Below are 56297 nucleotides of genomic sequence, written 5' to 3'. Positions count from 1 at the left end.
TGTGAAGCGCGCCGTTAAGCGATAGCCTTACGAACTAACCCGTCGCCGCCCGTGGGGCGCGATTGCGGGAGTTACGCTGGAAGAACAGCGCCTGGCTCGCCACCGCCGAGACCATCGCGGGCTGGAACGGTTTGGAGATCAGGAACGCCGGCTCCGGACGCTCGCCGGTGAGGAAGCGCTCGGGGTAGGCGGTGATGAACACCACGGGGACCTCGAACACCTTCAACAGCTCGTTGACCGCGTCCAGACCGGACGAGCCGTCGGCGAGCTGGATGTCGGCGAGGATCAGGCCCGGCTTCTTGTTCTTGGCGAGCGCGACCGCATCGGCATGGGTGCGGGCGACGCCAATGACGTTGTGACCGAGGTTCTTCACGAGGCTTTCGAGGTCCATCGCGATGAAGGTCTCGTCCTCGATGATGAGAACGTCGGTGGCGATTTCCGCCGCCATCTCGCGGCCGGCAGCGTCCGCAAGCTTGCGGGTCTCGGCGATGTCGGTGCCGAGGATGAACGAGACTTCTTCTTCGGAAAAACCCTCCAGCGATAGCAGGAGGAAGGCCTGGCGCGGCAACGGCGTGATGTTCGAGAGCCGGCGCTCCGACGGCAGGGCCAGCGTCGCAACATCCGGGTTCTCGTTGACCGAGACTGAATTCCAGATCTGCGTGAACAGCCGGAACAGTCCGGCGCGCGGACCGTGCTTTTCGTCGAGCAGCGAGCCATCCTGCAGCAGGGCCTCCAGCATGGCCCCGACATAAGCGTCACCTGACGACTGGTTTCCGGTCAGCGCGCGGGCGTAGCGCCGCAACAGCGGCAAATGTTCAGCAACGAGCTGTGATCGGGACATCCCCACTCCATCCTTGTCTGAGGCCCGTGCGGGCCACATCTGGGTCGAACCTGAACGCCTGGTCCGGCGTAGCCTATCCTGAAACGGGGCGACCCGGTTCCCCTGTCATCCCCGAATACGCCTGAGCGGCGAAAAAGTTCCTTCAAACAGTTCCCCAATTTCGGAACTTTTCGGGACCCATCGCATTAGGATTTGACCAAGAGCGCGGGCGGCCAAGGCCTAATTTCGAGGAAAAGTCTTGAAATACAAGGTACTTAACACTCGGGGAAGCGTGGATGACATCATGAAAGAAGCAAAGAAGCAGGGCGGTCTCAATGCAGAGATCCAGTCTAGAATCGGCCACCAGCTGCGCGCCATGTATGACGACGTGGTGCGGCAAGGGGTGCCAGACCGCTTTGCGGAGCTGATCCGGAAGCTCGACGGGCCCGAAGCGGCGGTGGCTCAAACGGCCCAACCGGACCAAGCTGCAAAAACTGACGGGAGGGACTAATGCCTCTCACAGATTCACTTCGCGACGACATCCTGGCGTCGGTACCGTCCTTGCGCGCGTTCGCGATCTCGCTCAGCGGCAATGGCGACCGTGCGGACGATCTGGTGCAGGAAACGTTGCTGCGCGCGATCGCCAACATCGACTCGTTCCAGCCCGGTTCGAACCTGCCGGCCTGGCTGTTCACGATCCTGCGCAACCTGTTCCGCTCCGACTATCGCAAGCGGCGGCGCGAGGTCGAGGACGCCGAGGGCAATTACGCCAAGACGCTGAAGACCCAGCCGGCGCAGAACGCGCATCTGGAGTTCGAGGAGTTTCGCGTCGCGCTCGACAAGCTGCCGCAGGACCAGCGCGAAGCCTTGATCCTGGTCGGCGCCTCCGGCTTCTCCTATGAGGACGCTGCCGCCATCTGCGGCTGCGCGGTCGGCACCATCAAGAGCCGCGTCAACCGCGCGCGCTCGAAGCTTTCCGCCCTGCTCTATGTCGACGGCGCCGAGGATTTCGGCCCCGACAACACGGTGCGCGCGGTGATCGGCGGCAACAACTGACATGCACCGGTTCGCATGACGAAAAGGCGGCCCGACCGGGCCGCCTTTTTTGTTGTCGGGAAGTTCTGGGTTTCTAGTTCAGGCCGCCGAAGGCGTAGATCAGCACGAGAATCGGCAGAGGTATGCCGAGCATCCATAACAGCAGATAGCGTCCCATGGTGCGTCTCCGTCCGTCATCTGATTGATACGGATAAAATTCTCGAACGAGTAATTTGGTTCCGGAATCGTAGGGTGGGCAAAGGCGCACTTGCGCCGTGCCCACCATCGATCGAATCATTGTTTGAATGGCGGGCACGCTTGCGCTTTGCCCACCCTACGACGTCGCTACTTCACCGGCCGCACCGGGGCGGAGAGCTGTTCGGTGCGGTCGCGTTCGGTCATGTCGACGACGGTGACCATGGGCGCGGTCAGCTCATAAACGTAGCTGACGTCGGTGAAGAAGCGCTTGGCGGTGCCGCCGAGCGCTTCCGGCGCCACGCGGTCGAGCAGGATCAGCCCAAAATCACTGTCCTCGCGCCGGGTCGCCGCTGACGTGTTGAACTCCTCCCAGCGGAAATGGAAAACCGTATCCGGCTCCTCGCCGGATATTTCCCAGTTCGCGACGATATGCGGATGCTTGCCGACCAGCGACAGGCCCTCGTCGGAATGCGACGCCAGTTCGAAGAACAGCAACGACAGCGATTGCGCGGCGCGCGCGCTCACCGCGATGTCAGGACCGTTGACCGCGATGCGATCGGCATGCGGTATCGCGCGCGCCTCGAACAGCCCCTTCAGCTTGACGCCCTGCCACTGGCTCTCGCTCAGCAGCGTGACCACGTTCGACATCGCGTGAATGCGGCCGATCAAAAGCTCGCGCGAGACGTCGATGTCGGAGCCGTGGCGCAGCGTTCGCGTCACGATCGACTGGATCACCGCGAGGATGTTCTTGACCCGGTGGTTGAGCTCGTCGATCACGGCCGTCAGCCGCCGCTCGAAGCCGATCCGCACCTGGATCTCGCGGCTGAGCCTTAAGTTGTTGTAGGCGACATAGCCGAACAGGCCGCAGACGATGCCGGTCAGCGCCAGCCCGATCGCCGCCACGATCACCGCCGTCTGCTGCGCCCGCACGGCCACGTTGGACTTGGCGTAATAGCCGAGCGACCAGTCGCGGCCGCCGAAGGTCACGGTGCGAACCATCGACGGCGCCGGGCCCTCCGGCTTGACCGGTTGCAAGGTGACGACACCCTGGTCGTTGGCGACGAATTCGTCATTGACGTCAGTCGGGTCCTTCAGCACCACCGCAAACAGCGACTGGTCGTCATTGGTCAGCATCAGCGTCGCCAGTTCGTAGGAAAAGGTGACGAAGCCAGCGGCCTCGCTGGAGCCTTCCTGATAGACCGGCGCGGCGAGCACGATTCCGACCGGACCATCCTTGCGCAACAGCGGGATCGGGTCCGACGCGACAGGCTTGCCGCCCTCCATCACCTGCGTCAGCACCGGCCCGATGATCGAGTGGCGGTCGTAAGCGCGGCCCGGAAAGCTCAGCGTATCCGCGCTGCGCGGCTCGAGGTCCATCAGCACGTTGATCGGCTTGTCGATCGCCTTCATGTCCAGCGGCTGGTCGTCGAAATCGCGAATCGTCGGATCGGTGAATCCCGAGCTCTTCAGCACCGAGCGCGCCGCTTCCAGTTCGTCCGGCTTGAGTCGCGCGATCCAGTTGGCGACCACGAAATCGGTCTTGAAGGCGTAGATCGACGCGCGCAGCGGCTGCAGCATGTTGGCCTTGAGCACTGACGGCGCGCGAAACAGGCCGGAGGCGACGCGCGCCAGCAGCTCGCGCTCGGTCAGCCGGTCCTGCACCAGACTGGCGTGGACGTCGATGGCGCGCGCCAGCGCGATGCCGTCAAGGGTCACTTCCTGTTCATGGACGCGATAGGCCGCAAGACCGGAGAGCAGAACTCCGATCAGCGCGATGAAGCCGATAATGAAACCCAGCCGGACCACTCGCTTACTCGGGAATAAAGTGTTGGCGCAGAGAAGAAAACATTCGAGGTCTGCCGGGACGGCAACAAATGTAAACCGGACGACGGCCGATCGCGGGCGAATATGAATGAGCGATCATCAGCACGCAACTAACGGGTTGGCAGCGGGCAACAAGTGGCCGCCGCTAACGCTGATTTCGCGGGGCCAGAAGATGCTAATGAAGCCGGACCCGTTTGGTTCCAGGCATCCCGGCAATATCTTGCGAAGCGACATCCTGTCAGCCTCGCGCCCCGCGATGCCGGATTTAAGAAGGCGCGCCGGCGCAGGGCGGTGGGCCGCGGCCGTTAACCACATCCGGCGGCGTTAACCCGCCTCTAACCAGCCTCTATCCAGCCTTGCTCTACCCAACCTTGGCCTTCGGCGCCGGGCGCAGGCCGCCCTTGGTCTCGATGAAGCCGATGATGCGCTCGAGCCCCTCGCTCTTCTTCAGATTGGTCATCACGAAGGGGCGCTCGCCCCGCATCCTCCTGGCGTCGGTATCCATCTTTTCCAGGGACGCGCCGACATGCGGCGCGAGGTCGATCTTGTTGATGACCAAAAGGTCCGAGCGGGTGATGCCCGGCCCGCCCTTGGACGGGATCTTGTCGCCGGCGGCGACGTCGATGACGTAGATCGTGAGATCGGCGAGTTCGGGCGAGAAGGTGGCGGCCAGATTGTCGCCGCCCGACTCGATCAGCACCAGATCGAGATTGGGGAATTTGGCGCGCATGTCGGCGACGGCGGCGAGATTCATCGAGGCGTCCTCGCGGATCGCGGTATGCGGGCAGCCGCCGGTCTCGACGCCGGCGATGCGGTCCGCCGTCAGCGAGCCCGAGCGCACCAGGAACTCGGCGTCCCATTTGGTGTAGATGTCGTTGGTGATCGCGGCGATGTCGTAACGCTCGCGCATCGATTTGCAGAGCAGGTCCATCAGCGCGGTCTTGCCGGAGCCGACCGGACCGCCGACGCCGACACGCAGGGGGCCGTGAGATTTGGACATTTAAGAAATTCCCTCGATTGTCGTCCCGGCGTTCGCCGGGACGACGTGTGGAGGGAGAATTGCCCTGCACATCATGACCGGAACAGCCTCGTATACTGCGTCTCATGCCGAAGACTGGCAAGATCGGCGCGAAACGTCGCGCTGCCGAGATCGTCGAGCGAGGCCTGCAGCGCGCGCGACGCGGTCGCGGCCACCATGGGCTCGAGTGCTGCCAGGATGCGCTGGCTGTCGGTCTGCCCCAATGGCACCAGCCGCGCGCCTGCGGAAATCCAGTTCGAGACCACCGCATGCAGGAACGCATGCATCGCCGGCGCCAGCGGAATTTTGTGCGCGGCGCTGACGAGGCCGACCGCGACGGGATAGATGGTGACGCCGCCGCAAGCTGAAACCAGCTCGTCGAGGCCGTCGCAGGTCCAGGCCGCGCGCGCGATGTCGATGAAGGCGCGGCCCTGGGTCGAGGTTTCGAGCTGGCGCTCGCGCGACGGCACGAAGGCCGCGGCAAGCTCCGTGATCTCGCGCAGCACGGCTCTGTCGTTTGCAGTCGCCGCCCGGTGCGCCTGCGCCAGAAACACGCCGTCGCAAAAGCCCGAGCCGTCGGCCAGCATCGCCGTCAACCACGCGCGCAACGAGGCGGCATCGGTGATGTCACCGGCCTCCACCGCCCATTCGATGCCGCTGGAATAGGAGAACGCGCCCACCGGAAAGGCCGGCGACAGCCACGTCATCAGCCGGTACAGCGCCGCTCCCTCGTCTGCCGTCATCCCGTCCTGGACGTCAGCCGGGACGGGCTCACTTGTGGTCATGAGCATGGGAGTGATCGTGGTGGTGATGATCGTGGTCGCAATGCTCGTCATGATGATGGTGGTGGTCGTGATCGTGTGAATGACCGTGCGAGGCATGGTCATGCGAGGAATGGTCGTGGCCGGTATGCCCATGCGCGGCTTCCGGTGCATGGGCGTGGCCGGCATAGGCGCCGCCTTCGGGATCGAACGGCGCCTCGATCTCGATGATGCGCGCGCCGAGACCCTTCACCATCGCCTCGATGACATGATCCCTGCGGATGCGCAGGCCCTTCGGCATGATCTGGGTCGGCAGATGGCGGTTGCCGAGATGCCAGGCGACGCGAACCAGATGCAGCGGATCCGTGCCGCGGATCTCGATCAGCGGCTCGGGGGCAGCGACCACCTCGATCAGGCGGCCGTCTTCCAGCACCAGCGCGTCGCCGCCGCGAAGCGCGATGGCGTTTTCCAGGTCGAGCAGGAATTCGAGCCCGCGAGTGCCCGTCATCGCCATCCGCCGCCGGTGCCGATCGTCGAAATCGAGCACCACGGTATCGGCGGCGGCTTCCGTCCAGCGATGCTGGCCCTGAACGCGAGTTGCGCGGATCATCTGAGTTACAGTTTCTCCACCTTGCCGTCGCTGATGATCTCGATCACGGTCGGTGCCGTCTTCATCTGCGACGAATATTCCCGCCACACCTTCATGTGCGGCGCCTTGCCGTGCGCATTGAGGTCGTCGCGGGTCTCCCAGCGCTCCACCACCACATACAGATTGGGATTGTTGACGCTGACATGGCCTTCATAGGAGAGGCAGCCCTTCTCCTTGAGCGTCTCGGCGGTGCAGGCCTTGTGCCCCTTGATGAAGTCGTCCTTGCTTTCCGGCTTCATCGGCGTGGTGGCAATGACGTAGATCATGGATTTTCTCCCTTTACGTTTCTTGATTAGCGGGTTTCGACTTTTTCGGGGGTGATGTACTCGATCTTCGGCGGCGCGCTCATGCATTTGACCGCGACGCGGCCGAAGGTTTTCATGTGCTCGGCGGTCCGGTGCGGTCCCAGCGCCTCCATGTTCTCCCACTGCTCGACGAACACCATCTTGGAATGGTCGGTGACGCTTTCATGCAGATCATAGGCGATGTTGCCCGGCTCTTTCCGGGTTTCCATGATGCAGGCGGTGGCCGCCGCGATGAAATCGGCGCGCGTTTCAGGCTTGATGGTCAGCGTGGCAACGACGTAAATCACGAAGAATCCTCCCGGATTTTTGTTCTGGCTAAGACTGCCTGGGAGAAACCCTAGTACATGAAATAGCGCTGCGCCATGGGCAGTACCTCGGCCGGCGCGCAGGTCAGAAGCTCGCCGTCTGCGCGTACCTCATAGGTCTCGGCATCGACCTCGATCTTGGGCGTGGCGCCGTTATGGATCATGCTCTTCTTGGAGATGCCGTCCCGGGTATTTTTCACCGGATAGAGCTTTTTGGCGATGCCGAGCTTGCGCGCCAGCCCGCCTGTGATCGCGGCCCTGGAGGTGAACACCACGGATGAAGCGGTCAGCGCCTTGCCGTATGCCGCGAACATCGGCCGGTAATGCACGGGCTGCGGCGTCGGGATCGACGCGTTGGGATCGCCCATCGGAGCTGCCACGATCGAGCCGCCCTTGATGATGCAATCCGGCTTGACGCCAAAGAACGCCGGCGACCACAGCACGAGGTCGGCCATCTTGCCCTTCTCCACCGAGCCGATCAGCTTCGACACGCCATGCGCGATCGCGGGATTGATGGTGTATTTGGCGATGTAGCGCTTGACGCGGAAATTGTCGTTGTTGCCCTTGTCCTCGGGCAGCGAGCCGCGCTGCTTCTTCATCTTGTCCGCAGTCTGCCAGGTGCGGATGATGACCTCGCCGAGCCGGCCCATGGCCTGCGAGTCCGACGACATCATCGAGAGCGCGCCGAGATCGTGCAGAATGTCTTCCGCCGCGATGGTTTCTTTCCGGATGCGGCTTTCGGCGAACGCGAGATCTTCCGCGATCGACGGGTCGAGATGGTGGCACACCATCAGCATGTCGAGATGCTCGTCGATGGTATTGCGCGTGAACGGCCGCGTCGGGTTGGTCGAGGACGGCAGCACGTTCTTCAGGCCGGCAATTTTTATGATATCCGGCGCGTGGCCGCCGCCGGCGCCTTCGGTGTGGAAGGCGTGGATGGTGCGGCCCTTGAAGGCCTTCACTGTGTCTTCGACAAAGCCGGACTCGTTCAGCGTGTCGGAATGCAGCATCACCTGGACGTCGTAATCGTCGGCCACCGACAGGCAGTTGTCGATCGCCGCCGGCGTGGTGCCCCAATCCTCGTGCAGCTTGAGCGCACAGGCGCCGCCCTTGATCATCTCCACCAGCGCCGCCGGGCGCGCCGCGTTGCCCTTGCCGGAAATGCCGAGATTGACCGGAAATGCGTCGAACGACTGGATCATCCGCCCCATGTGCCAGGGGCCGGGCGTACAGGTGGTGGCAAAGGTGCCGTGCGACGGGCCCGTGCCGCCACCCAGCATCGAGGTGACGCCACTCATCAGCGCGTGTTCGATCTGCTGCGGGCAGATGAAATGGATGTGGCTGTCGAAACCGCCGGCGGTGAGAATCTTGCCTTCGCCCGCGATGATGTCGGTACCGGGACCGATCACGATGGTCACGCCGGGCTGGATGTCGGGATTGCCGGCCTTGCCGATCGCGGCGATCATCCCCTCCTTGATCGCGACGTCGGCTTTGACGATGCCCCAGTGATCGACGATCAGCGCGTTGGTGATGACGGTATCCGCCGCGCCCTGCCGGTTGGTGACCTGCGACTGGCCCATGCCGTCGCGGATCACCTTGCCGCCGCCGAATTTCACCTCCTCGCCATAGATCGTAAAATCCTTTTCGACCTCGATGATGAGATCGGTATCGGCCAGCCGCACCCGGTCGCCGGTGGTGGGCCCGAACATGTCGGCATAGACGGAACGTTTGATTTTTACGGACATGTTATTGCTCCACCAAATGCAAATAGTTCAGCGCTAGCTCGCGCACTCTCTTCCGCCTGTGTGTGCGGCTTACCCCTCTCCCCAACCCTCCCCCGCAAGGGGGGAGGGAGCCCGGGCACCGTGCTCACCTCACGTCGCGCAACTCCTGCACGAAGCATCACGGCTCCTCCCGGGGGTCGTTCGCATCTGTCAGGGACGCATTAGCGGAAGGGTTCCCTCCCCCCTTGCGGGGGAGGGTTAGGGAGAGGGGTGACGCTTGCTCCGCTGCTTCCGCGATCGTGAGGACAACACCCTCAAGATTTTTCATGACGTCGTCATTGGTGAACCGCAGCACGCGATAACCGCGCGAAGCAAACCACTCATCCCGCCTGGCGTCGTAACGGATACGTTCTTCGAAATCATGGCTCTCGCCGTCGAGTTCAACGACAAGCTTGCAGGAATGGGCGACGAAGTCCGCGATGTAGTGCCCCATCGGGCTCTGTCGGCGAAATCCGAGTCCGGCGAGTCGATTTGCTTTCAAGTGACGCCATAACAATGTTTCGGCACGTGTCATCTCGCGCCTCAATTGCTTGGCGCGGGTACGCTGAATCTTGCTGACCTCGTCGTGTGGCATCCCCCTCTCCCCGACCCTTCCCCGCAAGGGGGGAGGGAGCGCAGTCAGTGTGCTCACCTCACATTTGATGGCGATACCAGCGATCACAGCTTGCCCTGTACCTCGCCGCGAAAGCCGTAGACGACGCGCTTGCCCGCAAGCGCCACCAGCTGCACGTCGCGGGTTTGGCCGGGCTCGAAACGCACAGCAGTGCCGGCGGCGATGTCGAGACGCATGCCGCGGGCTTTTTTGCGGTCGAACTTCAGCGCCGGATTGGTTTCGAAGAAATGGTAGTGCGAGCCGACCTGGATCGGCCGGTCGCCGGTATTGGCGACCGTCAGCGTCACGGTCTTGCGGCCGGCATTGAGTTCGATCTCGCCGTCCTGGATGAAGCGTTCACCGGGGATCATGATTTGCTACCTCGTAACATTTTGCAGCGTCATGGCCGGGCTTGTCCCGGCCATCCACGTCTTACTTTCTGTTTCAAGAAAGACGTGGATGCCCGGCACAAGGCCGGGCATGACGAAATGAAAGATCTCGCACTACTCACCTTATCGGCTCATGCACGGTGACGAGTTTGGTGCCGTCGGGAAACGTCGCCTCGACCTGGATGTCGTGAATCATCTCGGGAATCCCATCCATGCACTGCGCCCGCGTAATCACCTGCGCGCCGGCCTGCATCAGATCGGCCACCGTGCGGCCGTCACGTGCGCCCTCGACGATGAAATCGGAAATGATCGCGATCGCTTCGGGATGGTTGAGCTTGACGCCGCGCTCCAGCCTGCGGCGCGCCACCATGGCGGCCATTGAGATCAGGAGCTTGTCTTTTTCGCGGGGGGAGAGATTCATGCGGGCACTCGAGTAATTGGATCGATCTTAGTTGAGCCAGAGACGTTAGTTGAGCCAGAGACGTTAATTAAGCCAGAGTCTTGGCAGCGGCACGCCGGAGGCGCGGCCGAGCACGGTCATCATGTCGGCGCGGAGCCGCGCCGCATCTTGGGCACAGAAGCGCGCCATTGCAAATCCATTCCACGCGGAGATTCCGACCTCGCCGCCGAACGTGTCAGCAGCTTCGCGGATCCGCTCCACTACGGCTTCATCGCCGGGCACGATCAGCGCGGTGCCGATTGCAACGCCGCCTTTGGCGATGGCGGGTTGCGCGAGCTTTGCGCCGATATCGCCGGCGAGCCGGATGGTTTCGGCAAACACCAGCCGGCCACCGCGGCGCAGCCGCCAGCGATCGACGAACTCGCCATGCAGCATCCGCTCGCCCATCGCGGCGCGGCCGAACACCACGATTTCGCACAGCAAAAGCGAGGCGTCATCCGCTAGGTCGATATCGATACGCCGCAAGATCCGCGCACGGTCGAACAGGATGGTCTCCTGTGGCAACCAGGAAAGGTGCGCCCCCGCCTCGGCCCTGAGCGCAATGTTGAGCTGGGCCGCAGGTCCCGGCGCGCGATAGACCTTCTCGGCCGCCGCGGTCGTCAGCGTCAGCCGCGCGCCCTCACCGGCCGCAATGTCGATGTCGAAGCGGTCGCCGCCGGCGATGCCGCCCGCCGTGTTGACGAACACGCCGGACAGGCCGTCGTCTTCGGGCGAGGGAAACCGCACGCGCAGCGAGCCGGATTCATGCAAAGTCCCGCGGCGGGTGACACCATCCTGCAGCCGCACGTCGAACTTGACCGCGCCCCGAGCCCGGTTGTCAGCGAAAGTCGATGAAGCTGCGCCCGTCGATTCGGTCCGCATCCGTTCCCCAAAACCGGCCGCCGCGGCTCAATCCGTTTTAAAGTTACAGCGCCATCTGGCGGCTGATCTCGGCGGGATCCATCGCGCTCCGCTCGCACGCATATTTCACCGCGCCCCGGTCCATGACGGCGAAATTGTCGCCGAGCTCGCAGGCAAAGTCGAGATATTGTTCGACCAGCACGATCGCCATGGTGCCGAGGCTGCGCAGATAGGAGATGGCGCGGCCGATATCCTTGATGATCGAGGGCTGGATCCCCTCGGTCGGCTCGTCGAGCAGCAGCAGTTTCGGCCGCATCACCAGCGCCCGGCCAATCGCGAGCTGCTGCTGCTGGCCGCCGGAGAGGTCGCCGCCGCGCCGGCCGAGCATCGAGTTCAGAACCGGAAACAGCGAGAACACGTCGTCGGGAATATTGCGGTCGTCACGCTTCAGCGGGCCAAAGCCGGTCTTGAGATTTTCCTCCACCGTCAGCAGCGGAAAAATCTCGCGGCCCTGCGGCACGAAGCCGATGCCTTTTCGGGCCCGCTCATACGGCTTGAGGCCGGTGATATCGTCGCCGTTGAGCGTGATCGAACCCGAGGCAATCGGATATTGGCCAACCATCGCGCGCAGCAGCGAGGTCTTGCCGACGCCGTTGCGGCCGAGCACGCAGGTCACCTTGCCGGGCTCGGCCTTGATCGAGACGCCGCGCAGCGCCTGCGCCGCGCCGTAATAGAGGCTGATGTTGTCAACGTTTAACATGCGATGCCCTTTTCGGGCGAATGGCGCGTAGCGAATGGCGAATAGTAAAAAGAACCCATTCGCTATTCGCCATTCGCTACTCGCCCTCTACCTTCCCAGATACACTTCGACCACGCGATCATTGCGCGAAACCTGGTCGATGGTTCCCTCCGCCAACACGGTGCCTTCGTGCAGGCAGGTCACCTTGACGCCGAGTTCGCGTACGAAGGTCATGTCGTGCTCGACCACCATGATGGTCTTGTCCTTGTTGATTTCCTTGAGCAGCTCGGCGGTCTGATGGGTCTCGACGTCGGTCATGCCGGCAACGGGCTCGTCGACCAGCAGCAGTTTCGGATCCTGCGCCAGCAGCATGCCGATCTCGAGCCATTGTTTCTGGCCGTGCGACAGGCTCCCGGCGAGCTTGGTCCGCGAATCCTTCAAGCGGATGGTTTCCAGCACGCGCTCGATGCGCTCGGCGTCGGGCTTGCTGCAGCGCCAGAACAGCGTGCCCTTGACGCTGTGATCGACATTGAGCGCCAGCAACAGATTGTCCTCGATGGTCTGGCTCTCGAACACCGTCGGCTTCTGGAATTTGCGGCCGATGCCGAGTTCGGCGATGCGGGTTTCATCGAGGCGCGTCAGGTCGGTGACGCCGTCGAACAGCACCACCCCCTCGTCCGGCTTGGTCTTGCCGGTGATGATGTCCATCATCGTGGTCTTGCCGGCGCCGTTGGGGCCGATGATGGCGCGCATCTCGCCCGGCTCCAGCGTCAGCGACAGATTGTTGATGGCGTGGAAGCCGTCGAACGAGACGTGCACGCCGTCGAGATAGAGCAGCGCGGACGTCGTCCTGGTATTCATCGCGTTCATGCGCTCACTCCGCCGGCTTCGGTGCGCTGATGCCGTCTTCGCGCGCGGCACTTTCGGCGTTGAGGCGCCTTGCGCTCCACGGCTCATACCAGGCATTGAAGGTGCCGATGATGCCCTTCGGCAGCAACAACGTCACCAGGATGAACAGCGCGCCCAGCATGAACAGCCAATACGGCGCCAGCGGACCCGAAGTGAACACGGTTTTCGCGTAATTGACCACGATGGCGCCGAGCGCAGCCCCGATCAGCGTGCCGCGGCCGCCGACCGCCACCCAAATCACCGCCTCGATCGAATTGCCCGGCGCGAATTCGCCGGGGTTGATGATGCCGACCTGCGGCACATAGAGCGCGCCGGCGACGCCGGCCATGCAGGCCGACAGCGTGAACACGAACAGCTTGTAGGATTCGACGCGGTAGCCCAGAAATCGCGTGCGCGACTCGGCGTCGCGGATCGCGATCAGCACCTTGCCGAGTTTCGACGTCACCACCGCGCGGCAGATCAGGAAAGCGATGATGAGCGCCAGGCAGCTCAGGATGAACAAAGCGGCGCGGGTGCCGTCGGCCTGGACGTTGAAGCCCAGAATGTCCTTGAAGTCGGTCAGGCCGTTATTGCCGCCGAAGCCGAAATCGTTGCGGAAGAACGCCAGCAGCAGCGCGTAGGTCATCGCCTGCGTGATGATCGACAGATAGACGCCGGTGACGCGGGAGCGGAACGCCAGCCAGCCGAAGCAGAAGGCGAGCAGGCCCGGCACGACCAAGACCATCAGCGCCGCGAACCAGAACATATCAAAACCGTACCAGTACCAAGGCAGCGACGGATAGTTCAGGAACACCATGAAGTCGGGCAGGACCGGATTGCCGTAGACGCCGCGGCTGCCGATCTGTCGCATCAGGTACATGCCCATCGCGTAACCGCCGAGCGCGAAGAACGCGCCATGGCCGAGCGAGAGAATGCCGCAATAGCCCCAGATCAGATCGATCGAGAGCGCCAGAATGGCGTAGCAGACATACTTGCCGAACAGCGCCACCAGATAGGTCGGCACCTGGAACATCGAACCTGACGGCAGCAACAGGTTCGACAGCGGGATCAGCACGCCGAGACCGGCGACGATCAGCAGGAAGACGGTCGCGCTGCGATCCAGCGAGCGGGTGAGGACATGCGGCGTCATCGGTGGTCACCTCTCCCGCTTGCGGGGGAGCATAGGTCGCCTACGGCGACCGTTCTTAGCCGAGAACGCCGAAGCGAAGCTTCGGCTATGGCGCTCGTCAGAGCGCGGCGGGTGGGGGTGTCTCCACTAGGCGACGGCGCTCGTGGACAGACCCCCACCCCAGCCCTCCCCCGCAAGCGGGAGAGGGAGTCAGAGCGCAGCGCGGTGAAGCATCCCATTGCAATAAGCGGCGTCATGCTTCGATCGCCCGTCCCTTGAGCGCGAACAGGCCGCGCGGCCGCTTCTGGATGAACAGGATGATCAGCACCAGGATCGCGATCTTGCCGAGCACGGCGCCCGCCACCGGCTCCAGGAACTTGTTGGCGATGCCGAGCGTGAAGGCCCCCACCAGCGTGCCCCAGAGATTACCAACGCCGCCGAACACCACCACCATGAAGCTGTCGATGATGTAGCTCTGGCCGAGGTTGGGGCTGACATTGTCGATCTGCGACAGCGCCACGCCGGCGATCCCGGCGATGCCGGAGCCGAGGCCGAAGGTAAGCGCGTCGACGCGCGAGGTGGCGATGCCCATCGACGCCGCCATGCGGCGGTTCTGCGTCACCGCGCGCATCTCGAGCCCGAGCGCCGTGTAGCGCAGCATCGCGAGCAGGATGGCGAACACCGCCAGCGTGAAGCAGAGGATCCAGAGCCGGTTATAGGTGATGGTGATCTGGCCGAGTTCGAACGCGCCGCTCATCCAGGTCGGATTGCCGACTTCGCGGTTGGTGGGGCCGAACGCGGTGCGCACCGCCTGCTGCAGCACCAGCGAGAGGCCCCAGGTCGCGAGCAGGGTTTCCAGCGGGCGGCCGTAGAGGAAGCGGATGATGCTGCGCTCGATCAGGACGCCGATCGCGCCCGCAACAAGGAAGGCCGATGGCACCGCGATCAGCAGCGAATAGTCGAACAGGCCGGGATAGCTGGTGCGGATGACCTCCTGCACCACGAAGGTGGTGTAGGCGCCCAGCATCACCATTTCGCCGTGGGCCATGTTGATGACGCCCATCACGCCGAAGGTGATCGCAAGCCCGATCGCCGCCAGCAGCAGCACCGAGCCGAGCGACAGGCCGTACCAGGCGTTCTGCACCATCGACCACATGGCAAGATTGCTCTGGATCGCGGAGATCGCACCGGCCGCGGCCTGCGCCACCGGCGGCGACGCATCGCTGCCGAGGCCCGTCAACAGCGCGAGCGCTTCCTGATCGCCGCGCGCCTTGATGATGGCGATGGACTCCAGCTTCTCGGCGTCTGACGCATCCGACTTGTAGAGCAGGATGGCGGCGCGGGCCTCGGCAAACGCCGCCTTCACCGCCTTGTTGGTCTCTTTGGCCAGCGCGCCGTCGATGACCGGAAGGGCGGCTTCGTCATGGCTCTTGAAGACCGATTGGGCGGCCGTCAGCCGCTTGGCCGGATCTGGCGACAGCAGCGTCAGACCGCCGAGGGCGGCCTCCACGGTGCGGCGCAGGCGGTTGTTGAGGCGGACGGCAGCGGCACCCGCGGGCAGGCTGGCCACCGCAGCCCCGGTCGCCGCATCGATGATCTTGCCGTCGGCCCCCGTGACGAAAACTTTCTTGGATTCCGGATCGGCCGACAGCCGGCCATCCTGCAGCGCGCTGATGATCGGAAAAGCCAGCGGATTGCCCGAGGTCGCGACCGCGCCGATCGCCTCGTCGGTGTCGGAGAACTCGTCATTGGCGAATTTAGCGACCGCATCCTCGAACGGTCCCGCCAGCGCCGGCACAGCGAACGCTGCGATCAGGAAAAATGACAGAACAAGCGCGCGAAGACGGTCAAGGAAATTGGCAGGCACGTTACGACCCCGGCAGGAGTAAGTGGAAGGCGGCGACATCGCCGCCTTCCGGGTCTTCTTTTTCTCTTGGAAGTTTCTTGTTGCAGTCAGATCATGATCCTTCGGACCAGATCCTTCGGATCAGATCGGGGTCAGGAGCCCTGACCGCCGCACTTGTTGGTCTTGGTGTTGTAGTTGCCGCACTTCTTGCCAACCCAATCGCCGATCAGGTCCTTGGAGCCATCGAGCTCCTTCGACCATGCATCGCCGGCCACCAGGCCCGGGGTCTTCCACACCACGTCGAACTGGCCATTGGCTTTGATTTCGCCAATGAACACCGGCTTGGTGATGTGATGGTTCGGAAGCATCTTCGAGGTGCCGCCGGTCAGGTTCTTGGCTTCGATGCCGGGCAGCGCGTCGATCACCTTGTCCGGATCAGTCGACTTCACCTTTTCGACCGCCTTGACCCACATCTCGAAACCGATGACGTGTGCTTCCATCGGGTCGTTGGTCACGCGCTTCGGGTTCTTGGTGTAGGCCTGCCAGGCCTTGATGAACTTCTCGTTGGCCGGATCCTTGATCGACTGGAAGTAGTTCCAGGCGGCCAGATGGCCGAGCAGCGGCTTGGTGTCGATGCCGGCGAGCTCTTCTTCGCCGACCGAGAACGCGACAACCGGAATGTCGGTCGCCTTGATGCCCTGGTTGCCGAGCTCCTTGTAGAAGGGAACGTTGGCGTCGCCGTTGATGGTGGAAACGACGGCGGTCTTCTTGCCGGCCGAACCGAACTTCTTGATGTCGGCCACGATCGTCTGCCAGTCACTGTGACCGAACGGCGTGTAGTTGATCATGATGTCTTCCTGCTTGACGCCCTTCGACTTCAAGTAGGCTTCGAGGATCTTGTTGGTGGTGCGCGGATAGACGTAGTCGGTGCCGGCCAGCACCCAGCGCTTCACCTTCTCGTCCTTCATCAGATAGTCGACGGCCGGGATCGCCTGCTGGTTCGGCGCCGCCCCGGTGTAGAACACGTTGCGCTCGCTCTCCTCGCCCTCGTACTGCACGGGGTAGAACAGGATCGAGTTCAGCTCCTTGAACACCGGGAGCACGGATTTGCGCGACACCGAGGTCCAGCAGCCGAACACGACAGAGACCTTGTCCTTGGTGATCAGCTCGCGGGCCTTTTCCGCGAACAGCGGCCAGTTCGACGCCGGGTCGACCACGACGGCCTCGAGCTTCTTGCCGAGTATGCCGCCCTTCTTGTTCTGCTCGTCGATCAGGAAGAGGACGGTGTCCTTCAGCGTGGTTTCGCTGATCGCCATGGTGCCGGAAAGCGAATGCAGCACGCCGACCTTGATGGTCTCCTGCGCCTGCGCGCTGCCGAATGCGGCCAGGCCCAAAACCAGGCCCGCGGTCGCCGCCAGCCAGCGGCGGCGGCTCAGCGTCGCTATATCGTGGGTAAGTTGTGTAAGCATGAAATGTCATCTCCCTGACGCAGGCGTGAAACGCTGCGAAACGGCCCCAACGGCCGCCTGCGTTAACGGAATCGCAAGAAGCGTGCCACGGCCTGAGCACAGGGTAAGTCTATAGAATCGCAGTATAATCTTCCGCTTGCGGGAAATCGCCGAGAAGTCCGCCTATTTTTTGGGCCGACAAAATGTATTCTTTTACGGCAAACAGTCTATATTTTAGGCAAAATAGGCCATTTGTCTAATTTTACGGCACGAAAATTTGGCGATGCAGGCCAACGAGAGTGCACCGGGACTTGCGAATTTCCGGCTGTTTCTTAACCGCGCCAGCATATCCGGCGATTTACCTTGAAAGCGCCGCGTTCATGTTCCATATGAGCCCCGTGACCTAGAGAATCATCAGGTCCTTGCGAGCCGCGTGTTCTGATCCCGTTCAACGGTTTCTGGCTTGCCCCTTCAGCCTAGCAAAACCGACGCCCCAAACACGCGGGTGTCTCAGACACCCCTCGCGCGCTCCTGGCTGTATCGGCCGGGCGCCTGCCTTTTTAATGGAAAGAACCCTCTTTTGACCTCCTTTCAGGATTTCGGCCTTGCCGATCCCATTTCGCGTGCCCTCAAGGAAGAAAATTACCTCACCCCGACGCCCATCCAGGCCCAGACCGTCCCCCTCGCAATGACCGGCCGTGACGTCGTCGGCATCGCCCAGACCGGCACCGGCAAGACCGCAGCCTTCGCGCTGCCGATCCTGCACCGCATTCTGGAGAACCGCATCCGGGTGCAGCCCAAGAGCTGCCGCGTGCTGGTGCTCTCGCCGACCCGAGAATTGTCGGGTCAGATCCTCGACAGCTTCAACGCCTATGGCCGCCACATCCGCCTCTCCTCGGCACTCGCGATCGGCGGCGTGCCGATGGGCCGTCAGGTCCGTTCCGTGATGCAGGGCGTCGAAGTCATGGTGGCCACCCCCGGCCGCCTGCTCGATCTGGTGCAGAGCAACGGCCTCAAGCTGGGCCAGGTCGAGTTCCTGGTGCTCGACGAAGCGGACCGCATGCTCGACATGGGCTTCATCAACGACATCCGAAAAATCGTCGGCAAACTGCCGATCAAGCGGCAGACGCTGTTCTTCTCGGCGACCATGCCCAAGGACATCGCCGAGCTCGCCGAAGCGATGCTGCGCGACCCCGCCCGCGTGGCGGTGACGCCGGTGGCCTCCACCGTGGAACGCATCACCCAGCGCATCATCCAGGTCGATTTCGCGGCCAAGCAGGGCATACTGGCCCAACTCCTGAAGCAGGAACCGGTCGACCGCGCGCTGATCTTCACCCGCACCAAGCATGGCGCCGACAAGGTGGTGAAGGCGCTTGCCAAGTCCGGCATCAACGCGAACGCCATCCATGGCAACAAGTCGCAGAACCACCGCGAGCGCGTGCTGGCGGCGTTCCGCACCGGCGAGATCCGCACCCTGGTCGCCACCGACATCGCCGCCCGCGGCATCGACGTCGACGGCATCAGCCATGTGGTGAATTTCGATCTGCCGAACGTGCCGGAAACCTACGTCCACCGGATCGGCCGCACCGCGCGTGCCGGCGCCGAAGGCGTTGCGATCTCGCTGATCGCAGGCGCCGAGGAAATGGGTTATCTGCGCGACATCGAGCGGCTGATCCGCGTGGCGCTGCCCCGCGAAGACCGCCGCACACCGGGCACCCGGGATGCAGCTCCCGCGCCGTCCCAGAACCGGGGCGGCCGGTCCGCACCGCGCGGCCATTCCGCCCACGGCCATGGCCATGGCGGCCGTTCCCATGAGCAATCGCCGGGCTCAAAAGGCCCTCGCCGTCCCCGCCGCGGTGGTGGTAATAATGCCGCGTCGCAGCCGACCCGGCATGAGTCGCCGCGTCCGGCGCAGGGTGGCAACAGCGAAAGCATTCAAGGCGTCGCCTTCTTGCATCGCGAGAGCCGCCCGAATACCCAACCCAACCGTACCCATCGGCCGCAGCGCTAGCCTCGATCGATCTGGAGACAAATATGGCTAAAGAAGAGCTGATCCAGTTCGAAGGACTGGTGACCGAAATCCTCCCCGACGCGCGCTACCGCGTGCAGCTCGACGCAGGACACGAAATTGTTGCCTACACCGCCGGTAAAATGAAGAAGAACCGGATCAAGACGCTGGCAGGCGATCGGGTCACGATCGAAATGTCGCCCTATGATCTGGAGAAGGGCCGGCTGATTTTCCGTCACAAGGATGAGCGCCCCTCGAGCGGTCCCCCGCGTGGTGCACCGCCGCGTGGCGGCCAGTTCCGCCGCCGGTAACGGGCTTCCAGCGACCGATTGCCATCGTGCCCGACAGATGATGTCGGCGCGCGATGGACCGGGCTTGCCCTGTTCAAAAAATCGTGCACGTCAGGATTGTTTTGGACCCCTTGATCGAATAATATTGGGCATCGATTTTCGGCCGGACGACATTAGCTATCCACCGGTACAGCCGGTTTAGACGCTGACGACCCTTCCAAAAATTCGATCTCACCAGCCCATCGAGAGGTGGGCTACGACTAGTATATCTGAGAAGGGACTACCCCCGTGAGCATGGGAACCGTGAAGTGGTTTAACGCAACCAAGGGCTATGGCTTCATCCAGCCGGATGACGGCGGCAATGACGTGTTCGTGCACATCAGCGCTGTCGAACGTGCCGGTCTTGGTACGCTGCGTGAAGGCCAGAAGATCAGCTACGAAATCGTGGCCGATCGTCGCTCTGGCAAATCTTCGGCCGACAATCTGCGCGCCGCTGGATGAGTGATTTTTCAGGACGCCCGGCGCGCCCTTGAAAATTGCTTCGAAATAACGAAAGGCCGCGCCCATGGCGCGGCCTTTTTTCCTACCTCGGATTCATCCCGCGCCATTGATCTGCGCGACGGCGTTACGACTTCGTGCAAACCGTGGTGTTGTACATCACGCACAGCGATTGGCGCGGGCGCGTATAGGTGAAGTCGGTCAAATTGATCCCCGCCTTCGCCATCACATAGCCGATGGCCGGGACGTATTTGTAGCTGACCTCGCTGTAAATCAGATAGGTGTCGCCGACCTGCAGCGCGCTCGGAATCGCCACCGTGCTTCCGGTCCCGCGCGGCACCGCGCCCTTGCTCCACTGCACCCGGGCGATCTTGGTAGTGGGATCGACATACAGTTCCGTGATCGTGGAATTGAGCGGCGCGGCCGAATAGGGCGTCATGATGCCGGTGGAGGCGTTGAAGATGTTGGTCAGCTGGGCGTCGGTGACCGAGACGTTCTGCGACGTCAGATCCGACAGCGTCCGCGCCATCAGCGTCACCTTGCGGTCGACCGCGACGCCGGACGAGAACTCGACCGTGCCGAAAAACAGCACCAGCATCAGAGGTACGACCATGGCGAATTCGACGGCGGCCAGACCCCTGGTATCGCCGGACAGATCGAGCGCCGAGCGCCGCATGCGAAGCCAGATTCCACTCATCAGACTCATCGCCTTGCCTATCTTGTCTTGACGCGTTTTCTCAACGCAAACCGGGTCGCTTGAAAAATGCTTCTAGAAAGGTTCATTCTGGAACGCCGCGGTCGCGCTCAACAGCCGCTTGCTGCCGCTGAGATTCGAGATGTCATAGCCGAACTTGGTGACCAGTATCGGCCATTGATAGAACAGCCGCACCACGACGATGTCGCCGGGGCCGCCGGGGCTGTAATTGTTCGTCGGCACGAAATTCTTGCTGGCGTCGATCGGGTTGCTGACGTTGACGCTGCTGAACTGGGGATAGCTCTGCACGTCGACGGAGATTCCGTTGCAATCGAACAGCGCGGCGACCTTGCTGCAGACATAGGTCTTGAACTGCGCCTGGGTGTAGGCGGCGTTCTGCGCCTGACCGGTCATGATCATGCGCGCCGAATCCTGCGTCACGGTCTCGAGCACCTGGCTGGCAAAGAACATGAACGCCGTCTCGATGATCGCGAACAGCAGCGCAAAGAACATCGGCGCGACCAGCGCAAACTCGACCACGGTGGAGCCACCGCGATTGCGGCAAAAACGGCGCAACAACTGGCTGAAGGAGCGGATATGCGACGGCATCGAAGCGACCTCAGGCGCAAGCGGAACTGCCGTCATGAGTAGCCGAAACAGATTGTCGAAGTGTTTCGCCGGATAGAAGCAGAACGACCCGCGCCGTTAAGCGGACGTTAACCCTCTAGCGCCGGGCACAAAGTGGCGTGCAGCTCAGCACGTCGGCGCTGGTGCTTCCGCGGTAAACCGTGACCAGTTTGCTGTTGCCGGTTGAAGCAACGGCGGTCGTTTTGCTGTCTGCGATGCTGCGCAGCGCCAGTGACAAACTCCCGCTCAGGCGTGCTTTTCCCAGAACCTCGACTTCATCAGGCGTCATTTCCAGCGTCGCCGTTTTTCCCAGCACCGCGTTTTGGCCCTCTTTTTCCTTGGGGGCCTGGTCGATGGCGAGAACGCGGACATTGGTCAGAACGGTCTGGGAGGAGATGATATCGGGCGGCTGCCCCGCGCCATCGATACTCTGCTGCTTCTCGCGCTTCGACAGAATCACGTCGACGCGGTCGTTCGGCAGAATGAAGCCGCCCGCCCCGGTTTCGGCCGAGATTTCAGTCGAGACGGCCCGCATTCCCGTCGGCAGGATCGCCGCCATGAACCCTGACCCGTTCGCCTTGACCAATTTCTGCTCGCGAATCGGTTCTCCCGCGATGAACGGCATGCGGGCGATGGAGCCAACGATTTGGGTGATGGCCTCGGGCCGGTCCTTCTTGCGAATGAAGCTGCCGCTTGAAGACGACTCGGTCCAGGTCTGCCACTGCAGGTTTTCGGCGGCGACAGTCTGGCCAAGGCCGATGTCATCCTTGGCCACGAGCACATCCACCGTCGGCAGTTGCGGTACTGCTGCGACCGGTGCGGGAGCTTCTTTGTCGATACCGCTCGCAAGGTATGCGGCAACACCGCCAGCACTGATTGCGATGGCCAGAACGATAATTCGGGCGGTGTTCATACGCTTTTACTCATACATGACGCAGCGACGCTTCCGGCGCTGAAGCGAGTCTAGCCAGACATAGGTCAAAGCAAGGTTAAGGGAGCGCATCGAAGTCGCGTTAACAAGCCTCGTAGTCGGGAACCGGACTGACGCCCGACGGTTCGCGTTCCGAGCCTATTTCCGGAATGGATAGGCCAGTTGCCCGGCGATCTCGCGCGGGAAGGTCGACTGATCGTCGACACCGTAATTGTCCGGCAAACGGTCTTTGGGCATCCGGAAGGTTCCGAACAGGATGTCCCAGAGCGGAAAGGTGCCCGCGAAGTTGGTATTGCCGCCCTCTTCCTGCGCGGTGTGATGCCAGCGGTGGAAGACCGGGGTGGCAAGCACGTATTTGAACGGGCCGAGCGTCCAGTTCAGATTGGCGTGAACGAACGCCGAATGGAAAATGTTGAAAGGGCCAAGCCACAGCATCACGTTCGGCGAAATACCCGCCATCAGCAACGCGACGTCGATCCCGATGGTGCCGAGCAACAGGTTGACGGGGTGAAAGCGCGCCGCCGAAATCCAGTCCACATCCTCGGAGGAATGATGGATGGCGTGGTATTTCCAGAAGCCGCCGCCATGGAACATTCGGTGCAGCCAGTACATCATGAAATCAGCGAGCACCAAAAACAGCACCGCCTGCAGCCACAGCGGCAGCGTCGACAGCGGCCCATGGCCATTGTCATAGAAGGCGATCAGTTCGTCGGCGTCATGAATTTGGAACACCAGGGCGGCGCCGAGCACCAATAGCCCGATCCGGAACACGCGGGCGAACAGCGGCACCAGGAACCAGTAGGCGAGATCGGTCACGAGTTCGCGCTTGCGCCACCACGGCCGGCCGGGATTGCAGGCCCAGAAATGCGCCAGCACCGAAAACACCAGCGCCAGCGCGATCGTCACCGGCACCACAATGGCCATCGTCTGGCCAAGCATCTCGACGATTTCCAGGCCCAGGAACATTGCCGCTTCTTAGCACCTTGCGCGATCTGGCGTCTCGGCAGAACCGGATTTCTGCAAGACTCAAGGCGCGCAGCGTGCCGCGATCGGATTGGGCGGTCAATTCGGTCGTGACGAAAACTTCCGGCGGGAGGACCTCCAGGTCCCCGCGCTGGATACTTGACGCGTCTTGCTTGCGCGAAGCGGGTCGTGCTGGCTCGAAAAGGCGCTACTGGCGAAACGGATAGGCTAACTGCCCACCGATTTCGTTCGGCACCGACTGATCGGCGTCGACGCCGTAATTATCCGGCAGCTTGTTTTCCGGCATCCGGAACGTTCCGAACATAATATCCCAGAGCGGGAAGGTGCCGGCAAAATTGGTGTTGCCGCCCTCTTCCTGCGAGGTGTGATGCCAGCGGTGGAACACCGGCGTCGCCAGTACATATTTGAACGGGCCGAGCGTCCAGTTCAGATTGGCGTGGACGAAGGCCGAGTGGAAGGTCGTGAACGGCCCGACCCAGAGCATGATGTTGGGCGAGATGCCCGCCATCAACAGGATGACGTCCACCATGATCGTTCCGATGAACAGGTTGACGGGGTGAAACCGCGCCGCGGAAATCCACTCGAGATCTTCCGAAGAATGATGGATCGCGTGGTACTTCCAGAAGCCGCCGCTGTGAAACATGCGGTGCAGCCAGTACAGCATGAAGTCGGAGGCAACCAGGAACAGCAGTGCCTGCACCCAGAGCGGAAGCGCGGCCAACGGCCCGTGGCCATTGTCGTAGAATGCGACCAGCTCGTCGACGTCATGAATGTTGAAGACAACACCGGCGCCGAGCACCAACAGCCCGATGCGGAGCACACGGGCGAAAACGGGAACGAAGAACCAGTAGCAGATGTCGGTGATGAGTTCGCGCTTGCGCCACCACGGCTTGCCTGGATTGCAGGCCCAGAAATGCGAGAGCACCGTGAACACCAGGGCGAGGCCGATCGTAACCGGCACCACCTTCGCCATGGTCTGGCCCATCATCTCGATGACTTCCAACGGCATACCCGACATGACTGCCTCGCTTGATGGGGAGATCCAAGGGGGTATCACCCTCGCGCTTAAGGAGCGGTGAATCCGGCACTGACCCGGGCCTGCGCGGCTGCGACAACAAGGCCCGCAACACTAAGCGCATTTTATCAACTGGCTTAATTCCGCGTTTACTCTGAGTGAGAACAGCGAGTTCCCCCCGGTTTTGCGCAATCGAATTAACTGCGCCGCAATGGTCCGGTTTTAGGGTGGCGTCATGGTCACGGTGCTGAGAACGCCGGCGAGACCAAATGATAGTTCGACCAGCCACGTGTACACAGGAGTTATCTATTATGAAGAATCTCGTTTCGCGTTTCGTCAAGGATGAGTCCGGCGCGACTGCCATCGAATACGGCCTGATTGCCGCCGGTATTGCGATCGCGATCATCACCGCCGTTCAGGGCGTCGGCGGCAAGCTGTCGACCAACTTCGGCACGATCTCGACCTCGCTGAAATAAGCGATCGTCGCAATCTGCTTCAAAGGCCCCGGGTCACCCGGGGCCTTTGTCGTTTGCGCGACTTGAGGGTCGTTTTCGAGACCCGGGGTTTTTGCGGGTCCGCCTCGTGCGGGCCGTTTTCCGATTGTTCACTTCTCGTCGATAGGTTCGCCGGATGCTGGAACGTCTTCTTTCAGGTCTTCCCGGCCTTCGCGTTGGCAGCACGGGCTGTGTGAATCCATGATCCTCGATATTGCCCGCCTCATGCTGTTTCCGGCCCTGATGGCGTTCGCGGCCGCGAGCGACCTTTTCACTATGACGATTTCGAACCGGATATCGCTGGCCCTGGTGGCCGGCTTTCTGGTTCTGGCGCCGCTGGGCGGAATGGGCCTGCACGATTTCCTGATGCATCTCGGCGCCGGCGCTGTTGTCCTCGTCGTGGCCTTTGGCTGTTTCGCGATGGGCTGGGTCGGCGGCGGCGACGCCAAGGTCGCGGCCGGGGTGGCGCTCTGGTTCGGCTTCGATCACCTGCTCAACTATCTGCTCTATGCCTCGCTGCTCGGCGGCGCCCTGACGCTGCTGCTGCTCTATGCCAGGCAATGGCCGCTACCCCGGCCGCTCACGGGGCAGGCCTGGCTGCTCCGCCTCCACGACAAACAGACCGGAATCCCCTACGGCATCGCGCTCGCGATCGGCGCGTTGATGGTCTATCCGGAGACCGAGTGGATCAAGTCGATCGACGTCACGCACCTCGCAATGCACTGATCCTTCGAACGGTAACGCACCGTTAAGGCAATTTACTCACGCCTCATTAACCATGCTTTGACGAATAGCTGGTCAACTCCCATCACGGCGGCGGAAGCGTCGCGGCGTTATGTGGAAAGTGAAGCGTATGAATACCGCTCGCATTGTCGTTTTGACCATCGCCATCGGCGCTGGCGGCATTGCCGCAGGTCTGGCCAGCGGATCCGACCACCAGCCTGTCGCGCCGGATCCGGTCGCGGAGCTGCAGACCATCGATATTCTGGTCGCCAACGGCGACATCGGCCTCGGCCAGTCGCTCAAGGCCAAGGATATGCAATGGCAGACCTGGCCGGCCGCGAGCGCCAGCGACAGTTTCATCAGCAACGCCAACGCGATGACACTGGCCCGTGCGCGCCAGAGCGGCGCGCCGTCGTTCGTCGGATACGGCTTGGTCAGCCAGCAGTCGGTGCAGACGTGACCGAAAGGACGCTCGTTATGAAGTGCAGGGGAAATCAGCCGATGCTGCGGACATTCATCGTCCGCGCCCTGTCGTTCTCGGCGGTCGCAGCCCTGACGCTCAATCCGGCCCTGACGCCGGTCAAGGCAAGCGACTATCGCGCCGCGGCGCCGGCGGCCATGGACGGGCAGATGAACGCGCGCACGGTTTCGCTCGGGATCGGAAAGTCGATCGTGATCGACCTGCCGCGCGACATCAAGGACGTGTTGGTGGCCGATCCGAAGATCGCCAACGCCGTCGTCCGCTCCTCCCAGCGTGCCTACATCATCGGCGCGGCGGTGGGCCAGACCAACATCGTATTCTTCGATTCGGCAGGCCAGCAGATCGCGGCCTATGACATCGCGGTCAAGCGCGACCTCAACGGCGTGCGTGCGGCGCTGAAGCAGACGCTGCCGAACTCGGACATCCATATCGACGGCGTCGGCGACGGCGTGGTGCTGACCGGCACGGCGGCAAGCCCGATCGACGCGCAGCAGGCCTTCGATCTGGCCTCCCGCCTCGCCGGCGGCACCGACAAGGTCGTCAATTCGATCGCCGTCCGCGGCCGCGACCAGGTGATGCTGAAGGTGACGGTTGCCGAAGTCGCGCGCAACATCATCAAGCAGATGGGCATCGACCTCACGGCCAGCATGACCTACGGCACGGCGGTGGTGAACTTCAGCAACGCCAACCCGTTTACCGCCTATGGCCGTCCGCTGGTCCCAGGCAACGTCGCATCGGGAACGTTCGGCGGCGGCAACGTCCCGTCGGTGACGGCTACCCTTCGCGCCATGGAAAGCGCCGGCGTGGTGCGGACGCTGGCCGAACCCAATTTGACCGCTATTTCCGGTGAGTCCGCCACCTTCATCGCCGGCGGCGAGTTTCCAGTTCCCGCAGGCTATTCCTGCGACCCGATCACGCGCGTTTGTACGACCCAGATCCAGTTCAAGAAGTTCGGCATTTCGCTCAATTTCACGCCGGTCGTGCTGACCGAAGGCCGCATCAGCCTGCGCGTGATGACCGAAGTATCCGAACTGTCCAACGACAACTCGATCACGTTGACCCAGTCGCTCAGCTCCGCGGGCACCAACTCGCTGACCATTCCCTCGATCAAGACCCGCCGTGCGGAGACGACGTTGGAAATCCCGTCGGGCGGCGCGATGGCGATGGCCGGCCTGATCCAGGAGCAGACCAAGCAGGCCATCAATGGCTTCCCGGGTCTGGCGCAATTGCCGGTGCTCGGCACGCTGTTCCGCAGCCGCGACTTCGTCAACAGCCAGACCGAGCTGATGGTCCTGGTCACCCCTTACGTGGTTCGCGCGGTGGCGCAGAAGGATCTTTCGCGCCCCGATGACGGGTTCGCCAACGCTTCCGATCCGCAGACCGATCTGCTCGGCAGCATCAATCGCGTCTACGGCGTTCCGGGCCGCAGCAATGAGCCGGGACGGAAATATCGCGGCACCTACGGCTTTATTACGGACTGAGGCGGGACGATGACACGACAAAGCACATCCGCAGTAACCGCCGACCGCAAGCGCGCTCTCCGCCTCGCGGGAGCGCTAATCGGTCTTGCCGTGGTGCTGGGCGCCTGCAAGCACACCGACCCGGTGGCGACGGCAAGCGTGCCGGACGATTATCGCCTGCGTCATCCGATCGCGATTCAGGAAGCCGATCGCACGGTGATCGTATTCGTCGGCCGTGGCCGCGGCGGACTTTCCGCGAACCAGCGCTCCGATGTGATGGGAATGGCGCAGACCTGGCTCAAGGAGGGCACCGGCGGCATCACCATCGACATGCCCACCGATACGCCGAACGCGCGCGCTGCCAGCGAATCATTGCGCGAGATCCAGGCGACGTTCGCCGCTGCCGGCGTCCCGCCGCGCGCGGTCGCCATACGCCAGTATCGTCCCGAGGACCCCAGGCACATGGCGGCGATCCGGCTGACTTATCCGAAGATCTCGGCCACCGCCGGGCCCTGCGGCCTGTGGCCCGACGACCTCGGACCGTCCGTCAACAACCGGGGCTATTTCGAAAACAAGCCCTATTACAATCTCGGTTGCTCCAATCAGCGCAATCTTGCCGCGATGGTCGATAATCCGTCGGATCTCGTGCAGCCGCGCGAGGAGACACCCGCCTATACGCCGCGGCGCAACATCGCCTTCGACAAATATCGCAAGGGTACGTCAACCACGACCGCTTATCCCGAAGCCGACAAGGCCAAACTCAGCGATACAGGCAAATGATCAGCTACTCGCGCCAGACCCCCGAACAGCAGCCGGACGGCCCGCCGCCGTCGACGGAAGATCATATCGCGCCGGCGCCGCGGGTGTCCGTCCAGGCATTCTGCGAGACGGTGGAAACCGCTGCGGCTGTGCAATCGGCCGGCGAAGACCGCCGTCTCGGCAAAGCTCATTTGAAGATCCAGATGGGCGGCATGGCCGCCGCCATCGAGGCCTATCGCTCCGCGCCGACACCGAACGTGATCATCCTGGAAACCGAGGGCCGCAACGATATCCTGCTCGGTCTCGATCAGTTGGCCACCGTGTGCGACGCCGGAACCCGCGTGATCGTGATCGGCCGCATCAACGACGTCACGCTGTACCGCGAGCTGGTGCGCCGCGGCGTCAGCGACTACGTGATCGCCCCCGTCACCGCCATCGACGTCGTCCGCGCGGTGTGCAACCTGTTCTCGGCGCCCGAAGCCAAGGCGGTCGGCCGCATCATTGCCGTGGTTGGCGCCAAGGGCGGCGTCGGCTCGTCCACCGTCGCGCATAACGTCGCCTGGGCGATCGCCCGCGATCTGGCGCTGGATTCGGTGGTCGCCGACCTCGACCTCGCCTTCGGCACCGCCGGCCTCGACTACAATCAGGACCCGCCGCAGGGCATCGCCGACGCCGTGTTCTCGCCCGACCGGGTCGATACCGCCTTCATCGACCGTCTGCTGTCGAAATGTACCGACCATCTCAGCCTGCTCGCGGCGCCAGCGACGCTCGACAGGGTCTATGATTTTGGCGCTGACGCTTTCGATGCGATCTTCGACACGCTTCGCACCACGATGCCCTGCATCGTGCTCGACGTCCCCCATCAGTGGTCGGGATGGACCAAGCGCGCGCTGATCGCAGCCGACGATATTCTGATCGTGGCGGCGCCCGATCTGGCCAATTTGCGCAACACCAAGAACATCTACGACCTCTTGAAGGCGTCGCGGCCGAACGACCGCGCGCCGCTCTACTGCCTCAACCAGGTCGGCATTCCGAAGCGCCCCGAGATCCCCGCCAGCGAATTCGCCAAGGCCATGGAGAGCCAGCCGATCGCCACGATCCCGTTCGAGCCGCAGATGTTCGGCTCGGCCGCCAATAACGGCCAGATGATTGCGGAAATTTCCGCCAATCACCGGACCACCGAGATGTTCCTGCAGATTGCGCAGCGGTTGACAGGCCGCGGCGAGACCAAGAAGCCGAAGGGGTCGTTCCTGTCGCCCCTGATCGAGAAGTTGCGGGCCAAGAAGTAAGCCGTCCGCGTGGAGTACGATCGTGTTTGGTAAGCGTAGCGGAGACAACGACACGCGGGCGCCGAAGCCCGCCATTCACGCGCCGGAGCCATCCGGCATGGCGGCCGCTTCGCGTGAAATGGCCGCGCCGACCGTATCTTCACCGCCGATCGCGCCCTCGAAACCGCCGCCGGCGCCCGCCATGGAAGCGCGGCGCTCCGACAATTATTACCAGGTCAAGGCCACGATCTTCGGCGCCCTGATCGAGGCGATCGACCTTGCCCAGCTCGCCAAACTCGACGGCGAGTCGGCGCGCGAGGAAATTCGCGACATCGTCAACGAGATCATCGCGATCAAGAACATCGTGATGTCGATTGCCGAGCAGGAAGAGCTGCTCGACGACATCTGCAACGACGTGCTCGGTTACGGTCCGCTGGAGCCGCTATTGTCGCGCGACGACATCGCCGACATCATGGTCAATGGCGCCGGCACGGTGTTCATCGAAGTCGCCGGCAAGATCCAGAAGACCGGCATCCGGTTTCGCGACAACCAGCAGCTGCTCAACATCTGCCAGCGCATCGTCAGCCAGGTCGGCCGGCGCGTCGACGAATCATCGCCGATCTGCGACGCGCGTCTCGCCGACGGCTCCCGCGTCAACGCCATCGTGCCGCCGCTGGCGATCGACGGGCCCGCGCTCACCATCCGAAAATTCAAAAAGGACAAGCTGACCCTCGAGCAGCTGGTCAAGTTCGGCGCCATCTCGCCGGAAGGCGCGGAAATCCTCCAGATCATCGGCCGCGTCCGCTGCAACGTGCTGATCTCCGGCGGCACCGGCTCCGGCAAGACCACGCTCTTGAACTGCCTGACCCAGTTCATCGAGCATGACGAGCGCGTCATCACCTGCGAAGACGCCGCCGAACTCCAGCTGCAGCAACCGCACGTGGTGCGGCTGGAAACCCGGCCGCCCAACATCGAAGGCGAAGGCCAGGTCACGATGCGCGAACTGGTCCGCAACTGCCTGCGTATGCGGCCCGAACGCATCATCGTCGGCGAAGTCCGCGGACCCGAGGCATTCGACCTGCTGCAGGCGATGAACACCGGCCATGACGGCTCGATGGGAACGCTGCATGCCAACAACCCGCGCGAAGCTTTATCGCGCTGCGAATCGATGATCACGATGGGCGGATTTTCGCTGCCGTCCCGCACCATTCGCGAGATGATCTGCGCCTCGATCGACGTCATCGTGCAGGCCGCGCGTCTGCGCGACGGCTCGCGGCGCATCACCCACATTACCGAGGTGATGGGCATGGAAGGCGATACCATCATCACCCAGGACCTGTTCCTGTATGACATGATCGGCGAAGACGCCAACGGCAAGATCATCGGCAAGCATCGCTCGACCGGCATCGGACGCCCGCGGTTCTGGGAACGCGCACGATATTACGGCGAGGAGAAGCGGCTCGCGGCTGCGCTTGATGCCGCCGAAGTCACAGCTGAACCCGGAGCACGCTGATGTCCATGCAAGCGCTCGCACTGGCCTTTCTTGCATTCACCGCGATTGGCGGCATTGCCTGGGTTTTCGTCTACCCATTGCTGTCCGGCGAGAAGAAAGCGGAATCGCGCCGCGCCTCGATCGCGCGGTCCGAACCGACGGCGGCGCGTCAGGCCGACAAGAACCAGCGTTCACGCCGCGAACAGGTCGAGGGGTCGCTGAAGGATCTCGAGTCGCGCCGGCTGAAGGAAAAATCGGTTCCCCTGAGCACCCGCATCACCCAGGCCGGACTTTCCTGGTCGACGCAGAAATTCTGGATCATCTCCGGCGTCCTGGCTGCGGTCGCCGGTTTCGCCGCGTTCAGCGCCGGAGGCGGAGTTTTGGGCGCCCTCGGCATGGCCTTCGGCGCGGGCTTCGGGCTGCCGCGCTGGCTGCTGGGTTACCTCAAGACGAAGCGCGAAAAGGCATTTTTGAAAGCGCTGCCGGACGCGGTCGACGTGATCGTCCGTGGCATCAAGGCCGGACTGCCGCTGTTCGAATCGATCAAGGTGGTCGCGGCCGACTCGCCGGAGCCGCTGAGGAGCGAGTTCCTGGCCATCATCGAAACCCAAACCATCGGGATGCCGCTCGGCGAAGCCTGCGCGCGCCTTTATGAAAGGATGCCGGTGCCGGAAGCCAACTTCTTCGGCATCGTGATCGCGATCCAGCAGAAATCGGGCGGCAATCTGTCGGAAGCGCTCGGCAACCTTTCGAAGGTGCTGCGCGACCGCAAGAAGATGGCGGAGAAAATTCAGGCGATGTCGATGGAAGCCAAGGCCTCCGCCGCCATCATCGGCTCTCTTCCGCCGGTCGTGATGGTGCTGGTCTGGATTACAACGCCCGACTACATCTCGCTTCTGTGGACCGACCGGCTCGGCCAATTCATGCTTGTGTGCTGCGTTGGCTGGATGACGATCGGCGTTCTCGTGATGAAGAAAATGATCAACTTCGACTTCTGACGGTGTAACATGGTTGAGTTCCTCATAAACAAGATGCACGACGCCCGGTTCATGACCATGTTCCTGGCCGCCATTGCCGCGACCCTGACCGCCTACACGCTGGTCACGCCGCTGTTCGCCGGCGAAGGCCTCGCCAAGCGCATGAAAGCAGTCGCCAGCGAGCGGGAACGGATCCGGCAGCGCGAGCGCGACCGTCTTGCCAAAACGGAGAAGGTATCGCTGCGCCAGAGCCCGAAGCAGCTGGTTTCCAAGGTGGTGGAAGACTTCAACCTGACCAAATGGCTGGCGCAGGAAGCCGCACGCGACAAGCTGATCATGGCCGGCTACCGCGGCCATGCGCCCTACGTCACGTTCCTGTTCGCCCGCGCGGTGACGCCGATCGTGCTTTTCATCGGCGCGGTGCTCTACGTCTTCGTCATCACGCACATGGACAAATCGATGCCGGTCAAGATCGGCATCTGCCTCGGCGCGGCCTATTTCGGGCTGCAGGCGCCGATGCTGTTCCTGCAGAACGCGATCACCAAGCGCCAGCTTTCGATCAAGCGTGCGTTCCCCGACGCGCTCGACCTGCTCTTGATCTGTATCGAGTCCGGCATGTCGGTCGAAGTCGCCTTTCGCAAGGTCTCCACCGAAATCGTCTCGCAATCGGTGGCGCTGTCGGAAGAATTCGCGCTGACCACGGCCGAACTGTCCTATCTGCAGGACCGCAAGGTGGCCTATGAGAACCTGGCGAAGCGTACCGGCCTCGACGGCGTCAAATCGGTCTGTCTGGCCTTGCAGCAGTCCGAACGCTACGGAACGCCGCTCGGCCAGAGCTTGCGCGTGATGGCGCAGGAAAACCGCGACATGCGCATGAACGAGGCCGAGAAGAAGGCGGCCGCCTTGCCGCCGAAGCTGACCGTGCCGATGATCCTGTTCTTCCTGCCGTGCCTGTTCATCGTCATTCTCGGGCCGACCTACATCAAGCTGCAGACGACGACGATCCTCTAAAGCATCATCGGTCCTGATTGAATCAGAACCGATAGCCGCTTTGGCGCGTTTTCTACCGCAGACGGGCCTACGCAAGCTGCGTAAACTCGATTGCTGTGCAAACCGGTAGCCACCCCCGGATCAAGTCCGAGGGCACGCTTCGCTCGAAAACGTTCTGAATCGGAACCCACCAGAAAATCTGGATTGAGCGGTCCGGCCGATCGATCCGCCGCGCAGCTATCAGTCGGGCCGGTTGAGCGCGGCCACCGGAACGGTCTTGCCGCCGCGCGGATCCTTGCGGCTCAGCATTTCCCGCAGATAGGCCACGTTCGCCGCGGCCTCCTCGGACGGCAGATCGCCCTTGGCGATGGTCTCGGCCTCAGTGAAACGGCCCTGCAAGCCGACCACCAGCGCCAGATTCTGCCGCACCCGCGCGTCCGCCCGCGGATTGCCATAGGCACGCCGCAGCGCCGCCTCGGCGTCGGGCAGTTCGCGCGTCAGCATGTAGGACAGGCCGAGATTGGACAGCACCGACGGTTCTTCCGGCGCGATCTTCAGCGCGCTGGCATAATAGCGGCGGGCTTCCTCGTGCTTGGCGAGCTTGTCGAGCACGGTGCCCTGCACCGAGAGGATGCGCCAGTCGGGATTGTCGGGCGAATGGGCGCGGCTGAGAACGTCGAAGGCGGCTTGCGAATTGCCGTTGTCGGCGAGCGCGCGGCCATAACCGGCGAGCAGCGCCTTGTTGCCGGGATGGGCGATGGTGGCCTGTTCGAGAACGGCGGCGGCCTGCGAACGCTGGCCTGTGGCACGCAGCGCCTGGCCATAGGCCAGGGCGGCGTTGGCATCCTTGGGATTGGCGCGATAGCGCTCGCCATAGACTTCGACGGCACGACGCGGATCGTCGGGAATGGCGGGAGCGGCGGCGCTGCTGCTGGACTTCTGGGTCAGCGCGCCCGTCACATCGGACATGGTCTGGCAGCCGCCAAGGCTTGCGGCCAAAATCGCCGTCACGGCCGCGGAGGCGAGAAACCGGGCCACATTGGGTCGGACAAGGCTGGATGATGGACGCATGGCACTTCAACTCACGATTTCGGGTGGAGCCGAACACGCCAGCACTAGACTGTTAACCCTAACGGCTGGTTAATCGGCAGGCGGGAGCTCCGGCTCTGCGTTGGGCCCCCGACGGGGTTTTGACGTACAATTTTGCAGCTTCACCATTGAAGTCACACGAATATCCTGCAAGCTCGGCAGCTGACCGAGCCGCCCTATTTCCGCGAGACAAGCATGCAATCCCCGTTCGAGACCGCGCCCGCCGCCTCCAGCATTCCGATTTATTTTGCCACCAAGGCGACATGGGCCACGGTCAGCAAGGAGCTTCCTCCACACGCCCAGCAATTTGCTCTCGCCAACGATTTTGCCGCCAAGCCCGGCAAGTGCCTGACGCTCCCCTCGCCCGATGGAGGGATCGCGCAGGTCATCTTCGGTCTCGAAGAGGAAGGCAGCAAATCCCGTGACCTGTTCCGGCCCGGCGCGCTGCCGGGGCTGCTGCCGCCTGGCGTCTATCGCTTCGCCAATGCGCCGCACGACACGCGTCTGGCCACGCTCGCCTTTGCTCTCGGCAGCTACCGATTCGGCCGCTATCGCAAGACCGACAAACCCGATGTGCGCCTGGTGCCACCCGATGGCGTGGACATATCGGACGTCGCGCGGATGGCAGAAGCGGCCTCGCTGGCGCGCGACCTCATCAATACGCCGTCGAACGACATGGGCCCGGAAGAGCTGGCGGCGGCCGCCGGGCAACTCGCGGCGCGCTTCGGCGCCAGCTTCAAGACAATTGTCGGCGACGAATTGATCCAACAGAATTTCCCGCTGATCCACGCGGTCGGCATGGCCTCGACGCGCGCGCCGCGGCTGATCGATATGAGCTGGGGCGACCTTGATCATCCCAAGGTGACGCTGGTCGGCAAGGGCGTGTGCTTCGACACCGGCGGGCTCGACCTAAAACCCTCCAGCGGCATGCTGATCATGAAGAAAGACATGGGCGGTGCGGCCAATGTGCTGGCGCTGGCCCAGATGGTCATGGATGCCAAGCTGAATGTCCGGCTGCGGGTGCTGATCCCCGCCGTCGAGAACGCGGTGGCCGGCAACGCCTTCCGCCCGCTCGACATCTTCAAGTCGCGCAAGGGACTTAACGTCGAGATCGGCAACACCGACGCCGAGGGCCGGCTGGTGCTGGCCGACGCGCTGGCGTTTGCCTGCGAAGAGAAGCCCGATTTGCTGGTCGATCTGGGAACCCTGACCGGTGCGGCGCGTGTTGCATTGGGGCCGGATTTACCGCCCTTTTACACCAATGATGAGACGCTGGCGCAGGATGTTGCGCGTTTCGCAACCGGGGAGCAGGATCCGTTGTGGCGCATGCCGCTGTGGCCGGCCTACGATTCCTGGCTGGATTCGAAAGTCGCCGATATCAACAACGCGCCGTCGGGCGGTTTTGCCGGTTCGATCACCTGCGCGCTGTTCCTGCAGCGCTTCGTCTCCGACGCCCAAAGCTGGCTGCATGTCGATATCTACGGCTGGACTCCGTCGGCCAAACCCGCGCGCCCCGAGGGCGGCGAATGCCAGGCCGCGCGCGCGATCTATAAACTATTGAGCGAACGCTATGGATGATCCACGCCTGACCCCGGCCCGTCCGGACCTCGCCGCCAAATATCTCGAAGGCAAGGTCACGGCGGCGCGCTTTGTGACCGGTGAGGAATTCTGTGTGGTCGATGCGATCGCGCCGCTGCGCGAGGCGCCGGCCGCCGACGCCGCGTTGCTGACGCAGGCGCTGAAAGGCGAACGCGTCACGATCTACGACCGCAACGGCGAAGGCTTTGCCTGGGGCCAATTGAACAGCGACGGCTATGTCGGCTGGATTCCCGATGCCGCGCTCGGCAAACCATCTGCCGCGCCGACCCACAAGGTCACGGTGCTACGGACCTTTGCGTTTCCGGCCGCGTCGATCAAGCTGCCGCCGGTGGATACGCTGTCGCTGGGGACGTTGATCACGGTGGCGCGCGAGGACGGCGCGTTCGCCGTCACGCGCGAAGGCTGGTACCTGCCGCGCCGGCATGTCGGTAGTCTGGAGGCGATGGAAAAGGACTTTGTTGCGGTCGCGGAAAAATTCGTCGGCACGCCCTATCTGTGGGGCGGCAAGAGCAGCCTCGGCATCGACTGCTCCGGCCTCGTGCAGGTTTCGCTTAACGCCGCCGGCACCGGCTGCCCGCGCGACAGCGACATGCAGCAGGACGGCCTCGGCCGCGCCTTGAATCCCTCCGAAACCAAGAAGCTGCAACGCGGCGACCTGATCTTCTGGAAGGGCCATGTCGCGATCGTGCGCGACGCCGACACCATCGTCCACGCCAACGCGCATCACATGGCAACGGTAGTTGAAAATACGGCCGAGGCCATCGCCCGCATCAGGGCGGCAGGCAGCGAAGTGACGTCGATCAAGCGGCTTTAGTTCTCTGACGCGTTTTCTTTACGCGAACCGGTGTCCACTTCGCTCGAAAACGCTATCTAGACCTCTACCGTCCCATCCGGCACCGCTTCGATTCGGAATGCGGCGGCGAACAGCGCGCGGGTGTAGTCGCTCTGCGGATTCTTGAACAGCTCGGCGGCTGGCCCCTTCTCCACCACCTTGCCGTGACGCATCACGATCAGATGGCTGGCGAGCGACGCGACCACGCGCAGATCATGCGAGATGAACATGTAGGTGAGGTCGCGCTTGCGCTGCAGCTCGCGCAAGAGATCCACCATCTGGGCCTGGAACAGCATGTCGAGCGCGCTGGTCGGCTCGTCCAGCACGACGAAATCGGGCTCCAGCACCACGGCGCGCGCGATGGAGATGCGCTGGCGCTGGCCGCCCGAGAATTCATGCGGATAGCGAAACCGGGTCTTGGGGTCGAGGCCGACATCCGTCAGCGCCTTGATGACGCGCGCCTCGCGCTCCTCATATGTCAGCTTGGGTTGATGCACAGTCAGGCCCTCGGCGACGATATCGCCGACCGACATGCGCGGTGAGAGCGCGCCGAACGGATCCTGAAACACGATCTGCATGTCGCGGCGGAACGGCAGCATCGCCTTGAAACGCAGGCCCTGGATGTTGTTGCCGAGGAACACGATCGGCCCGTCCGACGAGATCAGCCGCAGCAGCGCGAGGCCGAGCGTGGTCTTGCCGGAACCGGACTCGCCGACAACGCCGAGCGTCTCACCCTTGCGCACCGCAAGGCTGACGCCGTCAACCGCCTTGATGTGATCGACGGTTCGGCGCAGCAGGCCGCGCTTGACCGGAAACCAGACCTTCAAATTATCCGCCGACATCACCACCGGTGAATCGGGCCGCGGCGGCGCCGGGTCGGGCTTTGGTTCGGCCGCAAGCAGGTCCCGTGTGTATGAATGCTTAGGCGCCGTAAAAACCTGTTCCACCGGCCCCTGCTCGACAATCTTGCCGCCATTCATGACGCAGACGACATCGGCGATGCGGCGGACGATGCCAAGATCATGGGTGATGAACAGCATGCTCATGCCGAGCCGCGTGCGGATTTCGGCCAGCAGCGCCAGGATCTGGGCCTGCACCGTGACATCCAGCGCCGTGGTCGGTTCGTCCGCGATCAACAGGTCCGGCTCGTTGGCGAGCGCCATCGCGATCATGACGCGCTGGCGCTGGCCGCCGGACAATTGATGCGGATAGCTTTGCAGCCGCCGGTCCGGATCGGGAATGCCGACCTGGGTCAGGAGTTCGAGCGTGCGTGCCCGCGCCATCGCGCCGCGGACGCCGTTGTGGAGAAACAGGATCTCGCCGATCTGCGCCTCGATCGTATGCAGCGGATTGAGCGAGGTCATCGGCTCCTGGAAGATGATCGAGATGTCGTTGCCGCGGATTCCGCGCATCTCGTTCTCGGGCGCGGTCAACAGATCCTGGCCGCGAAAGCGAATGCTGCCGGAAGGATGCGAGGCGCTCGGATACGGCAGCAGCCTCAGGATCGACAACGCACTGACGGATTTTCCGGAGCCGGATTCGCCAACCAGGGCCACGCACTCGCCGCGCCGAATCGAAAACGAGACATGATCCACCGCAAGGCTGTCGCCGAACGCCACCGAGAGATCGCGGACATCGAGCAGAGGCTGGTTGATGGCGTCCATGCTGCTCTTACCTGAACGTCTTGCGCGGATCGAAGGCGTCGCGTGCGGCCTCGCCGATGAAGATCAACAGCGACAGCATGATCGCGACCGAGAAGAAACCGGTGAGGCCGAGCCAGGGCGCCTGCACGTTGGCTTTTGCCTGCGCCAGCAATTCGCCCAGCGACGGCGAGCCCGGCGGCAGACCGAAACCGAGGAAATCCAGCGCCGTCAGCGTCATCACCGACGACGACACGATGAACGGCAGGAACGTCATGGTCGCCACCATCGCGTTCGGCAACAGGTGGCGGAACATGATCCTGGCATTGGAGACGCCGAGCGCCCGCGCCGCCTGGATGTATTCGAAATTGCGGCCGCGCAAGAATTCGGCGCGCACCAGGCCCACCAGCGACACCCAGGAAAACAGCAGGAGAATGCCGAGCAGGATGAAGAAGCCCGGCGGCAGCACCGCCGAGATGATCAGCAGCAGATAGAGCGAGGGTATCGCGTTCCAGATCTCGATGAAGCGCTGGAACAGCAAATCGGTCATGCCGCCGAAATAGCCCTGCACGCCGCCCGCGGCGATGCCGATGATCGAGGACAAGATCGTCAAGGTCAGGCCGAACAGAACCGAGATGCGAAAGCCGTAGATCAAGCGCGCGACCACGTCGCGGCCCTGGTCGTCGGTGCCGAGCCAGTTGTATTCGAGGTCGCTGCAGCCGTTCAGCCCCTTCTTCGTCACCACTTCCTTGCACTGGGCTTCAGTGAGCATCCAGGTCGGCTTCGACGGCGCCGGCGTTGGCAAATCGAGGTTATGCGTGCTGTAGGAATAGCGGATCAGCGGCCAGATGATGGTGCCGCCCTTGTCGGCGATCTGCTTCTGCAAGTAGGGGTCGCGGTAGTCGGCGGCGGTCTCGAAGTCGCCGCCGAAGGTGGTTTCGGAATAGCTGACGAAGGCAGGCCAATAGAGACGACCGTCGTACTTGATCAAAAATGGCCTGTCGTTGGCGATCAGCTCCGCAAACAGCGAGACCACGAACAGGACCATGAAGATCCAGAACGACCAGTACCCCCTGCGATTGGCCTTGAAGTTCTGCCAGCGGCGGCGGTTGAGCGGCGACGGCGTGAAGGCATGGCGCGTCATCGGCACGGCCTCGCCGAGCGGCGATTGCGTCGTGGTCTCGACCGGCTGGGGTGCGGTGATCGTCATCAGACCTCACGCGCCTCGAAGTCGATCCGTGGATCGACCCACATATAAGCGAGGTCGGAGATCAGATTGACCACGAGGCCGACCAGCGAAAAGATGAACAACGTTCCGAACACAACGGGATAGTCGCGGTTCAGCACGCTTTCGAAACCGAGCAGGCCGAGCCCGTCGAGCGAGAAGATCGTCTCGATCAGGAGCGAGCCGGAGAAAAAGGCGGAAATGAACGCGCTCGGAAAACCCGCGATCACGATCAGCATCGCGTTGCGGAAGACGTGATTATACAGCACCTGCCGCTCGCCGCAGCCCTTGGCGCGCGCCGTCATCACATATTGCTTGCGGATCTCGTCGAGGAACGAGTTCTTGGTCAGCAGCGTCATGGTGGCGAAGGCGCCGAGCGCCATCGCGATCAGCGGCAGCGTGAGGTGCCAGAAATAGTCGATGATTTTCCAGTACCAGGGGAACTGCGCCCAGCCGTCCGAGGTCAGCCCGCGCAGCGGGAAGATGTTGAAGAACGAGCCGCCGGCGAACAGGATGATCAACAGGATCGCGAACAGGAAGCCGGGAATCGCAAACCCGACGATGATGATCGCCGAGGTCCAGGTGTCGAACCGCGAGCCGTCCTGCACCGCCTTGCGGATGCCGAGCGGGATCGAGATCAGATAGGTCAACAGCGTCATCCAGATCCCGAGCGACATCGAGACCGGCAGCTTCTCCTTGATCAGCTGGATCACGCTGACGTCGCGAAAGTAGCTCTTGCCGAAATCGAACCGCGCGAAATTCCACACCATCAGCGCGAAGCGTTCGTACGCCGGCTTGTCGAAGCCGAACTGCGCTTCCAGCTTCTTGATGAATTCCGGATCGAGCCCCTGCGCGCCGCGGTATTTCGAGCTGACGGCGTCCGCCGATGCGCCGACCTGGCCGCGCGGACCCATGTCGCCGCCGCCCCCCGATATTCTGGAGGTGCCACCGGTGTCGGCGCCGGAGAGCTGCGCGAGCACGCGCTCGACCGGACCGCCCGGCGCGAACTGCACCACGATGAACGACACGAACAGGATGCCGAGCAGCGTCGGAAGCATCAGGAAAATACGGCGGGCGATATAAGCGGCCATGAATTACTTCGCCTGCTCGAGTTTCGCAGCCTTGTTGGCCTCGAACCACCAGTTGTCAGGCGCTCCGGTGCCTTGCGTGTAGCGTGCCGGCTTGGGCGGATGGGAAAATTGATCCCAATAGGCGATCGGGTGATTGGTGCGAAACCACTGCGGCACCCAATAGCGGCCGGCCCGAAACACCCGATCCAGCGCACGGCACGCGATCGTCAGATCAGCGCGCGTTTCGGCGCCGATGGCCTTGTCGACCAGCGCGTCGATTGCAGGATTAGCTACTCCCGCCAAATTGTACGACCCCTTGGTGGCCGCCGCATGCGATGTGAAGTAAGGCCGCAGGCTGTCACCCGGCGTCGGCGACATGCTGAGGCGCATCGTCGTCATGTCGAAGTCGAACGACTCCACGCGAGCGCGATACTGTACGGCGTCGATCAGCCGGATTTCCGCCTCGATCCCGAGCAGTTCCAGGTTCTTGATGAAGGTCGCATGATGCGGTTTGAACGAGGGCTCGTCGAGCAGAAACTCGATCTTCAAGACCTCGCCGTTCGGCAGCAGGCGCTTGCGGTCCTTCACCATAAGTCCCGCGTCCTGCAGCAACTGCCCGGCCTTGCGCAGCAAAGTCCGGTCCTGGCCCGACCCATCCGACACCGGCGGCACGAACGGCTCGCCGAACACCTCGGCGGGCACCTGCCCGCGGAACGGCTCGAGCAGCTTCAGCTCTTCAGGCGACGGCAGCCCGGTCGCCACCATGTCCGAATTCTGGAACGGCGAAACCGTGCGCGCATAGGCGCCGTACATCACGGTCTTGTTGGTCCATTCGAAATCGAACGCGTTGATGACCGCTTCGCGTACCCTGGGGTCTTTCAGCTTGTCGCGGCGGGTGTTGAAGAACCAGCCCTGCCCACCCGAAGGCAATTCATCCGGCAGGGTTTCACGTTTGACCCGGCCGTCCTTGACCGCGGGAAAATCGTAACGGGTGGCCCAGATGCGCGCCGTGAATTCCTCGCGGTAGAGATAATTCTTGCCGGTAAAGCCTTCGAACGCGACATCGCGGTCGCGATAGAACTCATAACGCACGGTGTCGAAATTGTAGCTGCCGCGATTGACGGGAAGATCGGCCGCCCACCAGTCCTTGACGCGGTCGTATTCGACGAAGCGGTTGATCTCGTATTTGCCGACCTTGTACGGTCCCGAACCGAGCGGGATATCGGTGGTCGATTCCTCGAATGGCCGCGTCGCGTAATAGGCTTTGGAGAAGATCGGCAGGCTAGCGACATAAAGCGGAACGTCGCGCGCGCGGTTTGGCGCAAACATCACGGCCACCGTCGCATCGTCGAGCGGCTCGGCCTTCACCATGTCGCGCAGCTGGACCACAATCAGCGGATGGCCTTTTTCCTTCAGCGTGTTGAGCGAGAAGGCGACGTCGTGCGCCGTCATCTTCGAGCCATCGCGAAAGCGAGCCTCGGGGCGCATGGTGAAGCGGTAGGTGAGCTTGTCCGGCGAAATCCGCACCGACTTCGCCGCAAGGCCATACATCGCGTCGGGCTCGTCATTGGCGCGCGCCATCAGCGAATCAAAGGTCAGCTCCATGCCCTTGGCGCCCTCGCCCTTGAGGATGAAAGCGTTGAACGAATTGAACGTCTGGAAGGACTGGTTGTAGGCGCGGGTCGACGGGATCGTGGAAAATAAGCCGCCCTTCGGCGCATCCGGATTGACGTAGTCGAAATGCTTGAAGTCAGCCGGGTATTTCAGGTCGCCGAAGACCGACATGCCGTGCATCTCGGTGCCGCCATTGTCGGCGGCGGCGGGACGAAACATGCTGGCACTCACCGCGCCGAGGCCGAGCCCCAGCACGTGCCGGCGATTGAGGTGCGCCATCCGGTTTTCCTTGCGCTTTTCCTTCAACTGCGCTTTCCGATCTTGGCTGCCTTTTCGGCATCATACCACCACAGCGAGGGAAGGCCCGAACGGCCGTATTTTGGCAACGGCTCGGCGTGGCTGAAACGATCCCAGCGGGCGTAGCGCGAGAAACCATAGGTGAATTGGGGTATGACATAGAAGTTCCAGAGCAGCACACGGTCCAGCGCTCGGGTCGCCGCCACCAATTCCTCACGGTCCTTGGCAAAAATCACTTGCTCGATCAGCGCATCGACGGCGGGATTCTTGATGCCGACGGTGTTCCTCGAACCCGGCTGATCGGCGGTGCGCGAACTCCAGAATTCCCGTTGCTCATTGCCCGGTGACAGAGACTGCCCCCATTGGTCGATGATCATGTCGAAATCGAAACTGCGGATGCGATTTTGATATTGCGCGTCATCGGCCACCCGGATCGACGTCGTGACTCCGATGCGCTCAAGTGATGGCTTGAAAAACAGGGCAATGCGCTCGGCGGGCGGATCCTGCACCAGGATTTCCACGGTAACAGGCTTGCCGTTGCTATCAACGAGCTTCTGGTCGCGTACCAGAAAGCCTGCCTCCTTCAGAAGCCTCGCACTCTCCCGCAAATTGGCGCGCACCGCCTCCGGATTGCCGCCAACCGGATTGACATAGGGCTTTGTGAAGACTTCGGCGGGCACCTTGTCACGCACCGCTTCGAGGATTTGCAGTTCACGTCCTTCCGGCAACCCGGATGATGCAAGCTCTGTACCCTCGAAGTAGCTGTTGATGCGCTTGTACTGGCTATAGAAGAGCTGCTTGTTCATCTCCTCGAAATCGTAGGCGTAATTGAATGCCCGCCGCAAACGCGCATCCTTGAATTGATCCCGGCGCAAATTGAGCACGAAGGCCTGCATCCGGCCTGAATCGTTGATCTTGAATTCTTCCTTGACGACCCGCTTGTCGACGACAGCCGGAAATTCATACTGGGTTGCCCATTGCTTGGCCGAATTCTCGCTAATCCAGTCCGCTTGGTCTGCCTTGAAGGCCTCCAGCGCAACCAGATTGTCGCGAAAGAACTCGAAGCGCAGTTGGTCGAAATTGTTCGTTCCAATTTGAGCCGGAATTTGCGCACCCCAATAGTCCTTAACGCGCTCTAGGGTGACGGAGCGGCCCGCAACGAATTCCTTGATCCGATAAGGACCCGAGCCCAGCGGCGGCTCCAATGTCGTTGACGAGATGTCGCGCTTGCGGCCCTGGCTGTCGGTGCCTTCCCAATAGTGCTTGGGCAAGACCGGCAATTCACCGACGATGGTCGGCAGTTCACGATTTCCCGGACCGTCAAACGTGAACTTGATATCGCGCTCGCCGGCCTTCTCTGTCTTGACCACGTGCCGGTAATAGGAGCCGTACATCGGGCTGAACTGCTTCAACACATCAATCGAGAAAATCACATCTTCGGGCGTGACCGGCTTGCCGTCGTGCCAGCGCGCCTCCTTGCGGAGACGGTAGACGACCCAGGAAAAGTCTTCCGGATGAGCCGCCGCTTCGGCCAGTAGGCCATATTCGGTGACGACCTCGTCCTGCGATTTGGTCATCAGCGTCTCATAGATCAGCGTGGCGGCCGGCGCGAGCGAGCCTTTAACGCCGGCGACGGCGAGATTGAAGTTATCAAACGTGCCGATCGAGATCATCCGGGCGACGCCGCCCTTGGGGGCGCTCGGATTGACATAGTCGAAATGTTTGAAGTCGGCTGGATACTTGATGTCACCGAACAGGGAGAGCGCGTGGCGCCATTGCAGCCCATTGATTTCGGACTGGGCGCGGGCGACGTCAATCGCGAAAAGGTTCGCATTAAGCCCCAGCGCCGGGGCCATCGCCGCCACAGCGCCGCCTTGCAGGAGGTGTCGTCGGGTGATCGCCAATGCAGAATTCCTGTTGCTGTGGGACCAAGGTCTGATCTTCAGGGCATAATCGCAGGGGTACGATCCTAATCAGAAAACCGGTGTCCGCTTTTCCGGATCATGCTCCAGTGAGGGCCCAGTATAAGGCAAGGGTGCGACGAATTTCGTTGCTTTTTCCTCATGTTATCAGCCAACGCAACGCGCCGGTGCGGCGAAAGGTCCCGATAACAACAACGCGATATGCAAACGGCCAGGCAATGCCTGGCCGTCATGTCGCCGAAGTCCATGCAGGACTGTCGAAATGTTATTTCGCCGCCGTCGGCAGCGGCACCGGCTTGTCCGCCAGCGTGGCCAGATAAGCAATCACGTCGGCGCGCTCGCTGTCCTTTGTGATACCGGCAAAGCCCATCGCGGTGCCCGGAATAAAGCCCTTCGGATTGGCGAGGAACTTGTTCATGTCGTCAAAGGTCCAGGTGCCACCCTTGCCCTTCATCGCGGCCGAGAAGTTGAAGCCGGCGCGCCCCTCGCCCTTCTTCTCGTTGATGACACCGAACAGGTTCGGACCGACCCGGTTGGGGCCGCCCTTTTCGAAGGTGTGGCAGGCCGCGCACTTCTTGGCGGCGCCGGCGCCCTTTTCAACCGAGGCGGTCTGCAGCAATTTCTCGATCGGCTCTGACGGCGCCGCGGCTTCCTTGGCCCCGCCCTGCGTCACTTCCTTCACGGCGATCTCGAAGCCCGGCTTTTCCGGCATATGGGGCGCGAAAATCGCGTTGGCGGCGAAGCTCGTCACCAGGACGAGAAGACAGGTGGCGAGAACGGCGCCGAGAATTTTGTTGAGTTCGAAGGAGTCCATAGTGGCTCAGGCTCCAGGCCTTAAAGGATCGACTTAAAGGCCGGCAAACGGCCGCGGTTTAGCCTCAGGAATCAGGCTTTCGCGCCGCACCCTCAGCAGGGTTGAGATATCGGTTTGCCCGGGCTCTGGCAACCCGTATAAACGCCCCGACTTTCCGCCAATCCCCATTATTTCCGGCCTGTTTTCGCTAGCCCGTGACCTCGCGCCCGATGACCGAAACCCGCAACCTGGTGCTGATTCCCGCCCGCATGGCCGCCACAAGGCTGCCCGGCAAGCCGCTGCTGGACATCGGCGGGGTGCCGATGATCGTTCATGTGCTGCGGCGGGCGGAAGCTGCCAACATCGGCCGGGTCGCGGTCGCCACCGATACGGCGGAAATCGCCGCCGCGGTGACCGCCCATGGCGGCGAAGCGGTCATGACCCGCCCAGACCACCCGTCCGGCTCGGACCGGATTTACGAGGCGATGAAGGCGCTCGATCCCGACGGCGAGGCCGAGATCATCGTCAATCTGCAGGGCGATTTTCCGACCATCTCGCCGGAGAATATCCGTGACGTGCTGCCGCCGCTGGCCGATCCGGCGGTCGATATCGCGACGCTGGCGGCCCAAATCCATACCGAGGAAGAGGACCTCGCGCCGAGCGTGGTCAAGGCGGTCGGCTCGCCGATCGGCCCGCGGCGGTTGCGGGCGCTTTATTTTACGCGGGCGACGGCGCCCACCGGCGTCGGGCCGCGCTACCATCATATCGGCCTTTACGCCTATCGCCGCGCCGCGCTGGAGCGCTTTGTGGCGCTGCCGCCCTCGCCGCTCGAGCAGCAGGAGAAACTCGAGCAGCTCCGAGCGCTGGAAGCCGGCATGCGGATCGACGTCATGATCGTGGACACGGTCCCGCGGGGCGTCGATACCCCGGCCGACCTCGAAACCGCCCGCCAGATGCTGGCCAAAACCTGAACGGCTGATACAAGGCCCCAGAAAGACGACATGACAAGCAAGCTGAAAATCGCGTTCCAGGGCGAACCTGGTGCCAACTCCCATATCGCCATCGTCGAGGCCTATCCGGACGCCGAGCCGTTGCCGTGCCCGACCTTCGAGGACGCGCTGGCCGCGATCTCCTCAGGCGAAGCGGATTTGGGGATGATCCCGATCGAGAATTCGGTCGCCGGCCGCGTCGCCGATATCCATCATCTGCTGCCGCATTCCGGGCTGTTCATCGTCGGCGAGTGGTTTCTGCCGATCCACCACCAGCTGATGGCGCCGCGCGGCGCCAAACTCGCCGACATCAAGACCGTCGAGAGCCACGTCCACGCGCTCGGCCAGTGCCGCCGCATCATCCGCAAGCTTGGCATCAAGCCGGTCGTTTCGGGCGACACCGCCGGAAGCGCGCGCATCGTCGCCGAACGCGGTGACAAGCATTGCGCCTCGATTGCGTCACGCCTCGCCGCCAATATCTACGGTCTCGACATTCTGGCCGAGGACGTCGAGGACGAGGCCCACAACACCACGCGCTTTGTGGTGCTGGCGCGCGAAGCCCAGTGGGCCGAGCAGGGATCGGGGCCGCTGGTGACGACTTTTGTTTTCCGGGTGCGCAACCTTCCCGCCGCGCTCTACAAGGCACTCGGCGGTTTTGCCACCAACGGCGTCAACATGACCAAGCTGGAAAGCTACATGGTCGACGGCGAATTCTTCGCCACGCAATTCTACGCCGATGTCGACGGCCACCCCGAGGACCGGAGCCTGGCGTTCGCGCTGGAGGAGCTGAAATTCTTCTCGCGCGAATTCCGCATTGTCGGCGTCTACCCGGCGCAGCCGTTCCGCCTGACGTTCAGCGAGATGGTGGATTAAGTGGCGCGGCGAAACTCTCTCAACACGTCGTCCCGGCCTTGAGCCGGGACCCATAGCCACCGGCCTTCGTGATGAAGGAAGGCAATAACCAGTTCATCCAATAATAATTGCTGCGGCGTATGGGTCCCGGCTCAAGGCCGGGACGACACCGTGCTACGCCGCGGCTTTGCTGCTGAGCCCGAACGCATCCGCCAGCAAGCTGTACGACTTCTTGCGTGCGTCGTGGTCGTAGACCGCGGTGATGATCATCAATTCTTCCGGCTGGCTTGCCGTGATCATCGGCTGCAGCTTGGCCATCAGGGTTGCCGGACTGCCGACGAACAGCCGCGAGCGGTTGCGCGCGATCGAGGCCCGTTCGGCGTCCGAATAGGGATAGGCCAGCGCCTCCTCGACATCAGGCAGTGGCAGATACTGGCCGCGGTCGCGGCGCAGGCGATTGAGGTCCATCGAGGACGCCAGCTTTTCGGCCTCGGCGTCGGTTTCGGCGGCGACGGCTGCGACCGCCAGAATGCCGTGCGGCGCCGGGCGCCAGCCCGACGGTTTGAAGCGCGCGCGGTAATGCGTCATCGCCTCGATCGCATCATAGGAGGCGAAATGATGCGCGAACGCGAAGCCCATGCCGACCTGGGCGGCGAGTTCGGAACTGTAGTCGCTGGAGCCGAGCAGCCAGATCGGCGGCAGCGGCGAATCGTCCGGCATCGCGACCACATTGTTGTAGGGGTGGCCGGCCGGGAAATCGCGCGTCTCCCACAGGATGAGCTCCTGCAGCCGTTCGAGGAAATCGTCACCCTCGCGCTTGTCGAGCCGGCTGCGCAACGCGTAAGCCGTGGCGCCATCGGTGCCCGGCGCACGGCCGAGTCCGAGGTCGATGCGGCCTGGGAACAGCGCCTCCAGCATCTTGAAGCGTTCGGCCACCACCAGCGGCGCGTGATTGGGCAGCATCACGCCGCCGGAGCCGACGCGGATGTTTTTCGTCACCGCCGCGATCTGTCCGATCATCAGATCGGGTGCGGGGCTCGCGACCGAGGCGAGGTTGTGATGCTCGGCAAGCCAGTACCTGACATAGCCAAGCTCATCGACATGGCGCGCCAGATCGATGCTGTTGCGCAAGGCCGCAGCGGGTTTGGTGCCTGTGGTGACGACGGAGAGGTCGAGGACTGAAAGCGGGATCATCGCGCTAGACTAGTGCGGCCGGCGGAAGCGACAAAGGCCCGGCCTGCGCAGATCAGGCCCGCGCTGCCGGCGACGGGAGTCAGGGCTCGACACCGCTCCGCGTGGGACATGACGCCATATGCAGGATTGACATCGGTCTAGCCCACCAACTTGTTGAAGCATCTTGCAGGACTTAGAAATGGCACAACTATCTGTACTATATAATCTTTTTGTGCCGTCTGGCTCGAAGATCATTCTGCCCACCATCCTATTATAACGGCCACAAATTTCACTATTCACGTAAAAATTGGGCAAATTCCCATCCTTGATGGGCTGTATGGACGGCCTCGTTTGGCCTATTTTAGCTGATGGCCGCTAGGCCTGATGCCCGTCCGCCTGTGGAGCCTGTGAGTGCCATGACCGAAGTTACGTCCGCTGCGTCCAACGGCCACCGCGCGCTGCAATCGCCAAAAATCTCCTTTGAGTTCTTCCCGCCGAAAACCGAGGAGATGGAGCGCTCGCTCTGGGAAACCATCAACCGGTTGGCGCCGCTTGCCCCCAATTTCGTGTCGGTGACCTATGGCGCCGGCGGATCCACGCGGGAGCGCACCCATTCGACCATCGCCCGCATCCTGAAAGAGACCAATCTGACGCCGGCGGCGCATCTGACCTGCGTCGGCGCCCCGAAGGGCGAGATCGACGACGTGGTCGCGCGCTATCACGAGATCGGCGTCCGCCACATCGTGGCGCTGCGCGGCGACCCCACCACCGGCATCGGCACCGCCTACAACGCGCATCCCGACGGCTATCAAAGTTCGCCCGACCTGATCGCCGGCATCAAGAAGCGCTATCCCGATTTTGAAATCTCGGTCTCGGCCTATCCGGAGAAGCATCCGGAGAGCCCGAACCTCGACGCCGACATCGACACGCTGCAGGCCAAGGTCGACGCCGGTGCGGCGCGCGCCATCACCCAGGTGTTCTTCGATAACGACCTTTATCTGCGCTACCTCGACCGGGTCCGCGCCCGCGGCATCAACATCCCCGTAGTGCCCGGCATCATGCCGATGCACAATTTCAAGCAGGCCCGCAGCTTCGTGACCCGCGCCGGCACCACGGTGCCGTCCTGGCTCGCCGACAAGTTCGAAGGGCTCGACGACGACGCCGAGACGCGAAAGCTCGTGGCCGCAACTGTCGCGGCGGGCCAGGTGCAGAAATTGGCAAAGCAGGGCGTCGACACCTTTCACTTCTACACCATGAACCGCGCGGACCTCGTGTTCGCGATCAGCCATTTGCTGGGCATCCGTCCCAATGGCGCACAGAAAGCTGCCTGATCCGATGACCGTACCTGTGTCCCCGAAGCGAACCGCCCTGCGCGCGGCTGCCCGCGAACGCATCCTGGTGCTCGATGGCGCCATGGGCACCATGATCCAGGGCCTGCAATATGACGAGGCCGCGTTCCGCGGCGAGCGCTTCAAGGATTTCCACCGCGACGTCCGCGGCAACAACGATCTGCTGATCCTGACCCAGCCGCAGGCGATCGAGGACATCCACGCCGATTATTTGCGCGCCGGCGCCGACATCGTCGCGACCAATACCTTCTCCTCGACCTCGATCGCGCAGGCCGATTACGACATGTCGGACCTCGCCTACGAACTCAATCGCGACGGCGCGCGGCTCTGCCGCAACGCCGCCGAGCGCGTCACCGCCGAGGACGGCAAGCCGCGTTTCGTCGCCGGCGCCTTGGGCCCGACCAACCGCACCGCCTCGATCTCGCCTGATGTGTCCAACCCCGGCTACCGCGCCGTCACGTTTGACGATCTGCGCAAGTCCTATGGCGAACAGATCAACGGTCTCCTGGACGGCGGCGCCGACCTGCTGCTGGTCGAAACCATTTTTGACACGCTGAACGCCAAGGCGGCGCTCTACGCGATCTCGGAAATCTGCGAGCAACGCGGCATCGACGTGCCCGTGATGATCTCGGGCACCATCACCGACAAATCCGGCCGCCTCCTCTCGGGGCAATTGCCTGAGGCCTTCTGGAATTCGGTGCGGCATGCCAAGCCGATCACGATCGGCTTCAACTGCGCGCTCGGCGCCGAGGATCTGCGCGCCCACATCGCCGACATCGGCCGCGTCGCGGATACGCTGGTGTGCGCCTATCCGAACGCCGGCCTGCCCAATGAATTCGGCCAGTATGACGAGAGCCCGGAGTTCATGGCGGGCCTGATCGGCGAGTTCGCACAAGCCGGCCTCGTCAACATTGTCGGTGGCTGCTGCGGCACCACGCCCGCCCACATCGCGGCGATTGCTGCGGCCGTCGCCCCGCACAAGCCCCGCGCCGTTCCGGAGATCGAACCCCGTCTTCGTTTGTCCGGTCTGGAGCCGTTCGAGCTCACGCCCGCGATCCCGTTTGTGAACGTCGGCGAGCGCACCAACGTCACGGGTTCGGCGAAATTTCGTAAACTGATCACCGCCGGCGACTACACCGCAGCTTTGCAGGTCGCCCGCGACCAGGTCGAGAACGGCGCCCAGATCATCGACGTCAACATGGACGAAGGCCTGCTCGACTCCGAAGCCGCGATGGTGACGTTCCTCAACCTCGTCGCCGCCGAGCCCGATATCGCCCGCGTCCCCGTCATGGTGGACTCCTCGAAATTCAGCGTGATCGAAGCCGGCCTGAAATGCGTTCAGGGCAAGCCGGTGGTGAACTCGATCTCGATGAAGGAGGGCGAGGAAAAATTCATCCACGAGGCCCGCATCGCGCAGCGCCATGGCGCCGCCGTGGTCGTGATGGCGTTCGACGAGGTCGGACAGGCCGATACGTTCGCGCGCAAGACCGAGATCTGCAAACGCGCCTATGACATCCTGGTCGACCAGCTCGGCTTCCCGCCCGAGGACATCATCTTCGACCCGAACATCTTTGCGATCGCGACCGGGCTGGAGGAGCACAATAATTACGGCGTCGACTTCATCGAGGCGACGCGCTGGATCCGCCAGAACCTGCCGCATGCCCATATTTCCGGCGGCGTCTCCAACCTGTCGTTCTCGTTCCGCGGCAATGAGCCGGTGCGCGAGGCGATGCATTCGGTGTTCCTGTATCACGCCATCAAGGCCGGCATGGACATGGGCATCGTCAATGCCGGGCAGATGATCGTCTATGACGACATCGACCCCGAGCTGCGCCAGGTGTGCGAAGACGTCATCCTCAACCGCGATCCCGGTGCGTCCGAAAAACTGCTGGCGCTGGCGGAGAAATTCCGCGGCAAGGAGAAGCAGACCAAGGAGCAGGATCTGGCCTGGCGCGAATGGCCGGTCGAGAAGCGGCTTTCTCACGCGCTGGTGCACGGCATCACCGAATATATCGAGGAAGACACCGAGGCGGCGCGCAAGACCGTCGAGCGGCCGCTCAACGTGATCGAAGGCCCGCTGATGGACGGCATGAACATCGTCGGCGACCTCTTCGGCGACGGCAAGATGTTCCTGCCGCAGGTGGTGAAGTCCGCCCGCGTCATGAAGCAGGCGGTGGCCTATCTGATGCCGTTCATGGAAGAGGAGAAGGCGCGCAACCTCGCCAATGGCGTCACCAGCAACGGCGGCCGCAACGCCGCCGGCAAGATCGTGCTCGCGACCGTCAAGGGCGACGTCCACGACATCGGCAAGAACATCGTCGGCATCGTGCTGCAATGTAACAATTTCGAGGTGATCGACCTCGGCGTCATGGTGCCGGCCGCCAAGATCATCGAGACGGCCAAGGCCGAGGGCGCCGACATCATCGGGCTGTCCGGCCTGATCACGCCCTCGCTGGACGAGATGAGTTTTCTCGCCGGCGAGATGCAACGGCAGGGCATGAACATGCCGCTGTTGATCGGTGGCGCCACCACCAGCCGCGTTCACACCGCCGTCAAGATCGACCCGAACTACAAGGGCGGCCCGGTGGTTCATGTCAACGACGCCAGCCGCGCCGTCGGCGTGGCTTCTTCGCTGCTGTCGCCGGACCGCCGCGAGGCCTATGCCGCCGACATCCGGACCGAATACGCGAAAATCTCCGCGGCGCATTTCCGCGCCCAGGCCGACAAGAAGCGGCTGAAGCTGGCGGATGCGCGCGCCAACGCGATGACCATCGATTTCGCCAAGACGCCGCCATCGAGGCCGGCGTTCCTCGGCATCCGGAGCTTTGACGCCTACGACCTTGTTGAATTGGCCGAATACATCGACTGGACGCCGTTCTTCCAGACCTGGGAACTGACCGGGCGCTTCCCGGCCATTCTCGACGATCCCAAGATCGGCGAAGTCGCCCGCTCGCTCTATGACGACGCCCGCAAGATGCTGGACCTGATCATCAAGGAGAAGTGGTTCACGGCGCGCGCCACCATCGGCTTCTGGCCGGCCAACGCTGTCGGCGACGACATCAAGGTTTATGCCGACGATAGCCGCAAGACCGAGATCGCGACCTTCCACACGCTGCGCCAGCAACTGGAGAAGCGCGAAGGCCGCTTCAACTCGGCATTGTCCGACTTCATCGCGCCGGTCTCTTCCGGCGTGCCCGACTATATCGGCGCCTTCGTCGTCACCGCCGGGATCGGCGAGGACGTCGTCGCCGACCGCTTCAAGAACGCCAATGACGATTACTCCTCGATCCTGTGCAAGGCACTGGCCGATCGTCTCGCCGAAGCCTTCGCCGAACGGATGCATGCGCGCGTACGCCGGGAATTCTGGGGCTATGCACCGGACGAGGCGCTGGCGCCGGATCAGCTGATCCTTGAACAATATGCCGGCATCCGTCCGGCGCCCGGTTACCCCGCGCAGCCTGATCACACCGAGAAGGCGACGCTGTTCCGGCTGCTCGACGCGGAGAACACCGCGGGCGTAAAACTCACCGAGAGTTATGCGATGTGGCCGGGCTCGTCGGTGTCCGGGCTCTATTTCAGCCACGCCGAGAGTTTTTACTTCGGCGTCGGCAAGATCGAGCGCGACCAGGTCGAGGACTACGCCGCGCGCAAGGGCATGAGCGTCGCCGAGACCGAGCGCTGGCTGGCCCCGGTGTTGAATTATATCCCCTCGCAGGATCAGCCGGCGGCAGCGGCGCCCGCGCCGATCGCGGCGGTCCCCGCCAACGATGTCGCCTCGCATCCGCCGGGGTGCACCTGCGCGGTGCATCTGGCGTATCGCAAGAAGGCGGTGGGAGCGTAAGGCTTCCCGGCATATACCACTGTCATCACCGGGCTTGACCCGGTGATCCATCATCAGGAGACTCTCTCGAAGGTGGATGGATGCCCGGGTCAAGCCCGGGCATGACAGAGTGTGCCGAGGCTCCCCCATGAAATTCTTCTCCTTCTGGCGATCGCTGGCGAGCTTTCGCGTTCGCATCGCGCTCAATCTGAAGAACCTGCCGGCGGAAGTCGTGTTCATCGATCTCGACGCCAACGCGCAGCGCGGTGAAGAATATCGCCGCGTCAATCCGCAGATGGCGCTGCCGTCGCTGGTGCTGGATGACGGCACCGTGCTGTTTCAGTCGCTCGCGATCCTCGAATATCTCGAGGAGATGCATCCCGCTCCGCCGCTGCTGCCGGCCGATCCGCGCGGCCGCGCCCGGGTGCGCGGGCTCGCGCAAATGGTCGCCTGCGAAGGCCATCCGCTGCTGACGCCGCGGGTGCGCCGCTATCTCGATCACGAACTGAATTTGCGCGACACCCAGCAGGCCGCATGGCGGCGACACTGGACCGTGGAGACGCTGGCTGCGCTGGAAAGCCATCTTGCCGGCCACAAGGCGATCGGTCGCTTTTGTCGTGGCGATACGCCCGGCATGGCCGACATCTGCCTGGTCACCCACGTCACCGCGGCGGTCAATCAGCAGATCGACCTTGCGCCCTATCCGGCCGTGAAGCGCATCTTCGAGACCGCGATGGCGCTGCGGGAATTTGCCAGCGCGCATCCATCGATGCAGCCGGATACGCCGGAAGCGATGCGGAGCAAGGGGTGAGCGAGCAGCCGTCGCCATGTGAAAACCTCTGTGCATGCGCGGCAGGTCTGTTCCCTCCCCCCTTGCGGGGGAGGGTTAGGGAGAGGGGTGGCGTCATCGGGACTGCCCGTGAGAACCCCTCTCCCCGGCCCTCCCCCGCAAGGGGGGAGGGAGCCCACCGTCCACGTCGCGCGCATTTTCGATCCAACTTTCAAACAGCAGATGTGTGTTCGTATTCTCGCGGCGCATTGCGCCCGAGCTTTGCCAGAAATTTCCTTGCCCTCCAATGAGAGGGCGCAGGGAAGACCGGGTGCGCGCTGCACCCGCGGTCCCGTGTGCGGTTTGCACTAAGTAGGCTGCACACGAGCATACAGGGCAGCGGTGAACACCCGGCCTTCCCTGCGCAATGGCTTTACGGCTTATGCCGCGCTCTCCCCGGAGACGAGTTCTGGTTGACTCCGTCGCTATCGTTTCCGCTCACGCTTCTCCGACAGCTTGACGCCTGCAACGGGCGCCAGGACCACACGGTTTTGCCGTACGCTTAATCCACGCCGTCGTCAGACGTGAACAAGCGTCCACCGCATCCCGCCGCGCGTTCGTGACGTGCGCACGCCCCTCTTGTCGGGCGGGACGCGACGATTCAAACCGCTGATTTGCCCGACGAGGGAAGCGGAATTTTGCCCGTCGGGTTAATTTGTCGCAGTGCGATCACTTACCCTTCAGGGGAGGGTAAGAAAGAAGCTCATCCCTTCTGCAAGATCTCCGGGAACGGTGGTAAGACCTCGCAGTACAGATCGAACTTCCGACAACTTTGACCGCCATGACAGGATCGGTAGTTTACACGAAGCGTGCCCTCGCAGGGCCGCAATCACTGATTTCAGACCGAGCGGTTTTCCGGATGCGAATGAAAAACGCTGCGCTGTTTGCCATCGGATTCTTGTCCATCAATCTTGGGCTGCCTGACAGCGCGAGATGCCAAACCTCGCTCGCTCCTCCGCTTTCGCTTGCCCGGCCGGCACCATCGTCCGACGTGGCTGCGACACCTCCGGCCGTCATCCTGGCTTCGCCGCCAGCGGCAGCCGAGGACGCGCCTCCGCCGAGGGCAACCGCCAAGCGCGCGGCGTCGCCGGTCGCCAGGGACGGGTCACCGCCTGCGGCAACCGACGACGCGCCTCCACCAAAGCCAACCGCCAAGCGTGCGGCGCCGCCGATCGCCAAGGACGCGTCACCGCCAGCGGCAGCCGACGACGCGCCTCCACCGAGGGCGACCGCCAAGCGCGCGGCGCCGCCGGTCGCCAGGGAGACGACGCCGCCGAAACCGGCCGCCGATCACGATGGCTTCACCGCCAACCTCGAAGACGAGCCGGCTCCAAAATTACCGGACCTGCCACGCACAACTAAGCGGTCGAAGCCCGTGAAAGAGCCCGATAGCATCGCCGGGGGACCGTGGGCCAACTCCGCGGAAGATGAGACGCTAAGACGCAAGCTGACGATCTGCCGCGACTGCAAGTAATGGCGCCCGGAATGAAGGGGAGATTCACCCCTTCGGCGGATCGAGCCGCTGCAGAATTTCCTGGAACGGCGGCAGCGCTTCGCAGCGCGCGGCATGGGCTTGCAGCGCCGGATAGCGCCCATCGAACAGCTCGGGGTGCGCTTCGCTCGTGAAGCGCAAAGCGCAGGCGATCATGATGTCGGCGTGGCCGATGCGCTCCCCGAACCAGTACGGCGTCGGGATCGCCTCGCGTTCCCTTTCCAGCATTTCAAGCACGCCGCCGATCTGCGTCTGGCAGCGCTCGACCCAGAGCGCGAGCTGTTCCTTGCGCAGCACCCGCTCATAGATCAGGCTGACCGCCTTGTCGGCGAGGCCGCTGCCGAGCGCGCAGATCCGCAATTGCCGGCGGCGCAGATCGCCGCGCTCGGCCACCATCGCCGCTTCCGGGCCGACCAGTTCGTCCAGCGCATCCAGGATGGCGGTGCTCTCGATGACAGCCTCGCCGCTGGCGAGTACCAGCGTCGGCACCCGACGCAACGGATTATACGGCGCGATCTTGTCCGCATCGCCGAAGGTCGACCATGGCTTGTGTTCGAACGGCAAGCCATACAGCCGCAGCGCGATTGCGACGCGACGAACGAAGGGGGAGTCGTATTGGCCGATCAGGAACATGGAAATACGCACTTATCGCCGGAATTGAGTGGGATCAAGGCTGAGCTTGTCAGAGATTTACGGACGAGTCAGCCCGGGAAGTGCGTGCCGGCTTGCGAGACTGTGTCATTCGCGGCAAGATCGAGCTAAGGTAGAAGTTGGCGACCCACGCACTAGCAAGCTGCGCGATCGGCCGAAACTCTAATTCGGGGCCCAAGGCACTTATGAAAAGCTTCGACTCGCGAGCTTACAGCATCAACGATTTCGTTGAATGGGATAAGCAGGGACAGTTGCTGCTCAATCCAGTATTCCAGCGAAGGCCGGTTTGGAGTGAAAAAGCTAAAAGCTATTTGATGGATACGATCCTTCGGGGCAAGCC

At 62.9% G+C, this 56297-nt stretch carries 54 protein-coding genes and 1 pseudogene (1 of these 55 only partly in view); 23 read left to right on the top strand and 32 right to left on the bottom strand.

Annotated features, from left to right (window positions below; genetic code table 11):
* Positions 1-34: 34 nt before the first annotated feature.
* On the bottom strand, positions 35-841 hold the full coding sequence (locus tag JQ558_RS26240) for a response regulator (RefSeq protein WP_212206346.1): 807 nt from the start codon (positions 839-841) through the stop codon (positions 35-37).
* Positions 842-1124: 283 nt separating this feature from the next.
* On the opposite strand from JQ558_RS26240, the gene JQ558_RS26235 reads away from it, so the two are divergent.
* Positions 1125-1331: a NepR family anti-sigma factor gene (locus JQ558_RS26235; protein WP_212206344.1), complete on the top strand. Its 207-nt coding sequence runs from the start codon at positions 1125-1127 to the stop codon at positions 1329-1331.
* Complete coding sequence (locus tag JQ558_RS26230; protein WP_192737176.1) at positions 1331-1876, top strand: sigma-70 family RNA polymerase sigma factor; 546 nt, start codon at positions 1331-1333, stop codon at positions 1874-1876. Before JQ558_RS26235 ends, JQ558_RS26230 begins: the two co-directional genes overlap by 1 nt.
* A 73-nt stretch (positions 1877-1949) precedes the next feature.
* Here the strand turns inward: JQ558_RS26230 and JQ558_RS26225 are convergent, their stop codons facing one another.
* The 17 genes from JQ558_RS26225 to urtA all read right to left on the bottom strand — a co-directional run bounded on the left by JQ558_RS26225 (position 1950) and on the right by urtA (position 17051).
* Positions 1950-2141 carry a hypothetical protein gene (locus JQ558_RS26225; protein WP_212295596.1) on the bottom strand — a complete coding sequence of 64 codons (192 nt, stop codon included), beginning with the start codon at positions 2139-2141 and terminating at the stop codon, positions 1950-1952.
* A gap of 59 nt (positions 2142-2200) precedes the next feature.
* Positions 2201-3859, bottom strand: coding sequence for an HWE histidine kinase domain-containing protein (locus JQ558_RS26220; RefSeq protein WP_212295588.1), 1659 nt, complete (start codon positions 3857-3859; stop codon positions 2201-2203).
* Positions 3860-4238: 379 nt separating this feature from the next.
* Positions 4239-4877, bottom strand: a complete 639-nt coding sequence (gene ureG / locus JQ558_RS26215; RefSeq protein WP_212295587.1) for an urease accessory protein UreG — start codon at positions 4875-4877, stop codon at positions 4239-4241.
* Positions 4878-4948: 71 nt separating this feature from the next.
* Positions 4949-5686 (bottom strand): urease accessory protein UreF, encoded by a 738-nt coding sequence (locus tag JQ558_RS26210; protein ID WP_212295595.1) that lies wholly within the window; start codon positions 5684-5686, stop codon positions 4949-4951.
* The gene (ureE, locus tag JQ558_RS26205) at positions 5667-6266 is read right to left on the bottom strand and encodes an urease accessory protein UreE (RefSeq protein WP_212206333.1); all 600 of its coding nucleotides are present in this window, start codon (positions 6264-6266) and stop codon (positions 5667-5669) included. The genes JQ558_RS26210 and ureE overlap by 20 nt, the downstream gene beginning before the upstream one ends.
* A gap of 5 nt (positions 6267-6271) precedes the next feature.
* Positions 6272-6571 (bottom strand): putative quinol monooxygenase, encoded by a 300-nt coding sequence (locus tag JQ558_RS26200; protein ID WP_212274964.1) that lies wholly within the window; start codon positions 6569-6571, stop codon positions 6272-6274.
* Between the two features lie 26 nt (positions 6572-6597).
* On the bottom strand, positions 6598-6897 hold the full coding sequence (locus tag JQ558_RS26195) for a putative quinol monooxygenase (protein WP_192737171.1): 300 nt from the start codon (positions 6895-6897) through the stop codon (positions 6598-6600).
* 50 nt (positions 6898-6947) lie between these two features.
* The gene (gene ureC / locus JQ558_RS26190; RefSeq protein WP_212206317.1) at positions 6948-8660 is read right to left on the bottom strand and encodes an urease subunit alpha; all 1713 of its coding nucleotides are present in this window, start codon (positions 8658-8660) and stop codon (positions 6948-6950) included.
* A 157-nt stretch (positions 8661-8817) separates the two neighbouring features.
* Positions 8818-9273 (bottom strand): endonuclease domain-containing protein, encoded by a 456-nt coding sequence (locus JQ558_RS26185; RefSeq protein ID WP_212295586.1) that lies wholly within the window; start codon positions 9271-9273, stop codon positions 8818-8820.
* 83 nt (positions 9274-9356) lie between these two features.
* On the bottom strand, positions 9357-9662 hold the full coding sequence (locus JQ558_RS26180; RefSeq protein WP_212206313.1) for an urease subunit beta: 306 nt from the start codon (positions 9660-9662) through the stop codon (positions 9357-9359).
* 136 nt (positions 9663-9798) lie between these two features.
* Positions 9799-10101, bottom strand: coding sequence for an urease subunit gamma (locus JQ558_RS26175; protein ID WP_192737167.1), 303 nt, complete (start codon positions 10099-10101; stop codon positions 9799-9801).
* Positions 10102-10164: 63 nt separating this feature from the next.
* Entirely contained in the window at positions 10165-11001 is an 837-nt protein-coding gene (locus JQ558_RS26170; protein WP_212295585.1) for an urease accessory protein UreD, read from the bottom strand.
* A 43-nt stretch (positions 11002-11044) separates the two neighbouring features.
* A complete protein-coding gene (urtE, locus tag JQ558_RS26165) occupies positions 11045-11740 on the bottom strand; it encodes an urea ABC transporter ATP-binding subunit UrtE (RefSeq protein ID WP_212274968.1) in 696 nt (231 codons plus the stop codon).
* 87 nt (positions 11741-11827) lie between these two features.
* Complete coding sequence (urtD, locus tag JQ558_RS26160; protein WP_212295584.1) at positions 11828-12589, bottom strand: urea ABC transporter ATP-binding protein UrtD; 762 nt, start codon at positions 12587-12589, stop codon at positions 11828-11830.
* A gap of 4 nt (positions 12590-12593) precedes the next feature.
* Positions 12594-13757, bottom strand: a complete 1164-nt coding sequence (urtC, locus tag JQ558_RS26155) for an urea ABC transporter permease subunit UrtC (protein ID WP_212295583.1) — start codon at positions 13755-13757, stop codon at positions 12594-12596.
* Between the two features lie 232 nt (positions 13758-13989).
* Positions 13990-15603 (bottom strand): urea ABC transporter permease subunit UrtB, encoded by a 1614-nt coding sequence (gene urtB / locus JQ558_RS26150; protein ID WP_212295582.1) that lies wholly within the window; start codon positions 15601-15603, stop codon positions 13990-13992.
* Positions 15604-15734: 131 nt separating this feature from the next.
* Positions 15735-17051 carry an urea ABC transporter substrate-binding protein gene (urtA, locus tag JQ558_RS26145; protein ID WP_212206297.1) on the bottom strand — a complete coding sequence of 439 codons (1317 nt, stop codon included), beginning with the start codon at positions 17049-17051 and terminating at the stop codon, positions 15735-15737.
* 559 nt (positions 17052-17610) lie between these two features.
* Between urtA and JQ558_RS26140 the strand changes: the two genes are divergently transcribed.
* From JQ558_RS26140 to JQ558_RS26130, 3 genes are all read left to right on the top strand, one after another.
* A complete protein-coding gene (locus JQ558_RS26140; protein ID WP_212206296.1) occupies positions 17611-19041 on the top strand; it encodes a DEAD/DEAH box helicase in 1431 nt (476 codons plus the stop codon).
* 23 nt (positions 19042-19064) lie between these two features.
* Positions 19065-19349: a translation initiation factor IF-1 gene (gene infA, locus JQ558_RS26135; RefSeq protein ID WP_211999774.1), complete on the top strand. Its 285-nt coding sequence runs from the start codon at positions 19065-19067 to the stop codon at positions 19347-19349.
* Between the two features lie 267 nt (positions 19350-19616).
* Positions 19617-19829: a cold-shock protein gene (locus JQ558_RS26130; RefSeq protein ID WP_002714433.1), complete on the top strand. Its 213-nt coding sequence runs from the start codon at positions 19617-19619 to the stop codon at positions 19827-19829.
* Positions 19830-19953: 124 nt separating this feature from the next.
* Here the strand turns inward: JQ558_RS26130 and JQ558_RS26125 are convergent, their stop codons facing one another.
* From JQ558_RS26125 to JQ558_RS26105, 5 genes are all read right to left on the bottom strand, one after another.
* Positions 19954-20532 (bottom strand): TadE/TadG family type IV pilus assembly protein, encoded by a 579-nt coding sequence (locus JQ558_RS26125; RefSeq protein ID WP_409363377.1) that lies wholly within the window; start codon positions 20530-20532, stop codon positions 19954-19956.
* A 63-nt stretch (positions 20533-20595) separates the two neighbouring features.
* Positions 20596-21129: a TadE/TadG family type IV pilus assembly protein gene (locus JQ558_RS26120; protein ID WP_212206292.1), complete on the bottom strand. Its 534-nt coding sequence runs from the start codon at positions 21127-21129 to the stop codon at positions 20596-20598.
* Between the two features lie 115 nt (positions 21130-21244).
* The gene (gene cpaB / locus JQ558_RS26115; protein WP_212206290.1) at positions 21245-22060 is read right to left on the bottom strand and encodes a Flp pilus assembly protein CpaB; all 816 of its coding nucleotides are present in this window, start codon (positions 22058-22060) and stop codon (positions 21245-21247) included.
* Between the two features lie 156 nt (positions 22061-22216).
* The gene (locus JQ558_RS26110) at positions 22217-23044 is read right to left on the bottom strand and encodes a sterol desaturase family protein (protein ID WP_192737156.1); all 828 of its coding nucleotides are present in this window, start codon (positions 23042-23044) and stop codon (positions 22217-22219) included.
* A 205-nt stretch (positions 23045-23249) separates the two neighbouring features.
* A complete protein-coding gene (locus JQ558_RS26105; protein WP_212295581.1) occupies positions 23250-24080 on the bottom strand; it encodes a sterol desaturase family protein in 831 nt (276 codons plus the stop codon).
* 308 nt (positions 24081-24388) lie between these two features.
* Between JQ558_RS26105 and JQ558_RS26100 the strand changes: the two genes are divergently transcribed.
* From JQ558_RS26100 to JQ558_RS26060, 9 genes and pseudogenes are all read left to right on the top strand, one after another.
* Positions 24389-24553, top strand: a complete 165-nt coding sequence (locus JQ558_RS26100; RefSeq protein ID WP_192737154.1) for a Flp family type IVb pilin — start codon at positions 24389-24391, stop codon at positions 24551-24553.
* A gap of 219 nt (positions 24554-24772) precedes the next feature.
* On the top strand, positions 24773-25297 hold the full coding sequence (locus tag JQ558_RS26095) for a prepilin peptidase (protein ID WP_212206280.1): 525 nt from the start codon (positions 24773-24775) through the stop codon (positions 25295-25297).
* Between the two features lie 127 nt (positions 25298-25424).
* Positions 25425-25655 (top strand): annotated as a pseudogene (locus JQ558_RS26090) (Flp pilus assembly protein CpaB); the annotation flags it as partial.
* Between the two features lie 116 nt (positions 25656-25771).
* Positions 25772-27256 (top strand): type II and III secretion system protein family protein, encoded by a 1485-nt coding sequence (locus tag JQ558_RS26085; RefSeq protein WP_212206276.1) that lies wholly within the window; start codon positions 25772-25774, stop codon positions 27254-27256.
* A gap of 9 nt (positions 27257-27265) precedes the next feature.
* A complete protein-coding gene (locus JQ558_RS26080) occupies positions 27266-28015 on the top strand; it encodes a CpaD family pilus assembly protein (protein ID WP_212295579.1) in 750 nt (249 codons plus the stop codon).
* Positions 28012-29283, top strand: coding sequence for an AAA family ATPase (locus tag JQ558_RS26075; RefSeq protein WP_212206272.1), 1272 nt, complete (start codon positions 28012-28014; stop codon positions 29281-29283). The genes JQ558_RS26080 and JQ558_RS26075 overlap by 4 nt, the downstream gene beginning before the upstream one ends.
* A gap of 22 nt (positions 29284-29305) precedes the next feature.
* Positions 29306-30775, top strand: a complete 1470-nt coding sequence (locus JQ558_RS26070) for a CpaF family protein (protein ID WP_212206270.1) — start codon at positions 29306-29308, stop codon at positions 30773-30775.
* The gene (locus JQ558_RS26065; RefSeq protein ID WP_212206268.1) at positions 30775-31752 is read left to right on the top strand and encodes a type II secretion system F family protein; all 978 of its coding nucleotides are present in this window, start codon (positions 30775-30777) and stop codon (positions 31750-31752) included. The genes JQ558_RS26070 and JQ558_RS26065 overlap by 1 nt, the downstream gene beginning before the upstream one ends.
* 9 nt (positions 31753-31761) lie before the next feature.
* Positions 31762-32742 (top strand): type II secretion system F family protein, encoded by a 981-nt coding sequence (locus JQ558_RS26060; RefSeq protein WP_212274975.1) that lies wholly within the window; start codon positions 31762-31764, stop codon positions 32740-32742.
* Positions 32743-32961: 219 nt separating this feature from the next.
* Here JQ558_RS26060 and JQ558_RS26055 read toward each other — a convergent pair whose 3' ends face one another.
* Complete coding sequence (locus JQ558_RS26055; RefSeq protein ID WP_212295578.1) at positions 32962-33792, bottom strand: tetratricopeptide repeat protein; 831 nt, start codon at positions 33790-33792, stop codon at positions 32962-32964.
* Between the two features lie 213 nt (positions 33793-34005).
* Here JQ558_RS26055 and JQ558_RS26050 point away from each other — a divergent pair, with 213 nt between their 5' ends.
* Together JQ558_RS26050 and JQ558_RS26045 are read left to right on the top strand one after the other, a co-directional pair.
* The gene (locus JQ558_RS26050; RefSeq protein WP_212295577.1) at positions 34006-35388 is read left to right on the top strand and encodes a M17 family metallopeptidase; all 1383 of its coding nucleotides are present in this window, start codon (positions 34006-34008) and stop codon (positions 35386-35388) included.
* Complete coding sequence (locus JQ558_RS26045) at positions 35381-36223, top strand: NlpC/P60 family protein (protein WP_212295576.1); 843 nt, start codon at positions 35381-35383, stop codon at positions 36221-36223. The genes JQ558_RS26050 and JQ558_RS26045 overlap by 8 nt, the downstream gene beginning before the upstream one ends.
* Positions 36224-36279: 56 nt before the next feature.
* Here the strand turns inward: JQ558_RS26045 and JQ558_RS26040 are convergent, their stop codons facing one another.
* The 6 genes from JQ558_RS26040 to JQ558_RS26015 form a co-directional block, all read right to left on the bottom strand.
* Positions 36280-37905, bottom strand: coding sequence for an ABC transporter ATP-binding protein (locus tag JQ558_RS26040; protein WP_212295575.1), 1626 nt, complete (start codon positions 37903-37905; stop codon positions 36280-36282).
* Positions 37906-37912: 7 nt separating this feature from the next.
* A complete protein-coding gene (locus JQ558_RS26035) occupies positions 37913-39091 on the bottom strand; it encodes an ABC transporter permease (RefSeq protein WP_212274980.1) in 1179 nt (392 codons plus the stop codon).
* Positions 39091-40197, bottom strand: a complete 1107-nt coding sequence (locus JQ558_RS26030) for a microcin C ABC transporter permease YejB (protein WP_212274981.1) — start codon at positions 40195-40197, stop codon at positions 39091-39093. Before JQ558_RS26030 ends, JQ558_RS26035 begins: the two co-directional genes overlap by 1 nt.
* 3 nt (positions 40198-40200) lie before the next feature.
* Positions 40201-42069 (bottom strand): extracellular solute-binding protein, encoded by a 1869-nt coding sequence (locus tag JQ558_RS26025; RefSeq protein WP_212295594.1) that lies wholly within the window; start codon positions 42067-42069, stop codon positions 40201-40203.
* Positions 42070-42092: 23 nt separating this feature from the next.
* Entirely contained in the window at positions 42093-43943 is a 1851-nt protein-coding gene (locus tag JQ558_RS26020) for an extracellular solute-binding protein (RefSeq protein ID WP_212295593.1), read from the bottom strand.
* A gap of 331 nt (positions 43944-44274) precedes the next feature.
* The gene (locus tag JQ558_RS26015; RefSeq protein WP_212206243.1) at positions 44275-44823 is read right to left on the bottom strand and encodes a cytochrome c family protein; all 549 of its coding nucleotides are present in this window, start codon (positions 44821-44823) and stop codon (positions 44275-44277) included.
* A 209-nt stretch (positions 44824-45032) separates the two neighbouring features.
* Here JQ558_RS26015 and JQ558_RS26010 point away from each other — a divergent pair, with 209 nt between their 5' ends.
* Together JQ558_RS26010 and JQ558_RS26005 are read left to right on the top strand one after the other, a co-directional pair.
* Positions 45033-45773 (top strand): 3-deoxy-manno-octulosonate cytidylyltransferase, encoded by a 741-nt coding sequence (locus JQ558_RS26010; protein ID WP_212206235.1) that lies wholly within the window; start codon positions 45033-45035, stop codon positions 45771-45773.
* 30 nt (positions 45774-45803) lie between these two features.
* Positions 45804-46664: a prephenate dehydratase gene (locus JQ558_RS26005; RefSeq protein WP_212274984.1), complete on the top strand. Its 861-nt coding sequence runs from the start codon at positions 45804-45806 to the stop codon at positions 46662-46664.
* Between the two features lie 153 nt (positions 46665-46817).
* Here JQ558_RS26005 and JQ558_RS26000 read toward each other — a convergent pair whose 3' ends face one another.
* On the bottom strand, positions 46818-47837 hold the full coding sequence (locus JQ558_RS26000) for an LLM class flavin-dependent oxidoreductase (RefSeq protein ID WP_212295574.1): 1020 nt from the start codon (positions 47835-47837) through the stop codon (positions 46818-46820).
* 395 nt (positions 47838-48232) lie between these two features.
* Here JQ558_RS26000 and metF point away from each other — a divergent pair, with 395 nt between their 5' ends.
* The 4 genes from metF (at position 48233) to JQ558_RS25980 (ending at position 55288) form a co-directional block, all read left to right on the top strand.
* A complete protein-coding gene (gene metF, locus JQ558_RS25995; protein WP_192737128.1) occupies positions 48233-49147 on the top strand; it encodes a methylenetetrahydrofolate reductase [NAD(P)H] in 915 nt (304 codons plus the stop codon).
* 4 nt (positions 49148-49151) lie between these two features.
* Positions 49152-53006 (top strand): methionine synthase, encoded by a 3855-nt coding sequence (gene metH / locus JQ558_RS25990; protein WP_212295573.1) that lies wholly within the window; start codon positions 49152-49154, stop codon positions 53004-53006.
* Between the two features lie 127 nt (positions 53007-53133).
* Positions 53134-53796 (top strand): maleylacetoacetate isomerase, encoded by a 663-nt coding sequence (gene maiA / locus JQ558_RS25985; RefSeq protein WP_212295572.1) that lies wholly within the window; start codon positions 53134-53136, stop codon positions 53794-53796.
* Positions 53797-54805: 1009 nt separating this feature from the next.
* Positions 54806-55288: a hypothetical protein gene (locus JQ558_RS25980; RefSeq protein ID WP_212295571.1), complete on the top strand. Its 483-nt coding sequence runs from the start codon at positions 54806-54808 to the stop codon at positions 55286-55288.
* Positions 55289-55312: 24 nt separating this feature from the next.
* Here the strand turns inward: JQ558_RS25980 and JQ558_RS25975 are convergent, their stop codons facing one another.
* Positions 55313-55939: a glutathione S-transferase family protein gene (locus JQ558_RS25975; RefSeq protein WP_212295592.1), complete on the bottom strand. Its 627-nt coding sequence runs from the start codon at positions 55937-55939 to the stop codon at positions 55313-55315.
* 203 nt (positions 55940-56142) lie between these two features.
* Between JQ558_RS25975 and JQ558_RS25970 the strand changes: the two genes are divergently transcribed.
* Positions 56143-56297, top strand: the 5' portion of a protein-coding gene (locus JQ558_RS25970; protein ID WP_212295570.1) for a DUF262 domain-containing protein. It continues 892 nt past the right edge of the window; only the first 155 of its 1047 coding nucleotides appear in the window; the start codon lies at positions 56143-56145; its stop codon lies off the right edge, out of view.

The organism is Bradyrhizobium sp. AUGA SZCCT0160 (assembly GCF_018130105.1).
Taxonomy (GTDB): Bacteria; Pseudomonadota; Alphaproteobacteria; order Rhizobiales; family Xanthobacteraceae; genus Bradyrhizobium.
The sequence above is the reverse complement of the archived record's forward strand: the minus strand, read 5'-3'. Positions and strand labels throughout refer to the sequence as shown.

Excerpts from the sequence above, each read along its gene's own strand:
- urtC (WP_212295583.1), bottom strand. The coding sequence starts at position 13,757 with ATGACGCCGCATGTCCTCACCCGCTCGCTGGATCGCAGCGCGACCGTC.
- JQ558_RS26080 (WP_212295579.1), top strand. The coding sequence starts at position 27,266 with ATGACACGACAAAGCACATCCGCAGTAACCGCCGACCGCAAGCGCGCT.
- JQ558_RS26075 (WP_212206272.1), top strand. The coding sequence starts at position 28,012 with ATGATCAGCTACTCGCGCCAGACCCCCGAACAGCAGCCGGACGGCCCG.
- JQ558_RS26240 (WP_212206346.1), bottom strand. The coding sequence starts at position 841 with ATGTCCCGATCACAGCTCGTTGCTGAACATTTGCCGCTGTTGCGGCGC.
- ureG (WP_212295587.1), bottom strand. The coding sequence starts at position 4,877 with ATGTCCAAATCTCACGGCCCCCTGCGTGTCGGCGTCGGCGGTCCGGTC.
- JQ558_RS26180 (WP_212206313.1), bottom strand. The coding sequence starts at position 9,662 with ATGATCCCCGGTGAACGCTTCATCCAGGACGGCGAGATCGAACTCAAT.
- JQ558_RS26020 (WP_212295593.1), bottom strand. The coding sequence starts at position 43,943 with ATGGCCCCGGCGCTGGGGCTTAATGCGAACCTTTTCGCGATTGACGTC.
- JQ558_RS25975 (WP_212295592.1), bottom strand. The coding sequence starts at position 55,939 with ATGTTCCTGATCGGCCAATACGACTCCCCCTTCGTTCGTCGCGTCGCA.
- metH (WP_212295573.1), top strand. The coding sequence starts at position 49,152 with ATGACCGTACCTGTGTCCCCGAAGCGAACCGCCCTGCGCGCGGCTGCC.
- JQ558_RS26185 (WP_212295586.1), bottom strand. The coding sequence starts at position 9,273 with ATGCCACACGACGAGGTCAGCAAGATTCAGCGTACCCGCGCCAAGCAA.
- JQ558_RS26015 (WP_212206243.1), bottom strand. The coding sequence starts at position 44,823 with ATGGACTCCTTCGAACTCAACAAAATTCTCGGCGCCGTTCTCGCCACC.
- urtD (WP_212295584.1), bottom strand. The coding sequence starts at position 12,589 with ATGAACGCGATGAATACCAGGACGACGTCCGCGCTGCTCTATCTCGAC.
- JQ558_RS26025 (WP_212295594.1), bottom strand. The coding sequence starts at position 42,069 with ATGGCGCACCTCAATCGCCGGCACGTGCTGGGGCTCGGCCTCGGCGCG.
- metF (WP_192737128.1), top strand. The coding sequence starts at position 48,233 with ATGACCGAAGTTACGTCCGCTGCGTCCAACGGCCACCGCGCGCTGCAA.
- infA (WP_211999774.1), top strand. The coding sequence starts at position 19,065 with ATGGCTAAAGAAGAGCTGATCCAGTTCGAAGGACTGGTGACCGAAATC.
- ureC (WP_212206317.1), bottom strand. The coding sequence starts at position 8,660 with ATGTCCGTAAAAATCAAACGTTCCGTCTATGCCGACATGTTCGGGCCC.
- JQ558_RS26210 (WP_212295595.1), bottom strand. The coding sequence starts at position 5,686 with ATGCTCATGACCACAAGTGAGCCCGTCCCGGCTGACGTCCAGGACGGG.
- JQ558_RS26000 (WP_212295574.1), bottom strand. The coding sequence starts at position 47,837 with ATGATCCCGCTTTCAGTCCTCGACCTCTCCGTCGTCACCACAGGCACC.
- JQ558_RS26095 (WP_212206280.1), top strand. The coding sequence starts at position 24,773 with ATGATCCTCGATATTGCCCGCCTCATGCTGTTTCCGGCCCTGATGGCG.
- JQ558_RS26110 (WP_192737156.1), bottom strand. The coding sequence starts at position 23,044 with ATGTTCCTGGGCCTGGAAATCGTCGAGATGCTTGGCCAGACGATGGCC.
- ureE (WP_212206333.1), bottom strand. The coding sequence starts at position 6,266 with ATGATCCGCGCAACTCGCGTTCAGGGCCAGCATCGCTGGACGGAAGCC.
- JQ558_RS26125 (WP_409363377.1), bottom strand. The coding sequence starts at position 20,532 with ATGAGTCTGATGAGTGGAATCTGGCTTCGCATGCGGCGCTCGGCGCTC.
- urtA (WP_212206297.1), bottom strand. The coding sequence starts at position 17,051 with ATGCTTACACAACTTACCCACGATATAGCGACGCTGAGCCGCCGCCGC.
- JQ558_RS26085 (WP_212206276.1), top strand. The coding sequence starts at position 25,772 with ATGAAGTGCAGGGGAAATCAGCCGATGCTGCGGACATTCATCGTCCGC.
- JQ558_RS26225 (WP_212295596.1), bottom strand. The coding sequence starts at position 2,141 with ATGGTGGGCACGGCGCAAGTGCGCCTTTGCCCACCCTACGATTCCGGA.
- cpaB (WP_212206290.1), bottom strand. The coding sequence starts at position 22,060 with ATGAACACCGCCCGAATTATCGTTCTGGCCATCGCAATCAGTGCTGGC.
- JQ558_RS26170 (WP_212295585.1), bottom strand. The coding sequence starts at position 11,001 with ATGCGGACCGAATCGACGGGCGCAGCTTCATCGACTTTCGCTGACAAC.
- urtE (WP_212274968.1), bottom strand. The coding sequence starts at position 11,740 with ATGTTAAACGTTGACAACATCAGCCTCTATTACGGCGCGGCGCAGGCG.
- JQ558_RS26035 (WP_212274980.1), bottom strand. The coding sequence starts at position 39,091 with ATGACGATCACCGCACCCCAGCCGGTCGAGACCACGACGCAATCGCCG.
- JQ558_RS26030 (WP_212274981.1), bottom strand. The coding sequence starts at position 40,197 with ATGGCCGCTTATATCGCCCGCCGTATTTTCCTGATGCTTCCGACGCTG.
- JQ558_RS26120 (WP_212206292.1), bottom strand. The coding sequence starts at position 21,129 with ATGCCGTCGCATATCCGCTCCTTCAGCCAGTTGTTGCGCCGTTTTTGC.
- JQ558_RS26050 (WP_212295577.1), top strand. The coding sequence starts at position 34,006 with ATGCAATCCCCGTTCGAGACCGCGCCCGCCGCCTCCAGCATTCCGATT.
- JQ558_RS26230 (WP_192737176.1), top strand. The coding sequence starts at position 1,331 with ATGCCTCTCACAGATTCACTTCGCGACGACATCCTGGCGTCGGTACCG.
- JQ558_RS26105 (WP_212295581.1), bottom strand. The coding sequence starts at position 24,080 with ATGTCGGGTATGCCGTTGGAAGTCATCGAGATGATGGGCCAGACCATG.
- JQ558_RS26200 (WP_212274964.1), bottom strand. The coding sequence starts at position 6,571 with ATGATCTACGTCATTGCCACCACGCCGATGAAGCCGGAAAGCAAGGAC.
- JQ558_RS26045 (WP_212295576.1), top strand. The coding sequence starts at position 35,381 with ATGGATGATCCACGCCTGACCCCGGCCCGTCCGGACCTCGCCGCCAAA.
- JQ558_RS26175 (WP_192737167.1), bottom strand. The coding sequence starts at position 10,101 with ATGAATCTCTCCCCCCGCGAAAAAGACAAGCTCCTGATCTCAATGGCC.
- JQ558_RS26040 (WP_212295575.1), bottom strand. The coding sequence starts at position 37,905 with ATGGACGCCATCAACCAGCCTCTGCTCGATGTCCGCGATCTCTCGGTG.
- JQ558_RS26235 (WP_212206344.1), top strand. The coding sequence starts at position 1,125 with ATGAAAGAAGCAAAGAAGCAGGGCGGTCTCAATGCAGAGATCCAGTCT.
- JQ558_RS26065 (WP_212206268.1), top strand. The coding sequence starts at position 30,775 with ATGTCCATGCAAGCGCTCGCACTGGCCTTTCTTGCATTCACCGCGATT.
- JQ558_RS26055 (WP_212295578.1), bottom strand. The coding sequence starts at position 33,792 with ATGCGTCCATCATCCAGCCTTGTCCGACCCAATGTGGCCCGGTTTCTC.
- maiA (WP_212295572.1), top strand. The coding sequence starts at position 53,134 with ATGAAATTCTTCTCCTTCTGGCGATCGCTGGCGAGCTTTCGCGTTCGC.
- JQ558_RS26005 (WP_212274984.1), top strand. The coding sequence starts at position 45,804 with ATGACAAGCAAGCTGAAAATCGCGTTCCAGGGCGAACCTGGTGCCAAC.
- JQ558_RS26010 (WP_212206235.1), top strand. The coding sequence starts at position 45,033 with ATGACCGAAACCCGCAACCTGGTGCTGATTCCCGCCCGCATGGCCGCC.
- JQ558_RS26060 (WP_212274975.1), top strand. The coding sequence starts at position 31,762 with ATGGTTGAGTTCCTCATAAACAAGATGCACGACGCCCGGTTCATGACC.
- JQ558_RS26100 (WP_192737154.1), top strand. The coding sequence starts at position 24,389 with ATGAAGAATCTCGTTTCGCGTTTCGTCAAGGATGAGTCCGGCGCGACT.